The organism is Curtobacterium sp. ISL-83 (assembly GCF_018613895.1).
GTDB lineage: Bacteria > Actinomycetota > Actinomycetes > Actinomycetales > Microbacteriaceae > Curtobacterium.
In genome coordinates, this window is the sequence record NZ_JAGGPH010000012.1 from 1 (window position 1) to 55,978 (window position 55,978).

At 71.6% G+C, this 55,978-nt stretch carries 56 protein-coding genes and 1 tRNA gene (1 of these 57 cut by a window edge); 22 read left to right on the forward strand and 35 right to left on the reverse strand.

All coding sequences use genetic code 11. The annotated features are described in order from the left end of the window. Positions 1-5: 5 nt before the first annotated feature. The 5 genes from J7E22_RS11450 to J7E22_RS11470 all read right to left on the reverse strand — a co-directional run bounded on the left by J7E22_RS11450 (position 6) and on the right by J7E22_RS11470 (position 4,932). Entirely contained in the window at positions 6-977 is a 972-nt protein-coding gene (locus J7E22_RS11450; RefSeq protein WP_214981872.1) for a YafY family protein, read from the reverse strand. Then, positions 970-2,007 carry a YafY family protein gene (locus tag J7E22_RS11455; protein ID WP_214981873.1) on the reverse strand — a complete coding sequence of 346 codons (1,038 nt, stop codon included), beginning with the start codon at positions 2,005-2,007 and terminating at the stop codon, positions 970-972. Before J7E22_RS11455 ends, J7E22_RS11450 begins: the two co-directional genes overlap by 8 nt. 72 nt (positions 2,008-2,079) lie before the next feature. Continuing rightward, complete coding sequence (locus J7E22_RS11460; RefSeq protein ID WP_214981874.1) at positions 2,080-3,009, reverse strand: hypothetical protein; 930 nt, start codon at positions 3,007-3,009, stop codon at positions 2,080-2,082. A gap of 43 nt (positions 3,010-3,052) precedes the next feature. Next, a complete protein-coding gene (locus J7E22_RS11465) occupies positions 3,053-4,174 on the reverse strand; it encodes a tRNA (adenine-N1)-methyltransferase (RefSeq protein WP_251009037.1) in 1,122 nt (373 codons plus the stop codon). Next, positions 4,171-4,932, reverse strand: coding sequence for an HAD family phosphatase (locus J7E22_RS11470; RefSeq protein ID WP_308159229.1), 762 nt, complete (start codon positions 4,930-4,932; stop codon positions 4,171-4,173). Before J7E22_RS11470 ends, J7E22_RS11465 begins: the two co-directional genes overlap by 4 nt. 168 nt (positions 4,933-5,100) lie before the next feature. Here J7E22_RS11470 and J7E22_RS11475 point away from each other — a divergent pair, with 168 nt between their 5' ends. Then, positions 5,101-6,033, forward strand: coding sequence for a proteasome assembly chaperone family protein (locus J7E22_RS11475; protein ID WP_214981875.1), 933 nt, complete (start codon positions 5,101-5,103; stop codon positions 6,031-6,033). Between the two features lie 118 nt (positions 6,034-6,151). On the opposite strand, the gene mshC is transcribed toward J7E22_RS11475, so the two are convergent. From mshC to J7E22_RS11490, 3 genes are all read right to left on the reverse strand, one after another. Continuing rightward, positions 6,152-7,396 carry a cysteine--1-D-myo-inosityl 2-amino-2-deoxy-alpha-D-glucopyranoside ligase gene (gene mshC, locus J7E22_RS11480; RefSeq protein WP_214981876.1) on the reverse strand — a complete coding sequence of 415 codons (1,245 nt, stop codon included), beginning with the start codon at positions 7,394-7,396 and terminating at the stop codon, positions 6,152-6,154. Then, on the reverse strand, positions 7,393-8,223 hold the full coding sequence (locus tag J7E22_RS11485) for an undecaprenyl-diphosphate phosphatase (RefSeq protein ID WP_214981877.1): 831 nt from the start codon (positions 8,221-8,223) through the stop codon (positions 7,393-7,395). The genes mshC and J7E22_RS11485 overlap by 4 nt, the downstream gene beginning before the upstream one ends. A gap of 162 nt (positions 8,224-8,385) precedes the next feature. Beyond that, positions 8,386-9,732 carry a M20/M25/M40 family metallo-hydrolase gene (locus J7E22_RS11490; protein WP_214981878.1) on the reverse strand — a complete coding sequence of 449 codons (1,347 nt, stop codon included), beginning with the start codon at positions 9,730-9,732 and terminating at the stop codon, positions 8,386-8,388. Positions 9,733-9,981: 249 nt separating this feature from the next. On the opposite strand from J7E22_RS11490, the gene J7E22_RS11495 reads away from it, so the two are divergent. Beyond that, positions 9,982-10,067: transfer RNA gene (locus tag J7E22_RS11495), tRNA-Leu, on the forward strand. Between the two features lie 177 nt (positions 10,068-10,244). Continuing rightward, positions 10,245-10,385 carry a hypothetical protein gene (locus J7E22_RS11500; RefSeq protein ID WP_214981879.1) on the forward strand — a complete coding sequence of 47 codons (141 nt, stop codon included), beginning with the start codon at positions 10,245-10,247 and terminating at the stop codon, positions 10,383-10,385. A 42-nt stretch (positions 10,386-10,427) separates the two neighbouring features. On the opposite strand, the gene J7E22_RS11505 is transcribed toward J7E22_RS11500, so the two are convergent. The 7 genes from J7E22_RS11505 to J7E22_RS11535 form a co-directional block, all read right to left on the reverse strand. Beyond that, positions 10,428-11,003 (reverse strand): hypothetical protein, encoded by a 576-nt coding sequence (locus tag J7E22_RS11505; protein WP_308159230.1) that lies wholly within the window; start codon positions 11,001-11,003, stop codon positions 10,428-10,430. A gap of 11 nt (positions 11,004-11,014) precedes the next feature. After that, positions 11,015-12,154: a zinc-dependent alcohol dehydrogenase gene (locus J7E22_RS11510; protein WP_214981880.1), complete on the reverse strand. Its 1,140-nt coding sequence runs from the start codon at positions 12,152-12,154 to the stop codon at positions 11,015-11,017. Between the two features lie 138 nt (positions 12,155-12,292). Continuing rightward, positions 12,293-13,621 carry an NAD(P)/FAD-dependent oxidoreductase gene (locus J7E22_RS11515; protein WP_214981881.1) on the reverse strand — a complete coding sequence of 443 codons (1,329 nt, stop codon included), beginning with the start codon at positions 13,619-13,621 and terminating at the stop codon, positions 12,293-12,295. Between the two features lie 121 nt (positions 13,622-13,742). Then, entirely contained in the window at positions 13,743-13,958 is a 216-nt protein-coding gene (locus J7E22_RS11520; RefSeq protein WP_214981882.1) for a hypothetical protein, read from the reverse strand. Next, positions 13,955-15,892, reverse strand: a complete 1,938-nt coding sequence (locus tag J7E22_RS11525; RefSeq protein WP_214981883.1) for a DEAD/DEAH box helicase — start codon at positions 15,890-15,892, stop codon at positions 13,955-13,957. The genes J7E22_RS11520 and J7E22_RS11525 overlap by 4 nt, the downstream gene beginning before the upstream one ends. A 17-nt stretch (positions 15,893-15,909) precedes the next feature. Then, entirely contained in the window at positions 15,910-17,160 is a 1,251-nt protein-coding gene (gene dinB / locus J7E22_RS11530; protein ID WP_214981884.1) for a DNA polymerase IV, read from the reverse strand. Positions 17,161-17,201: 41 nt separating this feature from the next. Next, a complete protein-coding gene (locus J7E22_RS11535) occupies positions 17,202-18,362 on the reverse strand; it encodes an acyl-CoA dehydrogenase family protein (RefSeq protein WP_214981885.1) in 1,161 nt (386 codons plus the stop codon). Between the two features lie 23 nt (positions 18,363-18,385). Here J7E22_RS11535 and J7E22_RS11540 point away from each other — a divergent pair, with 23 nt between their 5' ends. Continuing rightward, positions 18,386-19,189 (forward strand): SGNH/GDSL hydrolase family protein, encoded by an 804-nt coding sequence (locus tag J7E22_RS11540; RefSeq protein WP_308159231.1) that lies wholly within the window; start codon positions 18,386-18,388, stop codon positions 19,187-19,189. 218 nt (positions 19,190-19,407) lie between these two features. On the opposite strand, the gene J7E22_RS11545 is transcribed toward J7E22_RS11540, so the two are convergent. The 4 genes from J7E22_RS11545 to J7E22_RS11560 are packed head-to-tail and all read right to left on the reverse strand — an operon-like array spanning position 19,408 to position 24,082. Beyond that, positions 19,408-20,817 carry an FAD-dependent oxidoreductase gene (locus tag J7E22_RS11545; RefSeq protein ID WP_214981887.1) on the reverse strand — a complete coding sequence of 470 codons (1,410 nt, stop codon included), beginning with the start codon at positions 20,815-20,817 and terminating at the stop codon, positions 19,408-19,410. Positions 20,818-20,836: 19 nt separating this feature from the next. After that, complete coding sequence (locus J7E22_RS11550) at positions 20,837-21,253, reverse strand: arsenate reductase ArsC (RefSeq protein WP_214981888.1); 417 nt, start codon at positions 21,251-21,253, stop codon at positions 20,837-20,839. Positions 21,254-21,272: 19 nt separating this feature from the next. After that, complete coding sequence (locus tag J7E22_RS11555) at positions 21,273-22,670, reverse strand: arsenic transporter (RefSeq protein WP_251009052.1); 1,398 nt, start codon at positions 22,668-22,670, stop codon at positions 21,273-21,275. 5 nt (positions 22,671-22,675) lie between these two features. After that, complete coding sequence (locus J7E22_RS11560; RefSeq protein WP_214981890.1) at positions 22,676-24,082, reverse strand: FAD-dependent oxidoreductase; 1,407 nt, start codon at positions 24,080-24,082, stop codon at positions 22,676-22,678. Positions 24,083-24,196: 114 nt separating this feature from the next. Here J7E22_RS11560 and J7E22_RS11565 point away from each other — a divergent pair, with 114 nt between their 5' ends. Both J7E22_RS11565 and J7E22_RS11570 read left to right on the forward strand, forming a co-directional pair. Next, positions 24,197-24,553, forward strand: coding sequence for a metalloregulator ArsR/SmtB family transcription factor (locus J7E22_RS11565; protein WP_214981891.1), 357 nt, complete (start codon positions 24,197-24,199; stop codon positions 24,551-24,553). Positions 24,554-24,631: 78 nt separating this feature from the next. After that, positions 24,632-25,273, forward strand: a complete 642-nt coding sequence (locus tag J7E22_RS11570) for a hypothetical protein (protein ID WP_214981892.1) — start codon at positions 24,632-24,634, stop codon at positions 25,271-25,273. A 3-nt stretch (positions 25,274-25,276) separates the two neighbouring features. Here the strand turns inward: J7E22_RS11570 and J7E22_RS11575 are convergent, their stop codons facing one another. Continuing rightward, entirely contained in the window at positions 25,277-26,659 is a 1,383-nt protein-coding gene (locus tag J7E22_RS11575) for a serine hydrolase (RefSeq protein ID WP_214982060.1), read from the reverse strand. A 156-nt stretch (positions 26,660-26,815) separates the two neighbouring features. After that, entirely contained in the window at positions 26,816-27,286 is a 471-nt protein-coding gene (locus J7E22_RS11580) for a DUF2231 domain-containing protein (protein WP_214981893.1), read from the reverse strand. Positions 27,287-27,521: 235 nt separating this feature from the next. On the opposite strand from J7E22_RS11580, the gene J7E22_RS11585 reads away from it, so the two are divergent. The 3 genes from J7E22_RS11585 to J7E22_RS11595 are packed head-to-tail and all read left to right on the forward strand — an operon-like array spanning position 27,522 to position 30,371. Next, positions 27,522-28,964, forward strand: a complete 1,443-nt coding sequence (locus J7E22_RS11585; protein WP_214981894.1) for a ferric reductase-like transmembrane domain-containing protein — start codon at positions 27,522-27,524, stop codon at positions 28,962-28,964. Continuing rightward, positions 28,961-29,590, forward strand: a complete 630-nt coding sequence (locus J7E22_RS11590; protein ID WP_308159232.1) for an FMN-binding protein — start codon at positions 28,961-28,963, stop codon at positions 29,588-29,590. The genes J7E22_RS11585 and J7E22_RS11590 overlap by 4 nt, the downstream gene beginning before the upstream one ends. A gap of 4 nt (positions 29,591-29,594) precedes the next feature. Further along, on the forward strand, positions 29,595-30,371 hold the full coding sequence (locus J7E22_RS11595; RefSeq protein WP_214981895.1) for an FAD:protein FMN transferase: 777 nt from the start codon (positions 29,595-29,597) through the stop codon (positions 30,369-30,371). Here the strand turns inward: J7E22_RS11595 and J7E22_RS11600 are convergent. The 4 genes from J7E22_RS11600 to J7E22_RS11615 form a co-directional block, all read right to left on the reverse strand. Continuing rightward, positions 30,332-31,048: a VIT family protein gene (locus J7E22_RS11600; RefSeq protein WP_214981896.1), complete on the reverse strand. Its 717-nt coding sequence runs from the start codon at positions 31,046-31,048 to the stop codon at positions 30,332-30,334. The genes J7E22_RS11595 and J7E22_RS11600 overlap by 40 nt on opposite strands. 97 nt (positions 31,049-31,145) lie before the next feature. Then, positions 31,146-31,727 carry a DUF2127 domain-containing protein gene (locus J7E22_RS11605; protein WP_308159233.1) on the reverse strand — a complete coding sequence of 194 codons (582 nt, stop codon included), beginning with the start codon at positions 31,725-31,727 and terminating at the stop codon, positions 31,146-31,148. Between the two features lie 20 nt (positions 31,728-31,747). Beyond that, the gene (locus J7E22_RS11610) at positions 31,748-32,407 is read right to left on the reverse strand and encodes a response regulator transcription factor (protein WP_214981898.1); all 660 of its coding nucleotides are present in this window, start codon (positions 32,405-32,407) and stop codon (positions 31,748-31,750) included. Then, positions 32,404-33,585 carry a sensor histidine kinase KdpD gene (locus tag J7E22_RS11615; protein ID WP_214981899.1) on the reverse strand — a complete coding sequence of 394 codons (1,182 nt, stop codon included), beginning with the start codon at positions 33,583-33,585 and terminating at the stop codon, positions 32,404-32,406. The genes J7E22_RS11610 and J7E22_RS11615 overlap by 4 nt, the downstream gene beginning before the upstream one ends. A 286-nt stretch (positions 33,586-33,871) precedes the next feature. Between J7E22_RS11615 and J7E22_RS11620 the strand changes: the two genes are divergently transcribed. Genes J7E22_RS11620 through J7E22_RS11630 form a run of 3 tightly spaced genes read left to right on the forward strand, consistent with a single transcriptional unit; the run spans position 33,872 to position 36,122 of the window. Then, the gene (locus J7E22_RS11620; protein WP_214981900.1) at positions 33,872-34,687 is read left to right on the forward strand and encodes a hypothetical protein; all 816 of its coding nucleotides are present in this window, start codon (positions 33,872-33,874) and stop codon (positions 34,685-34,687) included. Then, positions 34,684-35,367: a DedA family protein gene (locus J7E22_RS11625; protein ID WP_214981901.1), complete on the forward strand. Its 684-nt coding sequence runs from the start codon at positions 34,684-34,686 to the stop codon at positions 35,365-35,367. Before J7E22_RS11620 ends, J7E22_RS11625 begins: the two co-directional genes overlap by 4 nt. After that, the gene (locus tag J7E22_RS11630) at positions 35,364-36,122 is read left to right on the forward strand and encodes a hypothetical protein (protein WP_214981902.1); all 759 of its coding nucleotides are present in this window, start codon (positions 35,364-35,366) and stop codon (positions 36,120-36,122) included. Before J7E22_RS11625 ends, J7E22_RS11630 begins: the two co-directional genes overlap by 4 nt. Before the next feature lie 33 nt (positions 36,123-36,155). On the opposite strand, the gene J7E22_RS11635 is transcribed toward J7E22_RS11630, so the two are convergent. From J7E22_RS11635 to J7E22_RS11645, 3 genes are all read right to left on the reverse strand, one after another. Continuing rightward, on the reverse strand, positions 36,156-36,689 hold the full coding sequence (locus J7E22_RS11635) for a GNAT family N-acetyltransferase (RefSeq protein ID WP_214981903.1): 534 nt from the start codon (positions 36,687-36,689) through the stop codon (positions 36,156-36,158). A 2-nt stretch (positions 36,690-36,691) separates the two neighbouring features. Then, positions 36,692-37,924, reverse strand: a complete 1,233-nt coding sequence (locus tag J7E22_RS11640; RefSeq protein ID WP_214981904.1) for a D-alanyl-D-alanine carboxypeptidase family protein — start codon at positions 37,922-37,924, stop codon at positions 36,692-36,694. Between the two features lie 96 nt (positions 37,925-38,020). Beyond that, positions 38,021-38,839, reverse strand: a complete 819-nt coding sequence (locus J7E22_RS11645) for an RNA methyltransferase (RefSeq protein ID WP_214981905.1) — start codon at positions 38,837-38,839, stop codon at positions 38,021-38,023. A 96-nt stretch (positions 38,840-38,935) separates the two neighbouring features. Between J7E22_RS11645 and J7E22_RS11650 the strand changes: the two genes are divergently transcribed. The 3 genes from J7E22_RS11650 (at position 38,936) to J7E22_RS11660 (ending at position 41,752) form a co-directional block, all read left to right on the forward strand. Next, positions 38,936-39,922, forward strand: a complete 987-nt coding sequence (locus tag J7E22_RS11650) for a Sir2 family NAD-dependent protein deacetylase (protein ID WP_214981906.1) — start codon at positions 38,936-38,938, stop codon at positions 39,920-39,922. Then, positions 39,919-40,557, forward strand: a complete 639-nt coding sequence (locus J7E22_RS11655; RefSeq protein ID WP_214981907.1) for a histidine phosphatase family protein — start codon at positions 39,919-39,921, stop codon at positions 40,555-40,557. The genes J7E22_RS11650 and J7E22_RS11655 overlap by 4 nt, the downstream gene beginning before the upstream one ends. A 190-nt stretch (positions 40,558-40,747) precedes the next feature. Beyond that, the gene (locus J7E22_RS11660) at positions 40,748-41,752 is read left to right on the forward strand and encodes a hypothetical protein (protein ID WP_214981908.1); all 1,005 of its coding nucleotides are present in this window, start codon (positions 40,748-40,750) and stop codon (positions 41,750-41,752) included. Between the two features lie 94 nt (positions 41,753-41,846). On the opposite strand, the gene J7E22_RS11665 is transcribed toward J7E22_RS11660, so the two are convergent. Beyond that, positions 41,847-42,923, reverse strand: coding sequence for a glycosyltransferase family 1 protein (locus tag J7E22_RS11665; RefSeq protein WP_214982062.1), 1,077 nt, complete (start codon positions 42,921-42,923; stop codon positions 41,847-41,849). Positions 42,924-42,928: 5 nt separating this feature from the next. Continuing rightward, positions 42,929-43,906 (reverse strand): alpha/beta fold hydrolase, encoded by a 978-nt coding sequence (locus tag J7E22_RS11670; protein ID WP_214981909.1) that lies wholly within the window; start codon positions 43,904-43,906, stop codon positions 42,929-42,931. A 283-nt stretch (positions 43,907-44,189) separates the two neighbouring features. Between J7E22_RS11670 and treS the strand changes: the two genes are divergently transcribed. Both treS and J7E22_RS11680 read left to right on the forward strand, forming a co-directional pair. Next, positions 44,190-45,899, forward strand: coding sequence for a maltose alpha-D-glucosyltransferase (gene treS / locus J7E22_RS11675; RefSeq protein ID WP_214981910.1), 1,710 nt, complete (start codon positions 44,190-44,192; stop codon positions 45,897-45,899). A 209-nt stretch (positions 45,900-46,108) separates the two neighbouring features. Beyond that, positions 46,109-46,852, forward strand: coding sequence for a 3'-5' exonuclease (locus tag J7E22_RS11680; RefSeq protein ID WP_214981911.1), 744 nt, complete (start codon positions 46,109-46,111; stop codon positions 46,850-46,852). A 253-nt stretch (positions 46,853-47,105) separates the two neighbouring features. On the opposite strand, the gene J7E22_RS11685 is transcribed toward J7E22_RS11680, so the two are convergent. The 3 genes from J7E22_RS11685 to glgA all read right to left on the reverse strand — a co-directional run bounded on the left by J7E22_RS11685 (position 47,106) and on the right by glgA (position 49,561). Next, positions 47,106-47,354, reverse strand: a complete 249-nt coding sequence (locus tag J7E22_RS11685) for a type B 50S ribosomal protein L31 (RefSeq protein WP_017887280.1) — start codon at positions 47,352-47,354, stop codon at positions 47,106-47,108. A 126-nt stretch (positions 47,355-47,480) separates the two neighbouring features. Further along, entirely contained in the window at positions 47,481-48,263 is a 783-nt protein-coding gene (locus J7E22_RS11690; protein WP_214981912.1) for an ABC transporter ATP-binding protein, read from the reverse strand. 101 nt (positions 48,264-48,364) lie between these two features. Then, on the reverse strand, positions 48,365-49,561 hold the full coding sequence (glgA, locus tag J7E22_RS11695) for a glycogen synthase (RefSeq protein ID WP_214981913.1): 1,197 nt from the start codon (positions 49,559-49,561) through the stop codon (positions 48,365-48,367). 47 nt (positions 49,562-49,608) lie between these two features. Here glgA and J7E22_RS11700 point away from each other — a divergent pair, with 47 nt between their 5' ends. Further along, positions 49,609-50,850 carry a glucose-1-phosphate adenylyltransferase gene (locus J7E22_RS11700; protein WP_214981914.1) on the forward strand — a complete coding sequence of 414 codons (1,242 nt, stop codon included), beginning with the start codon at positions 49,609-49,611 and terminating at the stop codon, positions 50,848-50,850. Between the two features lie 138 nt (positions 50,851-50,988). Then, positions 50,989-51,627: a phosphoserine phosphatase SerB gene (gene serB, locus J7E22_RS11705; protein ID WP_214981915.1), complete on the forward strand. Its 639-nt coding sequence runs from the start codon at positions 50,989-50,991 to the stop codon at positions 51,625-51,627. A gap of 8 nt (positions 51,628-51,635) precedes the next feature. Here serB and fabG read toward each other — a convergent pair whose 3' ends face one another. Then, the gene (gene fabG, locus J7E22_RS11710) at positions 51,636-52,349 is read right to left on the reverse strand and encodes a 3-oxoacyl-ACP reductase FabG (protein ID WP_214981916.1); all 714 of its coding nucleotides are present in this window, start codon (positions 52,347-52,349) and stop codon (positions 51,636-51,638) included. A gap of 164 nt (positions 52,350-52,513) precedes the next feature. On the opposite strand from fabG, the gene J7E22_RS11715 reads away from it, so the two are divergent. The 3 genes from J7E22_RS11715 to J7E22_RS11725 are packed head-to-tail and all read left to right on the forward strand — an operon-like array spanning position 52,514 to position 54,344. Next, a complete protein-coding gene (locus tag J7E22_RS11715) occupies positions 52,514-52,933 on the forward strand; it encodes a DUF3099 domain-containing protein (protein WP_214981917.1) in 420 nt (139 codons plus the stop codon). Continuing rightward, positions 52,933-53,241 (forward strand): hypothetical protein, encoded by a 309-nt coding sequence (locus tag J7E22_RS11720; RefSeq protein ID WP_374193272.1) that lies wholly within the window; start codon positions 52,933-52,935, stop codon positions 53,239-53,241. Before J7E22_RS11715 ends, J7E22_RS11720 begins: the two co-directional genes overlap by 1 nt. Further along, on the forward strand, positions 53,238-54,344 hold the full coding sequence (locus J7E22_RS11725; RefSeq protein ID WP_214981918.1) for an SURF1 family protein: 1,107 nt from the start codon (positions 53,238-53,240) through the stop codon (positions 54,342-54,344). The genes J7E22_RS11720 and J7E22_RS11725 overlap by 4 nt, the downstream gene beginning before the upstream one ends. Before the next feature lie 69 nt (positions 54,345-54,413). On the opposite strand, the gene J7E22_RS11730 is transcribed toward J7E22_RS11725, so the two are convergent. After that, on the reverse strand, positions 54,414-55,978 hold the 3' portion of the coding sequence (locus tag J7E22_RS11730) for an ABC-F family ATP-binding cassette domain-containing protein (RefSeq protein ID WP_214981919.1). It continues 34 nt past the right edge of the window; 1,565 of the gene's 1,599 nt are visible here — the last part of the coding sequence; the start codon falls outside the window, past its right edge; the stop codon is at positions 54,414-54,416.

Below are 55,978 nucleotides of genomic sequence, written 5' to 3' on the forward strand. Positions count from 1 at the left end.
CCGCGCTACTCGGCCGCGAGGGCCGCCGCGGCGAAGTCCCGCACGGCGGTCCGCGCCGCGGGCGGGTCGATGACGACCGCGCGCCCGGGCAGCCCGGCCACCAGCCGCACGACACCGTCGAACCCGTGCGACGCCGCCAACCGGATCCGCACCCGCCCGCCGCCGTCGGGAGCGTCCGCGGTGTCGGCGAGGAAGTCGGCGACCAGGGGCAGCGACGACGAGTCGAGTTCGACCGTGACGATCACGTCCTCCGCGGACTGCTGGAACAGCGTGTCCGGGATCACGACGTCCTCGATGGAGTGCTCGGCGGCCCGGTCGTCCACCCTCGCGCCCGACATCCGGTCGAGCCGGAACGTGCGGAGCGCCTGACGGTCGAGGTCCCAGGCGCGGAGGTACCAGTCGGTGTCGATCGACTCGACGCGCAGGGGGTCGACCCGACGGGTGCTGCCCTGCGTCCGCGGTCCGGCGTACTCGAAGGCCAGACCACGGCGATCGGCCATCGCCCGGCGGATGGTCGCGAGCGCGGCGTCGTGCAGGTCCTGCCCGACGGCGACGTTCGAGGAGGCTCCCCCGGCGCCACGGGACAGCTTCGCCATGAGCGCGCGGATGGCGTCACGGTCGGCAGCCTCGGGCAGCGCCGACAGGTACTGCAGGCCGGCGATGAGCGCGGAGGCCTCACGCGCGGAGAGCCGCGGCGAATCGTCGATCGCGACCAGGTTCGTCAGCACGATCATGTCGTTCTGGTCGAAGTCGTCCCACGCGATGTCGAACAGGTCACCGTGCTGGTACTGCATCGTCTCGCCGGGGACGCCGGACACGGCGATCAGTTCGACCGCCCGGCGGATCCGTGATTCGGGCACACCGAAGTGCCGGGCGGCCTCTGCGACGGAGACCCGCTCGCGGTCGATCAGGTACGGGACCAGCGAGAGCAGGAACGCGAGCTTGTCCTGCGCCTGCAGCGGTTGCTGCTCAGCCACGGTCGGCTCCCTCGACATCGGTGTGGTCGGCCACGAGGCCACGCAGCCGGGCCTCGACCCGGTCACGGACGTCGGCGGGTTCGAGCACGCGGACCTCCGGTCCGAAGGCGGCGAGTTCCTCGGCGAGGATCTGCGGGTCGACGTGGTGCAGGACCAGGACCCCGTCGGCGTCGGTCTCGGTGTCACGGCGCCGCGCCAGTCGGCGTTCGGCATCGGACCCGGGCACGACGGCGATCCGCGCGGTTCGGGCGGCCCAGATGCGGTCGAGTTCGGCGAGGGCACGCTCTCCGGCTCCGGGGGTGGCCGGGTGCCGCCCGACCTCGTACTGGCTGACGGGTCCGACGATGCGGGACAGCAGGTAGTTCTTCACGGAGTCCGTCGCGAACTCGTGCGCGGTGAGCATCCACCGTCCGCCGTGCTGGACGAGCGCGAGCGGCGCGAGCTCGCGACGACGGGCCTCGTGCTGTCCGGGCGTGATGTAGTCGAAGCGGACCGCCGCGGCACGGTCGAGTGCAGACCGGAGCGGTTCGAACGCAGCGTCGCGAGCGCGGAGCCGCGGTGCGTACGACTCGACGCCGAGCAGCCCCTCGGCATCGCCGTCGTCGTCCTCCGACCCGGCCGACCGGACCTTGAGCAGGGCGCGGCGGGAGTCGGCGGACAGGGCGCCTTCACGCCAGGCCATCGCGGCGAGCGACAGCAGCGCGGACTCGTCCGGCGTGAACCGGACGTCGTCGGGCAGGTCGTACTCGCCCTTGGGGATGCGGTAGCGGAGCGTCTGGTTGTTGCCGGCCGCGCCGGGGGTCTCGATCGTCTCGAGCGGGATGCCGAGGTCGCGGACGTCGTCCTTGTCGCGCTCGAACTGGCGCTCGAGCGAAGCGTTGTCACCGCCGGTGCTGAACCGCTGCCGGTAGCCCTGCACGTTCGCCAGGATCTCGGACTTGGTGAGACCGGACTCCGTCGAGAGCAGCGCGAGCACCAGGCTGAACAGGCGCTCCTCGGCTGGTACACGGGGCACACGGGTCGCTGGCACGCAGCCGATCCTACGGCAGCGCGGGTGGGCGGGAGTGCACCTGCGCGGCCGTCGGTGGATGGCCAGTCAGGGTCAGCGCGGCATCTTCCCGAGCACGTCGATGACGTACGCGTACGTGGTCCCCTGCTGGTGGACGATGGCCAGGACCTGGTCGCCGACGCGGTGGCCGACGACGGCGTTGCGGACGCCCTCGGCGATCTGCCCCTTCGCCAGCGGCACGGCCTGCGCACCGGAACCGTCGGTCCAGCTGGAGCCGGCCACGGACGAATCGGCGCCGTCGGTCCCCCACGTCACGGCGGTGTACTTGATGACGGCGGTGTCCTTCGCACCGAGCGTCGCGCCCGATCCGCGTCGGAGCAGGTGCGTGGCGTCCGACGTCGGCGGCTTCCACGACGGGATCGTGATGCCGGGAGCGCCGGACGGGGCGAGCACGACCGCGGGCATGCCGTCACCGGCGAGCTGCGGCGTGCCGGTCGCGCGGGAGTCGAACGCCTGCTTGACGTCGATCACGGCGACGGCTGCGTCCTCGACCTTCTTCGAGCTCGTGGAGCCGCTCGTGCCGGCGCTGCTGCTCAGGGCGCTCTTCGGCACCGCGACGGCCAGGCGGTCACCGACGTGCGCGCACAGGAGCGCGTCACCGAGCGCGCCGTAGTTGCCGGCACCGGCAGTGAGCGGGGCGGTCTGACCCGAGTACCCGCTGGACTGGGCGACCTGACCGGTCGCGCCGTCGACGATCGTGTACTCGACCAGCACCGGTGTGCCGTTCCCGATCGTGCGGCCGTCCCCCTGCTTGAGGACCGAGACCTGCGTGCCCTTGGTCCGGAGACCGGCCGGGACGGAGACCTTGGGTTCCTTGCCGACCGCGCCGCTGGCCGTCACGGACGCGGATGCCGCTCCGGGGGCCGGGCAGTTCGACGGGGTGCTCCCGGCGCCGTTCGACGCGCACGCCGTCAGCGACGCGGCGAGGCCGATGGTGACCAGGAGTGCGGGGATGGTGCGCACGGACCCTCTTTCCGTTCGATGCAGGACGGGCACGGTCGGTAGCCTACCGGTCGTCCTCAGCAGGCCCGTCCGCGTCGGTGGCGGTCTCGGCGGCGGCGACCTTGCGGGCCTGGGCGGCGGCCTGACGCGCCACCTTGCGGAGCTTCTTGTCGCTCGTCGAGCGTTCACCGACCGCACCGGGCGTCCACGCCTCGACGTCCTCGTCGGAGAACTCGACCTTGCCGGCGCGACGCTTCAGGTTCGGCAGGACCACACCGTCGGCGAGACGACGAGCGGTGACCAGGAACCCGGTGTGTCCGACCATCCGGTGGTCCGGCCGCACGGCGAGTCCCTCGACGTGCCAGGTGCGCACCAGGGTCTCGCTCGGCTGCGGGTCCGTGAAGCGTCCGGTGTCGCGGAGGGCCTCGACGGTGCGGGACAGCTGCGTCACGGTGGCGACGTAGCAGACGATGAGGCCACCGGGCACGAGCGCGTCCGCCGCGACGTCGACGCACTCCCACGGCGCGAGCATGTCGAGGACGACCCGGTCGACGCTCTGCTCGTCCGTCGCGTCGGGGAGTTCCTCGACGAGGTCGCCGACGGTCACCGACCAGTTGTCCGGGACGGCGCCGAGGAAGGTCCCGACGTTGCCGCGGGCGATCGCGGCGAACTCGTCGCGTCGCTCGAAGGACTGCAGGAACCCGGTCGGTCCGATCGCGCGCAGCAGGAACAGCGACAGCGCCCCCGAGCCGACACCGGCCTCGACGACGCGGGCACCGGGGAAGACGTCGGCGAACGCGACGATCTGCGCGGCGTCCTTCGGGTAGACGATGGCGGCGCCGCGAGGCATCGACATCACGTAGTCGTTCAACAGCGGTCGGAGCGCCAGGTACTCGTCGCCGGTGCTCGCGGTGATGACCGATCCGTCCGGCTGCCCGATCACGTCGTCGTGTCGGAGCACCCCGCGGTGCGTGTGGTACTCGCCGCCGACCTCGAGCGACAGCGTCGTCAGCTTGCCCTTCGGGCCGGTCAGCTGGACGCGGTCGCCGGCCCGGAACGGGCCGCGTGGCGGCGTGTGCGGAGCTCCGCCGGCGGTGTGCGGCAGCGCCGCGGCCGGGTCGAGGACGTCCGGACTGGAGGCGTGGGCCACCTGGTCCGGCACGGTTGCGTCGTCGGCGTGGCTCATCGGGCGACTCCTTCGGGGGCGGAGGCCGACGCGCCGTCCGGCACCGTGCCTCCTGGACGGCGTGCTGCCCGCGCCGCGAGCGCGGGCGAGGTGAGCTCGACCAATCGGTCGACGTCCACGTCGGCGAGCGTCGTCAGGTGCACGTCACCGCCGGCGATCTCGGAGAGCGGGACGATGTGCTCCACGGCGACCGTGACGGCGCCGGAGGCGACCGCCGAGGCGACGCCCGTGGCGGAGTCCTCGATCGCGACGCACGCGGTGGCGTCGAAGCCCAGCGCGGCCGCTGCCGCCAGGTAGGCGTCCGGGTGCGGCTTCGGACGCTCGACGTCGTCGCCGGCGACGACCACGCGGAAGCCGCGGGCACCGAGTGCCTCTGCGGCGACGAGTGCCATCTTGCGGCGGGACATCGTCACGAGGGCCGTCGGGATGCCGCGGTCGTGCAACTCCTCGACGAGCTCCTTCGCGCCCGGGCGCCACGGCAGCTCACCGGCGCGGAGGTGCTCCATCACGTAGGCGGTCATCCACTGGATGATCTCCTCGACCTCCATGTCGACGCCCTTGTCGCGGAGCAGTTCACCCGAGCGCTCGAGGCCGCTGCCGACCAGGGACAGGCCGTCGGCGTGCGTCCACTCGGCGCCGTACCGGGCCGTGAGTTCGACCTGGGACCGCTGCCAGATCGGCTCCGTGTCGATGATCGTGCCGTCCATGTCCCACAGCACTGCTGCGGGCGGGACGAGGGCGGGAGGATGCGCGGTCACGGGCGACGAGTCTACCGGGGCGGTTCCGCTCGCCGCGGACGCGGGACTGCCCGCCGCGCACCGGGCCTATTGTGGTTGCCTGAATCGTGTCCGGACGAGGCTGCTCCACCGTCCCGTCCACGTCGGGCTCCACGCGCAGCCCGGCGCCACCACCAGGAGGTCCGCTCCGTGCCACAGCACACCCCCTTCAGCGACGGCCGGCTGCTCGTCGTCGCCTTCGAGGGCTGGAACGACGCCGGCGAAGCGGCCAGCGGCCTCGCCCGGCGCATCGTCGAGGCACTCGACCTCGACGAACTGCGCGAGATCGACGGTGAGCGGTACGTCGACTACCAGTTCAACCGCCCCACCGTCGGCAACGACGACGAGGGCGTCCGCGGCGTGCAGTGGCCGCGCATCGTGCTCTACGGTCCCGGGGCCGAGGGTCGCCCGGTGATCGGCGCGACCGGCTCCCCCGTGGACCGCGACGTGTTCGTGCTCGTCGGCCCGGAGCCGTCCCGCACCTGGCGGGGGTTCTGCGCCGAGGTGATCGACCTCGCCGACGTGTACTCGATCGACGCGGTCGTCTTCGTGGGCGCGATGCTCGCCGACGTGCCGCACACGCGGCCGATCTCGGTCTTCGTGTCGAGCGAGAACGCCGGGGTCCGTACCGCGTTCGACGTCGACAAGTCCACGTACGAGGGCCCGACGGGCATCCTCGGCGTGCTGTCCGACGCGATGGACAAGGCCGGCCTGACGACCCTCTCGCTTTGGGCCTCGGTGCCGCACTACGTGCACAACTCGCCCTCGCCGAAGGCCACGCTGTCGCTGCTCGACAAGATCGAGGACCTCACCGACGTGACGGTCCCCCGTGGCACGCTGCTCGACGACGCGACCGAGTGGGAAGAGGGCATCGACGCCCTCGCCGCGGACGACGAGGACATGGCGTCGTACATCGGCCAGCTCGAGCAGGCCCGCGACACGGTGGACTCACCCGAGGCGTCGGGGGACGCCATCGCGCAGGAGTTCGAGCAGTACCTGCGGCGCCGGGAGCGCAAGGACGGCAAGGACGGCGGGTCCGCTGCGGGCGAGGGGCCGTGGCGGCCCCCGCAGCCGCCGCAGTAGTCCGAGCGGACGACGGACGGGAGGCGCGGTGCGAGGTGGCACTGCGCCTCCCGTCCGTCGTCGTGGCCGGTTCCGGGCGGGCGCGCCCGCGGCGCTGCCGCCGTGACCCGCGGCGGACCTAGGCCAGGCGGATGCCGAGCAGGGCGTCGATCAGGTCGAGGATCTCCGGCGTGACGGAGGTCCCGCCCGCGATCGCGGTGTCCACCGACGCGACCGCCCCGGGGGTGTCGAGGTCGTCGGCGAGACGCGCGCGGATGCGGGCGATGACGTCGGCCGCGTCGTCCACGTGGCCGGTGTGGGCACCCGACGACCACGCGTCCCACGCGGCGAGTCGCTTCGTCGCCGAGTCGAGCTCGGTGTCGAACCACTCCCACTCGTCCGAGTACTTGTGGGACAGCAGCGCGAGCCGGATCGCCCGCGGGTCGGCCCCGTCGTCGAGCAGCCCGCGGACCGTCACGAGGTTGCCGAGCGACTTCGAGATCTTCGTGCCCTGGTAGGCGATCATCCCGGTGTGCACGAAGGCGTTCGCGAGCGGCTGGTGCGCCAGCGCTGCCGCGTGACCGGCGCTCATCTCGTGGTGCGGGAAGACGAGGTCGCTCCCGCCACCCTGGACGCTGATCGGCAGTCCGAGACGATCGCCGGCGATGACGCTGCACTCGATGTGCCAGCCGGGACGCCCGGGTCCGAGGTCCGTGTCCCAGCTCGGCTCCCCCGCGCGGGCGGCGCGCCAGAGCAACGGGTCGAGCGGATCGCGCTTGCCGGGACGGTCCGGGTCGCCGCCGCGCTCCGCCGAGAGCGCGAGCATCGTCTCGCGGTCCAGGCGGCTCTCGTCGCCGAGGGCCCAGGCCTCGGTCGGACGGTTGACGTCGAAGTACAGGTCGTCGCCCTCGGAGTCGGGCGTCGGGACCTCGTAGGCGTAGCCGGTCTCCTGCAGGAACGCGACGGCTTCGGCGACGCGTTCGACCTCGTCCGTGACCGCGACGTAGTCGTCCGGCGGCAGGATGCGGAGCGCCTCCATGTCGCGACGGAACAGGTCGATCTGCGAGGCAGCGAGCGCACGCCAGTCGACCCCGTCGCGGGCGGCCCGTTCGAGCAGCGGATCGTCGACGTCGGTGGTGTTCTGCGCGTACTCGACGTCGAGGCCGGCGTCCCGCCAGACCCGCACGAGGGTGTCGAACGCCAGGTAGGTCGCCGCGTGACCGAGGTGGGTCGCGTCGTACGGGGTGATGCCGCAGACGTACAGCGCGGCACGGTCCTCTCCCCTGGTGGGGTCCACCGGGTGACCGGTCGCGGTGTCGTGCACCACGGGACGGGGTGACTCCCCCGGGACGTCGGGGACGGACGGGACCTGCCAGGCCCTCACGGCTGGATCACTCCGAGCGACAACAACACGAGGAGAACGATACCGAGTGCGATCCGGTAGACGACGAAGGGCAGGAAGCTGCGCTTGCTGATGTAGGTCATGAACGCCGCGATGACGACGAACCCGACCACGAACGCCACGACCGTCGCGATGAGCGTGTCGGCGAGTCCGAACGGGGCACCGGCGCCACCGAGGCTCGTCGCCGCCTCGTACAGGCCGGACAGGAACACCGCGGGCACGGCGAGCAAGAACGCGAACCGTGCGGCGGCCGGACGGGTGTACCCGAGCGCCAACCCCATCGACACGGTCGCGCCCGAACGGGACACCCCGGGCACCAGGGCCAGGACCTGCGCGAGGCCGATCAGGACGCCGCCGCCGAACGTCATCTGCTCGATCGGCCGGACCTTCCGACCGAGGACGTCCGCGATCCCGAGCACCACCCCGAAGACGACGAGGACGATCGCCGCGATCCAGAGCGACCGGAACGTCGTCTCGATGGCGTCCTTGAGGAGCAGCCCGGCGACGCCGATCGGGATCGTGCCGAGGATCACGAGCCACCCGAGCCGTGCGTCCGGGTCGTTCCGTGGCACGGTCCTCCCGGACAGCGACCGGAACCACCGCCCGACGATCCGGACGATGTCCCGCCAGAAGTAGATGAGGACCGCGGTCTCGGTACCGAGCTGCGTCACGGCGGTGAACGCCGCTCCCGGGTCCTTCGCGTCCGGCAGGAACAGGCCGACGATCCGGAGGTGGGCACTCGAGGACACCGGCAGGAACTCGGTGAGCCCCTGGACGAAGCCGAGGAAGATCGCTTCGAGGATGTGCATGGCGTCGGCCTTTCGGGGGACGGAGCAGGCGGGCGTGCAGTCGGCCCGGCGAACGCGTGGCGTGCAGCCGGTCGGTTGGTCGGTTGGTCGTCTGGTCGTTTGGTCGGGCGGGCGGGCGGGCGGACTGTCAGGACACCGCCACGACGGCGTCCGTGCACGACCTCAGTACGTGGCCAGGAGGTCGGCGAGGACCCGCCGCCCGAAGGCCAGCGCATCGAGCGGCACGCGCTCGTCCACGCCGTGGAACATCGCGGGGAAGTCGATGCCCGCCGGCAGCTGCAACGGCACGAACCCGTAGCCCGCGATGCCGAGGGTCGAGAGCGCCTTGTTGTCGGTGCCGCCCGACAGCAGGTACGGCAACACGGGGGCATCCGGGTCGTGGCGGCCGAGGACGTCGCGGACCGCGTCCACGAGGGGGCCACCGAAGTCCTGCTCGAGGCCGATGTCGCGGAACGACATCACGACCTCGACGTCGTCCCCGGCGAGCTCCCGCACCCGCTCGAGCACGGCCTCCTCGTCACCGGGCAGGCACCGGATGTCGACCAGGGCCTCCGCGGTGTCCGGGATGACGTTGTGCTTGTACCCCGCGGTGAGGACCGTCGGGTTCGTCGTGGTGTGCAGTGCTGCGTGGATGAACCGCGAGGCCGACCCGGTGGCCAGCGCGACCTCGTCCGGACCCGTCACGGTCGGGTCGACGCCCAGGAACCGGGCGACCTCGGCGACCATCGCGTCGGTGGTGGCAGAGAGGCGGACCGGCCACTCCTCGCTCCCGATGCGCGCCACCGCGGCCGCGAGCTTCGTGATCGCGTTGTCCCGGATGACATGCGAGCCGTGCGCGGCCGTGCCCCGGGCGACGAGCTTGATCCACATGAGGGCTTTCTCGCCCGTCTGCAGCAGGTACGCGCGACGATCGCCGAGCGTGATCGAGTAGCCACCGACCTCGCTGATCGCGGCACTCGCGCCGGCGAACAGCTCCGGGTGGTTCTCCACGACGTGGTGGGAGCCGAGCACGCCGCCGGCTTCCTCGTCGGCGAAGTACGCGATCACCAGGTCGCGCTCGGGCGCACCCTGCTGGGCGATCACGTCCGACAGCGACGTGAGCATCATCGCGTCCATGTTCTTCATGTCCACGGCGCCCCGGCCCCAGAGCATGCCGTCCTTGACCTCGCCGCCGAAGGGGTCGACCGTCCAGTTCGCCGGGTCGGCGGGCACGACGTCGAGGTGCCCGTGCACGACGAGCGCGGGCTTGCTGCGGTCGCGCCCGGGGACCCGTACGACGACGCTCACCCGATCGGGCTCGGACTCGAACAGCTGCGGCTCGAGGCCCAGGGCACGGAGCTTCGCCTCGACGTACTGCGCCGCCTCGGCCTCGCCGCGGGACTTGCCCTCGCCCCAGTTCGTCGTGTCGATCCGGATGAGGTCCCGCGCGATCGAGGCGGTCTCCTCGAGCCCGGAGACGGTCGTCGTCGTGGTGGGCACGGTGTCGCTGCTCGAGGCGTCAGACGTCATGCACCAACGCTATCGGTCGGTCCCCGCAAGTCCGGCGTCGAGTGCGGGTTCCGCTGGCCGTCGTCGTTCCGCGGTGGGCCCGACAGGTCGGCTCGGCGCGGGCTCGGCGCTGGCTCCGCGCTGGCTCGGCGCTGGCTCGGCCGGACGCGCCCGGGATGCGAACGCGTGTTCATCCTGCGTTCAGGGCCGTGCTAGTGTCTTCTCTCGGCAGGAAAGCCGGGGAAACCCGGTCGGACGGCCACACATCCAGTCCGGATGGCGGAATTGGTAGACGCGCTAGCTTGAGGTGCTAGTGCCCGTATTAGGGCGTGGGGGTTCAAGTCCCCCTTCGGACACAGAAGATGCGAATGCCCCTGGCCTTGCGGCCGGGGGCATTCGTGCTTGTTCGGCGAGCATCGCCATCGCTGCGCTCAGGGCGACGCCGCCGGGTGCGGGTGCGGGTGCGCGGTCGTGCGTGTGCATGGTTCGACGAAACACCTGTCGAACGACGCGTGGATCGTCGACGTTTGCGCATGCAGAGGATGCGTGTGCACGGTTCGACGGAGCACCTGTCGAACGACGCGTGGATCGTCGACGTGTGCACGCGCATGCCCGCGCCGAACCCGCACGACGCGACACCGCCCCTGTCGGACGACAGCGGCGGTGTCGCGTGACGCCAGCACGCCCAGGCGCGAGCACCGGCGACGGCCGCCCCGTCAGCGCCGGCGCAGCTTCCGCACCACCAGCACGACGGCACCCAGCGTGGCGAGCCACCCCCAGTTCGCCACCAGCGGGTCAAGCAGCCCGTGCCGCCAATCGGTCCGCGATCCCTTCCGCGACGCCACCCCGTGCCCCCACACCTCGGCACGGATGCCGGTCTCGTGGATGACCCGGTCCGGCCGGCCTCGCAGGGCGTCGGTCACGCGGTGGGTCGCGACATCGAGCCGGTCTCCCACGATCAGGAGCATCCAGTGCGCCAGCCGCCCCTCACCGAAGCGGTACCCGAACCGGCGCACGGCGCCCGGCAGCCCCTGGAGCGGCTGCGCGGTCCCGAACACCGGCGTCACGTGCGCGTGCTCGATCGAGCGCTCGCGGCCTTCGCCGCCCGGCTGCTGCTCGGGGACGTCCCAGTGCGCGCCCGTGGCCGCCCCCGCGGACCGGGACAACTTCGGGACGGACGGTCGGTCGTCGAGGTCGAGGTCGCTCCCCCACCCCGGGATGCGCTCCCGGAGTTCCTCGGCGGACGGTACCCGCCGCGGCGGGTCGGCGATGTACGGGGTGTGATCGGTCACGGTGCGCTCCTTCACGGGATGATGACGGGCTTGATGCACCCGTCGAGCTTGGCGGAGAACAGGTGGTACCCCTCGGCGATGTGCTCGAGCGGGATCCGGTGCGTGATGACGTCGCTCGGCTTGAGGTGCCCGGCCTGGATGTGCTCCAGCAGCCGGGGCCACTGCCGCTTCACCGGCGCCTGGTTCATGTGGATCGTGACGCCCTTGTTCATCGCGTCGCCGAACTTCACCAGGTTCGGGATCGGGCCGTACGCACCCATCGCCGAGATCGTGCCACCCTTCCGCACGCCGTCGATCGCCCAGTTCAGCGCGACCGGCGAACCGCCCTGCAGCTTCAGCTTCGTGGCGCTCACCTGCTGCAGGAAGCTGCCGTCCGCCTCGGCCCCGACGGCGTCGATGACGCTGTCCGCCCCGAGGTAGTCGGTCTGCTTCTTCATCTCGACCACGATGTCGTCGACCTCGGCGAAGTTGATCGTCTCGGCCTGCGCGAACGTCCGGGCCTTCTCGAGCCGGTACTCGAGCTGGTCGATGACGATCACCCGTCCGGCACCCATGAACCACGCGGACTTCGCGGCGAACAGCCCGACGGGTCCGGCGCCGAGCACCACGACGGTGTCGCCTTCACGGATGGACGCCAGCTGCGCCCCGAAGTACCCGGTGCCCAGTGCGTCGGTCATCATCAGGGCGTCCTCGGCGTCGAGCCACTCGGGGATGACCTGCGGCCCGACGTCGGCGAACGGCACGCGGACACGCTCCGCCTGGCCGCCGTCGTACCCGCCGGTCGTGTGGGAGTACCCGTAGATGCCACCGACCGCGGTCGCGTTCGCGTTGACGTTGTGGCAGTTCGTGAACAGGCCCCTGGCGCAGTACCAGCAGGTCCCGCACGAGATGTGGAAGGGGACCATCACCCGGTCGCCGACGCTCAGGTTCTGCACCGACGAACCAATCTGCTCGACGACGCCGATGAACTCGTGTCCGAAGGTGTGGCCGACGCGGGTGTCCGGCATCATGCCGTGGTACAGGTGCAGGTCGGAGCCGCAGATCGCCGCCCGCTCGACGCGGATCACGGCGTCGTTCGGGTGTTCGATCCGGGGGTCCGGCTTCTCCTCGACGCGGATCCGGTAGGGCCCGCGGTAGGTCATGGCGCGCATACGCGCTCCTCTCACTCGTCTCGTCAACGCTGACGGGAGGCGCGTGGGAGCGGACCCAGGTCCGCGCACCGTGACCACGTGACGGACGGGAGGCGCGGTGCCAGCTGGCACCGCGCCTCCCGTCCCATGGTGGGGCTGTTACGACTTCGCGGCGTCCACGAAGTTCTGCCGCGGGTCGGTCTCCTTGATCATCGAGGTCGCATCGCGACCGGACACCGCGCCGGTGAGCCAGCCGATGACGATGCGCGCCTTGCGGTTCAGCGTCGGCATCGCGTACACGTGGTACGAGCGGTGCGCGAGCCACGCGGGCAGGTTGGTCATCTTGATGCCCTTGATGTTCGCCGCACCCTTGCCGACGCCGTAGGAGGCAACCGTGCCGATGGACGGGTGGCGGTACTCCTCGAGCGGCTTGCCGGTGATCGTCGCGACGATGTTGTCCGCGGCGACGACGGCCTGACGGACCGCGTTCTGCGCGTTCGGCGGGTAGTACGCCGGCTGCTTCTCGGCGGTCAGGTCCGGCACCTGTGCGACGTCGCCGAGGCCCCAGACGCCCGGGACGACCTCGTGCGTGTCCTCGGCCTCGACCTGGAGCTTCGCGTTTGCGGCGAGGTGCCCCTTCGGTCCGCGCGGCAGGTCGGACGCGTCGAGGAGCGGGTTCGGCTTGACGCCGGCGGTCCAGACGAGCAGGCCGGTGGCGAACTCGTCGCCGTCGGAGAGCTTGACGACACCGCCCTCGCAGCTCGGCATCGTGGTCTTCAGGCGGACGTCGATGCCGCGGGCGCGGAGGGACTCGAGGGTCCACTTCGACAGCTCGGGGCCGACCTCGGGCGCGACGCGGTCGAGCGCGTCGATGAGGACCCAGCGCGGCTGCTCACCGGCGAGGGACGGGTAGGTCTTGATGGCCGCCTGCGAGACGTCGAACAGCTCGCCGATCGCCTCGACACCGGTGTAGCCGCCGCCGATGAAGATGCTCGTGAGCAGACGGCGACGCTCGTCCTCGTCACGGGTGGCCGCGGCCTTCGCGATGTTGTCGAGGAGCTTGGCGCGCACGAAGGCGGCTTCCTCGACGCTCTTGAAGCCGACGCCGAACTCCTCGAGCCCGGGGGTCGGGAACGTGCGGGTGACGGAACCGAGGGCGACGACGAGCTGGTCGTAGCCGAGGGTGCGGTCGTCGCCGCCGGCGGTCGCGATCGAGACGGTCTTGTCGGCCGACGAGATGCCGGTCACCTTGCCCTGGATGACACGCGTCTTGCGGAGCGCGCGACGGAGTTCGACGGTGACGTCCTTGGGGGCGATGTGCCCACCGGCGACCTCGGGCAGGAACGGCAGGTACGTGTAGTACGTGTTCTGGTCGACGAGCGTGATCCGCATCGGGACCGTGGCGGCGTGCTTCTGCAGCTGCTTGACGGTCGCGTAGCCGGCGGAGCCGCCGCCGAGGACCAGGACGTGAGGGATGGAGTCTGCCATTCCTCCGGTCTACCCGAAGTCACCATGGCGCGTCATGATGCCGCGCGGGTGGAGCGTCGATCGGGCGCGTCCGGCGCGCTATCCGCGGCGGCGGTCGGGGTCCCGGAGACAGCGGCTGCCGTCAGTGCTGGCGGCGTCGGTCGGGATCGCGGAGCCGCCACCAGGCGGTCTCGGCGATCTCGAGCCCGGTGTACACCCCGTGCTGGGTCCGCCGTGACTCGGTGAGCGAGAACCGACGCAGCCGGTACCCGCCACCGAAGCGGTCGATGATCGCCTCCGGCGAGGAATCGACGTCGCGCTTCACCACCCACGTGCGGTCGTCGACCGGCTCGATCACCGACGCCCGCCGATGCGACCCCGCAGCACGTCGATGCGCTTCTGGATCTGCTCGATGCTCGCCTGCGCCACCGCCGGACCGCCGCTGATGCGTCGGAGTTCCGCGTGGATCGCGCCGTGGGGTTCGTTCGAGTGCCGGGACCAGATCGACACGAGCCGCGCGAGCTCCGTGCGCTGTTCCTTGATCGTCATGTACATCGGACGGGATTCCGGCTCGGCGGCCTTGGGGAGTCCGGTCTTCGGCGCCCGGCCCTTCTGCCGCTTCGCCTGCGTGGCCTGGCGTGCGCGCAACAGGTCCCGCACCTGGTCGGGCTCCAGCAGCCCGGGGATCCCGATGAAGTCCAGTTCCTCCAGCGAACCGACAGCTCCCCCGGTGCCGAACTCGCCACCGTCGTAGAGCACGCGGTCGAACGAGGCCTGCGAGTCGAGTGCCTCGAAGGGCTGCACGTCGAGCAGGCTCTCCGACGCGCGGTCCTCGCGGTTCGCCTCGGCGACCATGGCGTCCTCGGGGTTGTACATCCCGTCGTCGGCGCCCTTCGGACGGTCGAGTGCGTGGTCGCGCTCCAGCTCGAGCGTGGCCGCCAGCGCCATCAGGCCCGGCACGCTCGGCAGGAACACCGACGCGGTCTCCCCGCGCCGCCTGGCCCGCACGAAGCGCCCGATGAGCTGCGCGAAGAAGAGCGGCGTGCTCGCGCTCGTGGCGTAGACGCCCACGCACAGCCGCGGGACGTCGACGCCCTCGGACACCATGCGGACGGCGACCATCCACCGGGAGGTGTCCTCGGCGAACGCCTGGATCCGGCTCGACGCGGCGGCTTCGTCCGACAGGACCACGGTCGGCCGCTCCCCGGTGATCCGTTGCAGGATGCGGGCGTAGGCGCGTGCGGTCGTCGTGTCGGTCGCGACGACGAGGCCGCCGGCGTCCGGGACCCCGCGTCGGACCTCGGTGAGGCGCTTGTCGGCGGCGGAGAGCACCGCGGGCATCCACTCGCCCTCCGGGGAGAGCGCGGTGCGCCAGGCCTGCGCGGTGATGTCCTTCGTGACCGGTTCGCCGAGGGACGCCGACATCTCGTCGCCCATCCGCGTCTTCCAGCGCATCTGCCCGGCGTACGCCATGAACAGCACCGGACGGACGACGCCGTCGGCCAGTGCCCGGCCGTACCCGTAGTTGTAGTCGGACACCGAGGTCCGGATGCCCTGCTCGTCAGGGGCGTACTGGACGAACGGGATCGCCGCCGTGTCCGAGCGGAAGGGGGTGCCGGAGAGCGAGAGCCGACGCGTTGCCTTCGAGAAGGCTTCGCGGATGCCGTCACCCCAGGTCAGGGCGTCACCGCCGTGGTGGACCTCGTCGAGGATGACGAGCGTGCGACCGCCCTCGGTGATGGTCTTGTGCACCTCGGGGTTCATGCCGACCTGGGCGTAGGTGATCGCCACACCCTGGTAGTGCCGGCCGAACATGCCGTCGCCGTTCTTGAACATCGGGTCGATCCGGATGTTCACGCGGTCGGCGGCGTCGGCCCACTGCCGCTTGAGGTGCTCGGTCGGCGCGACGACGACGAGCCGGTCGACCGTTCCGCGAGCGAGCAGTTCGGTCGCCAGGCGGAGCGCGAAGGTGGTCTTGCCGGCGCCGGGGGTCGCGGCCGTCAGGAAGTCGCGGGGCTCGGTCTCGAAGTACTTGGTGAGGGCTTCGACCTGCCAGGCGCGCAGCTTGGAGGCGGTGCCCCACGCGGCGCGGTCCGGGAACGCCGGCGAGAGGTGCCCGGCGGCGGCGTTGCCCGCGGCCTCGGCAGCGGCGGCAGCATCAGCGGCAGCAGCGGTGTCGTGGTGGTCGTCGCGTGTCGGCGAACCCGTCGCGGAGCCGCTCGCCGGGTTCGCGTCGGCGTCCGCCCACAGCGTGGCGGGCTGCTCTTGGTCGTCGTACTCGGCGGTGCTCACTCCACCCGATCTTACCGTCACGCCGGGTCCTGCCGGGCGTGCGGGACGCGCTGCTCGGGCGTGCCACGGACGAGCGACGCCGGTCGCAGCACGCCGGCACCGAAGCGCGCGGTCACGGCGTCGACGGTCGTCTCGGTGTCACGCCACGGCGCGTCGTCGTCCCACAGCGCGTTGCTCGCGGCGGCCGGCACGAGGTTCTCGCCACGGACGCCGATGAGTCGGATCAGGGTGCCGGGCCGGTGCAGCACGTCGTACAGCTCGACGGCTTCGTGGTGGAGTCGCTTCGCCACGTCGGTCGGCTCGGCCAGGGTGCGCGATCGCGTGAGGGTGGTGAAGTCGGTGTACCGGACCTTCAGCGCGACCGTCCGGGCCTGCATGTCGGCCCGGCGCAGGCGGACGGCGACCTTGTCGGCCAGGCGCAGGAGCTCGCGCGCGACGTCGTCGCGGTCGGTGAGGTCGCGGCCGAAGGTGACCTCGTGCCCGATCGACTTCTCGCCGACGGCACTCTCGACGTGGCGCGGATCGCGCCCCCACGACAGGTCGTGCAGGCGCTGCCCGCCGGCTGGTCCGAGCGCCGACACCAGGGAACCGAGCGGCGTGTGGGCGAGGTCCCCGACGGTGCGGATACCCCGGCGTTCGAGGGTCTCCTGGGTCTTCCCCCCGACGCCCCACAGCGCGGAGACCGGCTGTGGGTGCAGGAACGACACGGTGTCCGCAGCGGGGATGACGAGCAGACCGTCCGGCTTCGCGCGGCTGGAGGCGAGCTTCGCGACGAACTTGGTCGACGCAGCGCCGACCGAGCAGTGCAGCCCGGTCTCGGCGAACACGGCCTGCCGGATGGCGCGTCCGATCTGCCACGGCGTGCCGTACAGCCGGAGGGCTCCGGAGACGTCGAGGAACGCTTCGTCGATGCCGAGCCGTTCGACCCGCGGCGTGAAGCGGTCGAACACCGCCATCACGCGCGCGGACTGGTCGCGGTACTTCTCGAAGTGCGGCTCGACGATGATCGCCGCCGGGCATCGTCGCTTGGCGACGGCCATCGGCATCGCGGAGTTCACCCCGTACTTCCGCGCTTCGTAGGTCGCCGCCGTCACCACCGAGCGGTCGGAGTCGTGTCCGACGATGACGGGCAACCCGCGGAGATCCGGCCGGTCGAGCAGTTCGACGGAGGCGAAGAAGGCGTCCATGTCCACGTGCAGGACCGTCGCCGTCACGTCGTCGACGGGGTCGTCGGTGACGAGGCGGTTGCGTCCGTCCTGCTTGCTCACCCGGAGATGATGGCAGGCCCCGCCGACATCCGCCCGGAGGGTCAGCCGAGCGGACCGAGCACCGACGCCGCGATCGTGCGCGCCGCCGAGTCCCGCGTCGACGGGTGGTACTGACCGGCGCGCACGTCCCGCGCGAGTCGCGCCAGCTCCGACGATGCCCGGAACGCGCTGCCGCCCACGACCCGCATCGCCTCGTCGACGACGTGCTGCGCGGTGTCGACCGCGCGGGACTTCGTCCCGACGAGGAGCGGGAACCACCGGGATCCGAGGTCGTCGCGTTCGTCCACCGACCGCGCCAGGGAGTCGACCTGCAGGGCGATCGCGTCGGCCGCGCCACGCATGTCGGCGATCGCTCGGCGGACGTCGGGGTCGGCGGACCGCGGCGTCCCGTCGAGCGCCCGGCGGGACCGGACGGCGTCGACCGCCAGGGCCACCGCCCGGTCCGCGATGCCGACGTACACCGACGCCACGAGCAGCTCGAACGCCGCGAAGATGCCGAACACGAGCGGGTCCTGGTTCGGCCCCACGGGCAGCGACCGCACGATCCGTTCCGCGGGGACGTGCACGGCGTGCAGCAGCGTGGTCCGGCTCTGGGTCGCCCGCATCCCGAGCGTGTCCCAGTCGTCCAGGTGCTCCACACCACCGTCGGCGCGCACCGTGAAGCCGTGCACCAGGCGCGGTTCCGGTCCGGACTCGTCCTTCCCGAAGACGCTCAGCACGTCCCACGCGGGGGCGAGCGAGGTGGACACCTTCGTGCCCGTGAAGCGGTACCCGCCCTCGCCGTCCGGCTCGGCCGTCGTGAGCGAGTCGAACAGCACGGCGCCGTTGCCGGGTTCACTCACCCCGAAGGCGAGCAGGTGGTCGTCCGCCGCGTGGTCGGTGACGGACTGGAGGAACGACCCACCGCGGTCGGCGACGGCTCGCGCCGCCTGCACCCAGACCTGGTGCATACCCAGCCCGAGCGCCGTGGCCGGCGCCGCGGCGGCGAGCGTCCGCTGCACCCCGGCGGTGGTGCGGAGACCGAGGTCCGACCCGCCACGGTCGACGGGGACGCCGATCCGCAGGTAACCGGCCGCGCGCAGTTCCTCGAGGTCCTCGGCGAAGAACGCGTTGTCGGCGTCGTACCGGGGCGCCCGCTCGGCGATCCGCACGAGCACGTCATCGGGCACCGTCCACCCGGTCGAGGTGTTGGCCATCGTCATGGCACGAGACTATGGTCCGAGGCGTGTCAGATCCTCATCCGTGGTCCAGGTACGTCGCGATCGGCGACTCGTTCACCGAGGGGATCGGCGACCCCGACCCGACCGTCCCGGGCGGGAACCGGGGCTGGGCCGACCGCGTGGCCGAGGTGCTCGCGAACCGCACGGCTGACTTCTCCTACGCCAACCTGGCCGTCCGTGGTCGTCTGCTGCAACAGATCATCGACGAGCAGACCGAGCCCGCCCTCGCCCTGGACCCCGACCTGATCACGGTGTCCGCCGGTGGCAACGACATCATCCGGCCCGGCTCCGACCCCGACGAGCTGGCCGAGCGGGTCGACGCCTTCGTCGCACGGCTCCGGAGCCGCGGTGCGACGGTCGTGCTGTTCACCGGCCCGGACGTCGGGATGACCCCGGTGCTCGGCATGGTGCGCGGGAAGACGGCGATCTACAACGAGAACCTGCACGCCATCGCGCTGAAGCACGGGGCGCTCGTCGCCGACATGTGGGCGATCCGCGTGCTCCGCGACCCGCGGATGTGGGCGCCCGATCGGCTGCACCACTCCCCCACCGGTCACTCGACCGTCGCGGCCGCCGTGCTCGACGCGCTCGGCGTGCCGCACGGGCTGGAGCCGTTCACCCCGGAGCCGCTCGAGGCGCGTCCGTGGCGCGAGGCCCGCGTGGAGGACCTCGGTTGGGCCCGGGAGTACCTGGTGCCGTGGGTCGTCCGGCGCATCACCCGGACGTCCTCCGGCGACGGCATCAGTCCGAAGCGTCCCGAGCTGCTGCCCGTCGTGGAGCACCGGTCCGACGCGCAGCGAGGATCCTGACGGCAGGCGCCGCACGGCGTAATCAGGCGGTGAGGAGCGCTTCCTTGATGCGGTGTCGGGCGACGCGCGTCGGGCGGACGTCGTCGGGTGACCACGAGGCCGGATCGGGGAACACCCACTGGAGGTCCGTGCCGCCGGGTCTTGCGGCCCGGGCTCCATCAGGAGGGCGATGCCGGCTTCGTCGAGCAGGTCGGGTGTGAATTCGCGGTGACCTCCCGTCAGTTCGTGCAGCGCGAGCTGCTGGCGCCCGCCGGCTGCTCCGGTCCCGCGCAGCATGTGCCGGGGTCCGCTGCCGGCGCCGAGGACGTCGTGGGCGTGGTGCTGCAGCAGGAGCTCCCGCCGATGTCGGTGGAGCACACCCCGGTCTCGGGGAGGACCAGATGCACCTGGCGCGCGGCCACTCGGTCGCCCGCCAGTTCGGCGGCGATGGAACGGACCTGTTCGTACCCAGTGAGGAGCAGGAACGTGGGGGCTCGGCCGTAGGACTTCATGCCGGCGATGAAGAAGTTCGGCTCCGGGTGCGCGAGCTCCGCGACGCCGTGTGGAGGGACGGACCCGCAGGAGTGCAGGTTCGGGTCGATGAGGGGCGCGAGAGCGCGGGGCGCTTCGACGATGTCGTCCAGGCCGAGCCGGATCTCGCGGAGCATGTCGAGGTCAGGCCGGAACCCGGTCGCATTCACGACCACATCGACTGTCACCGTGAACGGCTCCTCTGCGCGGCGGCCGGTGACGGTGACCTGGTCGCCGTCGGGGCGGACGTCGTCGATCTCGAACGAGGCGATCTGCTGCACGCGCTTGGATTCGACGAGGCCGTGCACGGTGGAGCCGAGCTGCCCGCGGGCGGCGAGGCCGTCGGCGGCATCCGCGCCGAGGCGAGCGGTGCCGGCGTTCCGCACGGCCCAGAGGACTTCCGTACCGGGGGCGTCCTTGGCGAGAGCCGCGAGCTTGATGATCGTGTTCGCCGCTGAATGCCCGGCGCCGACGACGAGGACCCGTCGGCCTGCGAGCCGGTCACGGTCCGCGCCGGTGACGTCGGGGAGGGCGTCCAGTACCCGGTCCCCGAGGTCCGCGGCCGGTGCGAGGCCAGCGGCGATAAGGGGGTTCGGGGTCGTGTAGGTGCCGGAGGTGTCGATCACGGCGCGAGCGGTGACGTCCGTGCTGCTGTTGGTGGTGTCGGTGTGGAGGCGGAGCAGGAACGGGGTGTCGGCGCGGCCGGTGGAGCGGGTGCGGTCCATGCCCTGACGGGACACGGCCTCCACCTTCGTGTTGTAGCGGATCACGGCGGCGAGCTGCGGTGTGGCCGCGAGCGGGGCGAGGTACTGGTCGACGAGGTCGTGCCCGGTGGGCAGGGACGACGGGCGGGGTGCTTCCCAGCCGGTGGTTTCGAGGAGTCGCTGGGCGGCTGGGTCGATGACGTACTGCCATGGGGAGAACAGTCGGGTGTGGCCCCACGCGCGGACGCTGGTGCCGACGGCCGGGCCGGCTTCGTAGACGACGACGTCGAGACCGCGTTCGAGCAGGTGCGCGGCGGCAGCGAGACCGACGGGCCCGGCGCCGATGACCGCGACGGGCAGCCCGGTGAGGCGGCCCGCGTCGGCTCGGGGCGGGACAGTGAGTGTGAGGGTCATGATGGTGGTCCTTTCCGGGCTACGCGGTGGCTTCTGCGGGCAGCAGCTCGGACAAGAGCGTCTGCACCCGGGACTTGATCTCGTCGCGGATCGGGCGGACGTCGTCGATGCCCTTCCCGGCGGGGTCGGTGAGTTCCCAGTCCTCGTAGCGCTTGCCGGGGAAGATCGGGCATGCGTCGCCGCAGCCCATCGTGATAACGGCGTCGGAGTCGCGGACGGCGTCGGTGGTGAGCACCTTCGGCTGGTTGCCGGCGATGTCGATGCCGTCTTCGGCCATCGCCTGGATTGCGATGGGGTTGATCTGGTCCTTTGGTTCGGAGCCGGCGGAGAGGACTTCGACGCGGTCGCCGCCGAGGGCCTGGGCGTAGCCGGCGGCCATCTGGGAGCGGCCGGCGTTGTGGACGCAGACGAACAGGATCGTGGGCTTCGTGGTCATGATGCGTGCTCCGGGTGGGTCAGTGGATGAGGGTGAGCCAGCCGGCGAGGGCGGCGAGGGTGATGGCGAGGACGGGGATGGTGAGGACGATGCCGGTGCGGAAGTACTGTCCCCAGCCGATGTGGATGCCCTTCTTCTCGAGCACGTGCAACCACAGCAGGGTGGCGAGGGAGCCGATAGGGGTGATCTTCGGGCCGAGGTCGGAGCCGATGACGTTCGCGTAGACCATCACCTCGTGGGTGAGTCCGGTCGCGCCGGCGCCGCCGATCGCGAGGGCCGCGATGAGCACGGTGGGCATGTTGTTCATCAGCGACGCGAGAATCGCGATGGTGAACCCGACGCCGAGCGCGGTGACGAGGACTCCGTGGTCCCCGAACACGTCGAACAGCGTCGAGAGGTGGTCGGTGAGGCCCTGGTTCTTCAGGCCGTAGACGACGAGGTACATGCCGATGGAGAACAGCACGATCTGCCACGGGGCGTCCCGGATCGTCTTCCACACCGGAATCTCCTGCCCCGACGGCGCCCCTGCACCGCTACCAGTCGCGCTCACGGTGGCAGTGCCACCCGTCGTGACGAGTACTGGCGCGGTCTGGGTGCGGGCGAAGAGGAACGCGGGCTGGCGGGCGGCGACGAGAACGATCACGACCGCACCGGCCCCGGCGACCGCTGCGAGCGGGACACCGATCGGGTCGGCGGCGAAGTACCCGACCAGCAGGATCGCAAGGACGACCCACCCGGCGCGGAACGTCGCCCGGTCCTTGACCGCGGTCTCCGGCTGCGGCAAGGCGAGGAGGTCGTACCGTTTCGGGATGCTGCGGCCGAAGTACGCCAGGAGCATGCCGAGGGACGCGAGCACGGAGACGATGCCGACGGGGATCATGACGGCGGCGTATCGGGCGAAGCCGAGGTGGAAGTAGTCGGCGGAAACGATGTTGACCAGGTTCGACACCACCAGCGGCAAGCTGCCCGTGTCGGCGATGAACCCGGTCGCGAGGATGAACCCGAGCGCCGCCTTCTGCGGCATGTTCAGGGCCCGGAGCATGCCCACGACGATGGGGGTGAGGATCAGCGCGGCCCCGTCGTTGGCGAACACCGCGGCGATCACCGCCCCGAGGCCGACGATGAGGACGAACAGCAGGCGGCCGTTGCCGCGGCCCCAGCGGGCGACGTGCAGGGCCGCCCATTCGAAGAACCCGGCTTCGTCGAGGATCAACGAGATCAGCACGACGGCGACGAACGTCAGGGTCGCGTTCCAGACGATGCCGACGACGGTGGGGATGTCGGACAGGCCGACGACGGTCGTGGCGAGGGCGATGACAGCGCCGATGAGCGCGGTGTAGCCGATCGGGAAGCCCCTCGGCTGCCAGATCACCACCACGAGCGTCGCGACGAAGATCAACGCCGCGACAACGGCCATCACCATCAGACGCTCACCCGCCCGACGGTCGCAGTCGTCGCGGCCGCGGCGGCGGCCGCGGCGCGTTCCCAGCCCTGCGCGGCGACCTGGATCGCGTCCCACGGGGAGCCGAGGGGCGGTGTGTAGGACAGGTCGAGATCGATCACGTCGTCGACGGTGAACCCGGCATGCAGGGCGGTGGCGAACGTGTCGATCCGCTTGCTGATCTCCGCACTCCGCTCCCCGACGATCTGCGCCCCCAGCAGCCGGCCCGTGTCCTGGTCGCCGGTGACGCTGATCGTCAACGGGACGGCGCCCGGGTAGTACCGCTTGTGGTCATCAGCCACGCTCACACGTGTCAGCGGCGCGACGTCGAGGGTGCCGGTCTCGTGCTGGCGCAGGCCGGTGCGCGCGGCGACGAGGTCGAACACCTTCACCACCTGCGTCCCCACCGACCCGGCGTAGCGCCTGTCACCGCCGAGCATGTTCTCCGCCGCGACCCGGCCCTGCTTGTGCGCGGTCGTGCCGAGGGGCAGCCAGGTGGTGCCGAGGAGCCGGTGGTGGGTGACGACGCAGTCGCCGGCGGCCCACACGTGTGGCACCCCAGTGCGCATGCCCTCGTCGACGATGATCGCGTCGGCCTTCCCGAGCCGCGCACCGGCGGAGACGGCGAGGTCGGTGACGGGTCGGACACCGACACACACCACGACGAGCGCGAACGTCCCCACCGCATCGCCGCCCGTCGATGACGTGGCGACCTGCCACTGCCCACCCCCGGCCGCGGTGATGCCCGTGACCGTGGAGCCGGTCAGCACGGTCGCGCCGTGGCGGCGGACTTCCGCGGTGACGAGAGAGCCGAGTTCCGGGTCGAGGGTGGAGAGCACTTCAGGGCCCCGCTGGATCAGGGTCGTGTCGAACCCGCGGGCGACGAGCCCTTCGGTCATCTCGAGGCCGATGTAGCCGGCACCCACGACCGCGACGCGGCTGCCGGCCGGCAGGAGCTCGAGGGCGGCGACGACCTGCTCGGCGTCGGTCATCGAGTGCAGCAGGTGGATGCCCGGCTCCCCGAACGGCACCCCTGCCGGCCGGACCGGTTCGGCGCCGGTGCCGATGAGGAGTTCGTCGTAGTGGATCTCTTCGTCGCCGTGCGGACCCGTCACCGCGACCGCGCGCCTCTCGACGTCGACGCGGGACGCCCACGTGGAGGACCGCACCGTCATCCCTGCAGCGTCGAGGTCTCCGCGGGTCCGGTGGGCAAGGGATGCTTCGGTGGCGACGTCGCCGGAGACCCAGTACGGGATGCCGCAGATGGAGAAGTTCGGGAACTCGTCCGCCAGGACCACGGTCACATCCGTGGACGGGTCGAGCTCACGGGCGCGGAGCGCAGCGGCGATGCCGGCGTCGCTGCCACCAATGGCGAGGAGATGCGTCACGGGTCTGGTCCTGTCGGATCGAACGGTGTGCCGAAGCGGCACACATATCGAACCACGTCGATATCGATGAGCGCAAATATAGACGTGGATCGAAGTCCATGCGATCATGGCCAGATGAGCACCGTGGAGCTGTTGCCGATCCAGGACGTCACCGCGTGCTGCGCCCCCGTGACGACCGAAGCGATGGACCAGGCATCCGCCGAGGTCCTCGCGAAGTCACTGAAGGCGATCGCCGACCCCGCCCGCCTGCGGTTGATCTCGATGGTCGCTGCCCACGAGGGCGCAGAGGCGTGCGTGTGCGATCTGCAGGAGCCGCTCGGCCTCTCCCAGCCGACCGTGTCGCACCACCTCAAGGTCCTCGTCGACGCCGGCATCCTGCACCGCGAGAAGCGGGGCACCTGGGCCTACTTCTCCCTCGTCCCGGGGGCGCTGGACACGCTCGCTGATCTCATCACCACCCCCACGAAGTAGCCCCCGCACAACCCGCACGGGGACTCTCCGTCCGACGGAGTACGGCGAGTACGGCGAGTACGGAAAGATCGATGCGCCATGGAACCTGACGTCGCGCCCGCAGCACGGCACCGGGCGACCGGCCCCGGCGTGCCCCCTGCCACGCCCGGAGCCTCGCCACTGCTGTCGATCGGGCTGTGGGCGGGTCGGGGCCTCCTCCCGGTCGCCGCGGTCGCGGTGGCGTGGACCGCACTGACCACCGACCAGTGGACCCGGCAGGGGTTCGACGGCGACGGCTCCCCGATCGCGTGGCTCCCGAACGCGGCCCTCGTCCTGACGATGGCGGTCGGGGTGGGCTGGCCGTGGCTCCTCGGACTCGCGGCACCGCCGGACGCGTGCTGGCGGGACGGCGAACGCCTCGTCGCCCGGACGGTCCTCGGCCGACGACGCGTGGACCTGCGCGGAGCCAGGGTCGTGCCGTTCCGGATGTTCGGCCGGGCAGAGTCGGTGCACGGCACACTCGTGCTCGGTCGGCGGTCCCTCGTCGTGCTCCTCGGGCCCGTCGCGGAGGGGCGCCGCACCCGGATCGACCACCTGCTCGGCCTGACCGAGCGCGACCGGTTCCGGCAGGTGCTCGTCGAGTGGCTGCTCGGCATCCTGTTCGGCGCCGCGCACCTCGGCGGTTTCGCCATCGTGTTCCTGGCGGGATCCCTGCCGGTCTTCGACCCTGCGGTCGCCTGACGGTCAGTCCGCCGGACGACGGAGGGTGAGCGGGCCGTCGTGGAGCGGCTCGGTCGCCCACCGGGCGCCAACGGTGCCCGCCCCTGCGTCGAGGCGCAGGTGGAGCAGGTGCGGCGACTCGACGAACCGGACGTCGACACGCACCGTCCCCTCCACGTCGACCGCGCCGCTGGCCGCGAGCGGCCCCTCGGTGGTCCACTCGCCGTCCTCGACCGGGACCGTCAGCTCCCCGCCGTCGACCTCCACCGTCAGCCGCAGTCGACCGTCGTCGCGTCCGAGACGCGCACCGGTGAGGCCCGGGAGGCCCCTTCCGTGCTCCGCCACGACGGTCGCGTCGACGGCGACCGCGTCGAGCGACCCACCGCGGACCGGAGGAAGACCCAGGGAGGCGAGCCGCGCCTCCAGGACGGTGTCGGCCGCCCGGTCGACGTCCGCGACGTCGATGGCGGGCAGCAGGTGCTGCCAGGCCGCGTCGAGCACGGCCTGCATGTCGAGGCTCTGCCCGGTGATCGCCAGCACCACGTCGTGCTCGGGCAGCACGACGCAGAACTGGCCGTACGCGCCGTCGCCGCGGAACCCGTGCCGCGCCATCCAGAACTGGAACCCGTAGCCCTGGCGCCAGTCCACGTTCGGCTCGGCCGGGTTCGCGACCTGCGTGCTGGTGGCGGTCTCGACCCAGTCCTCGTCGAGGATGCGCTCCCCCTGCCAGACGCCCCGCTGGAGGTACAGCTGGCCGAGGCGGGAGACGGCGTCGATCGTCGTGTAGCACCCGCTGAAGCCGAGCTCGGCACCCGTGTCGTCACGCTTCCACGCGAGGTCCGGGATGCCGAGCGGGTCGAGCAGGCGGGGTCGGAGGTAGTCGACGAGCGAGCCGCCACTCACCCGCCGGACGATCGCCGCGAGCGTGTACGTGCAGGGCTGGTTGTAGGCGAAGACGGAACCGGGTTCCTCGTCGGGCGCAAGGAGCAGGAACCCGCGGACCGTGTTCGTCGGGTCGAGCTCGCGCGCCCGGTCGATGGTGTCCTCGCGGTGTCCGCTCGCCATCGCGAGCAGGTGTCGGACCCGGATGCGTCGACCGCGCTCGTCGGTGACGTCCTCGTCGAGCTCGGGGAAGTACGACAGCGCGGTGGCGTCGAGGTCGACCAGGCCCTCGCGCACGGCGATGCCCACGGCCGCAGCCGTGAAGCTCTTGCTCAGCGAGTAGAGCAGGTGCACGGACTCGGCGCGGTAGGGGGCCCACGAGCCCTCGGCGGCGGCCTGGCCGTGTCGGAGGAGCATCACGCCGTGCGGTTCGACACCGGGTGTGGACTCGAGTGCGTCCACGAAGGACAGGACGCCGGCGGGGTCGATGCCGAGAGCGGACGGGCTGGAGCGGGGGAACGTCATCGTCACGACTCCGACCCTACGGGGATCGGTCGGCGCCGGGCCGGTCGAGTTCGACGGCGTGCGGCGCAGCGCCGGGCAGCGGGAGCAGGGCGGGGCAGCCTCGCGCACCGCACCGCACCGCAGCGCAACGCAGCGCCGGGCGGCAGCTTGGGGCGCTCAGCCGCCGTGTGACCAGACGGAGACCGCGCCCGCGTGGCCGATCAGCACGACGTCGACCCCGGCGCCGATCGCGGTCACGACCAGGAGCACCGGGACCGCGATCCCGACCGCACGCCGGAGCCCGGCGCCCCGCACCGCCGCGACGCCGAAGCGGTGCCAGGCCCACCACACGACCATCAGCGCGAAGAGCACGCCCATCCACGGCAGCAGGCCGTCGGCGAGGTCGGTGTGCCGCTGCAGGGCCGCCGACTCGTGGCTCCGGGCCTCCAACCACTCCCCCGACGAGGTCGCGAGCGGAACCGAGACCAACGCGACCAGGCCGATGATCGGCGAACCGACGGCCAGCCACCGGCGCGCAGCGGGCCAGAGGGCGACGACCACTGCGGTGAGCGCCGCCACGGGGACCGCGACGGCGGTCAGGTGGACGAGCAGTGGGTGCAGCGGGAGTCCGCCGAGTTGCCAGTTCACAGGTGCGATGCCTTTCGTGGCGAGCGATCGGGCGCAGACGCACCACTCCCGATCCTGGGACGTGTGCTCCCAGAAACGACCCATCTTGTGACCGAGACATGATTTCAGTGCACGAACAGCCAGGTCATGCCGCGAGCACAGCCCCCTCATAGGAACGGGCCCGTGAATGGGCTCGTTGCCACCCCCGAGGGCGACCCGCCGGCCCGGCAGCGCCCCGATGATCTGGACCCGAACGATGACCACGACGACGAACCGACGGACGACCGCCCAGCCGCGTGCTGCGTGGTCGGACGCGCCGCCTGCTCACCCCCGATCCGATCGGGTGTTCCGGTCCCGCCAACGACGACGCCGTGGAGCCGCCGACCTGTTGGCGATCCTCGCGTGGGCGTCGGCGGCGATGGCCGTGACGCTCTGGCTCGTCTCCGGCACGGTCGACCTGTCCGGGGTGGGGCAAGTCGTCACCGCTGCGGGGATCGTGGCGGGGCTGATCGGGACCGACCTGATCCTGGTGATGCTCGTCCTGGCGGCGCGCATCCCCGTGATCGACCGGCTGGTCGGGCACGACGCCGCGATGGTGCAGCACGGCAAGCTCGGCAAGCCGTCCCTGTACCTGCTGCTGGCGCACGGCGCGCTGCTCATCGTCGGCTACGCCCTGGAGTCGCACGAGAACGTCCTCGCCGAGTCGGTCGCCCTGTGGCGCACCCCCGACGTGCTGCTGTCGTTCCTGGCCTTGGCCGGGTTCATCGCGGTGGTGTGGACGTCGATCGTCGCGGTGCGGCGCGTGCTGCCGTACGAGGCGTGGCACGGGATCCACCTGCTGTCGTACGTCGCGGGGGGGCTCGCGATCCCGCACCAGCTGTCCGAGGGGCAGATGTTGGCGCACGGCACGTGGGAGCGCGTCTATTGGATCGTCCTCTACGTGGTCGCACTCGGATCGATCGCCGTGTTCCGGTTCGGTCTGCCCGCCGTCCGGTCGCTCCGCCACCGGGTGGTCGTCGACCGGGTCGAGGGGCTCGCGGACGGCGTGGTGTCGCTGCACCTGCGGGGTCGGGACCTGTCCCGCCTGCGGGCCACCGGCGGACAGTTCTTCATGTGGCGGTTCTGGGCCGCGGGGTCGTGGTGGCACGCCCACCCCATCTCGTTGTCGGCAGCGCCGACGGACACCGGCATGCGCATCACGGTCCGGGCGCTCGGCCGCGGGAGTGCGCAGCTCGCACACCTGCGGCCAGGGACGCCGGTGTCGTTCGCGGGCCCCTACGGCGTCTTCACGGAGGCGACACGGACGTCGACCCGGATCGCGGTCGCAGCCTCCGGGATCGGGGTCACTCCGGTCCGGGCGTTCCTGGAACGGTTGGACGCGCCACCCGGCGCGGTGACGATCCTGCTCCGCGGACGGAACGAACGCGAGACGTACCTGTGGGACGAGGTCATCGCCTGGGCGCGATCCCGGGGCCACCGGGTCTTCACGAGCATCGGTCCGCGTGGTCGCGGCACGGGTGGGTGGCTCGCGGCGGGCGACACCGCGCGCGGGGCCTCCGCGGCGTCGGTCTTCCCAGACCTGGCGCACTCCGACCTGTACATCTGCGGGCCGGGCAACTGGAGCGACCTCGTCGAGCAGGACGCGCTCCGCGCCGGACTGCCCGTGGCCCACCTGCACCGCGAACGGTTCGACTGGTGAGGGCACGCATCGTCATCGGCGGGGTCCTGGTCTCCGTCGGCATCCTCAGCATCGGGGTCGAGGCCGCCGTGCACCAGCAGCAGGTCGGTGCGAGCACCGAGGCGCAGGCAGCGACCGGGTCGACCGGCACGTCCGGGTCGGGCACGAGCGGGTCCGGCACGTCCGGGTCGGGCACGAGCGGGTCCGGCACGTCCGGCTCGGGCACGAGCGGGTCCGGCACGACCGGTTCCGGCACGACCGGGTCCGGCACGACCGGTTCCGGCACGACCGGTTCCGGCACGACCGGTTCCGGTACGACCGGTTCCGGTACGTCCGGCGCCTCCGGGTCGTCGGGTTCGACGACAGGGCTCAAGGACGGCAGCTACACCGGGTCCGTCTCGACGACCCGCTACGGCGACGTGCAGGTCAAGGTGACCATCGCCGGCGGCAAGATCACCGACGTGACCGCGCTCCACCTCACCGACGACGACGGTCGGTCCGTCGAGATCAGCGCACAGGCCGCCCCGATCCTCCGACAGGAGGCGCTCACCGCCCAGTCCGGGAGCATCGACACGGTCTCCGGTGCGACCTACACCTCGGAGGGGTACGTCCAGTCGCTGCAGTCCGCGCTCGACCAGGCGCGGTGACCCCGTGACCACCGTCTTCGACACGATGGGCACCGTCGTCTCGCTCCGGATCGACGAGGACGGCGCCGGAGACCAGCACGCGGACGTCGTCCGGGCCGTGCGCGACCGCTTCACCGCCTTCGACCTCGAGTTCAGCCGCTACCGGCCGGACTCCCCCGCCTCCGCGATCGCAGCCGGCCGCCTCCTGCTCACCCGCGCGTCGGCGGAGCACCGGTCCTGGTACGCCGAGGCGGTCCGGTGGCGCAACGAGACCGACGGGGCGTTCGACCCACACCGCCGGGACGGGACCGTGGACCTCGCCGGCATCGTCAAGGCCGCCGCGATCGAATCCGCGGGCACCGTGCTCGACGACGCCGCACTCGGCCGGTGGTGCTGCAACGCCGGTGGTGACGTGCTCACCCGCGGTGGCACCGCGGACCGGCCGTGGACCGTCGGGATCAGCCACCCGGACGACCCCCGACGTCTGCTGACCACCGTGGCGCTCGCCGGGGCCCGGCGTGCGGTGGCGACGTCGGGGACGAGCCAGCGCGGCGAACACGTGTGGCGGACCGACACCGCGGGCGCGTACCGCCAGGTGACGGTCGTCGCGGACGACATCGTGACCGCCGACGTGCTGGCGACGGCGGTGCTCGCCGGCGGGCCGGCGACCCTGTACCGCGCCGTCGACCGGTGGCGGGTGGACGTCATCGCCGTGACGACGACGGGCGACCTGGTCGAGGCGGGCGCGACCCGCGCCTCCCGTCAGATCCCGGTGGTCCCGAGGAGCGCGCCGAGCCCGTAGGTGATGGCGAGGGCGGCGGCCCCGCCGATGAGCACACGGATGGTCGCGCGGAGGACACGCGCGTGTCCGAGGCGGGCGCCCAGCGCACCGGTGATCCCGAGGGCGAGCAGCACGACGACGACCGTCACGAGCACCCGGACGGCGTTCGGGGCCAGCAGGATGGCGAGGAACGGCAGCGCGCCGCCGACCAGGAACGACACCGCCGACGCGAGCGCCGCGTGCCAGGGGTTCGTGACCTCCTGCTCGTCGATGCCGAGTTCGACGTCGAGATGCGCGGCGAGGACGTCACGGTCCGTGAGCTCCCGCGCGACCTGCCGCGCGGTGGACTCCTGCAGGCCCTTCGCCTGCCAGAGCTCGACGAGTTCCTCGAACTCGCCCTCGGGGTCGTCCCGGAGCTCCGAGCGCTCGAGTTCGATGAGCGCGCGTTCGCTGTCGCGCTGGCTGCTGACGGACACGTACTCGCCGAGCGCCATCGAGATCGCGCCACCGGCGAGCGCGGCGGTCCCCGCGGTGAGGAGCGGCCCTGTCGCCGTGGTGGCCCCCGCGACGCCGACCACGACCGCGGCGACGGACACGATGCCGTCGTTCGCGCCGAGGACCCCGGCCCGCAGCCAGTTGAGCCGTCCGCTGCGCACGCCCTCGTGGGGCTCGTCCGCGTGCCGTTCCACCGTCGTCATGCCAGTGATGCAACCATGCGGCGCCGACGAGGGCTCACCGGCTGGCCCGCCCGGCTGAGCTGCTGGCCCGCCCGGCTGAGCTGCTGGCCCGCCCGACTCACCGGCTGTCCCCGGGACGCCCCGCCCGCGTCACGGGCTGCGCGCGGACCGCCGGACCAGGGGCACCGCCGCGCTCCCCGCGTCGGCGGGCGAACACCGACCGGACCACGTCGCCCAGCGAGCGGTGCTGTCGCCACTCCCGCCACGTGAGCACGATGACGACCACGTCGAAGGCCGCGAGCCCCGCCAACCCGAAGCCGGGGTGCAGGACGAGTTCGACGACCTGCCACACCACGAACCCGATCAGCGCGATGATCGCCAGCGGGTACAGCCGCTGCGTCCCGAGGATCAACGCGATCACGATGCCGATCTTCACGATGCCGTGCAGCAGCAGGAACACGCTGGCCGCCACGGCCGCGTCGGCGCTCAGCGTTGCGGCCCCGTGCAGGACCAGGTGCGAGATGAGGTCGTGCGGGTCCTCGCGGAGTTCCTCGGCGGTGGCGGCCCGGGCCATCGCGGTGATCTGCGCGGGGTGCAGCACGAGCAGCAGCAGACCCGCGACGAACTCGATCACGCCGTCGATCGCCTTCAGGCCGATGCCGATCAGGAACACCACGTCGATCAGCCGCGACCGGTCCACGCGCGGTCGATCGACGGCCGTCACGCCGGAGTCCCCAGGCGGTAGCCCACGCCCCGCACCGTCGTGATGACGTCGCGGTCGGTCTTCCGACGGATGTAGTGCACGTACGTGTCCACCGTGCCGAGCTGTTCGCCGTGCTCGAAGACCGCGGACAAAAGGTGCGCCCGGGTGAAGGCCCGTGCGGGGTCGCTCGTCAGGATCCGGAGCAACGCGGTCTCCTTGTCGGTGAGCATGACACGGCCGGCGTACGGCGAGTTGATGCTGTTGTCGTCCGGGGTGAACGCCCACCCGCCGATCTCGATCGTCGGCCCGGTCCCGGAGTAGTCGCGTGTCAAGGCACGGAGGCGCGCGGCCAGTTCCTCGAAGTCGAACGGCTTCACGAGGTAGTCGTTCGCCCCCGCATCGAGCCCGGCCACCCGGTCGCGGACCTCACCGAGCGCGGTCAGCATCAGCACCGGCGTGCTCACGCGGCGCCGCCGCAGTTCGGCGACGACCGCCGTGCCGTCGATGCCGGGCAGGCGGCGGTCGACCACCATCACGTCGAAGAACCGGTCCGCCGCGACCTGCAGCGCCGTCTCACCGTCGGCGGCGAGCGTGACGTCCCAGTCGTCGCCGAGCACGTCGGCGACGAGCGGTCCGAGCCGCGGGTCGTCCTCGACGAGCAGGAGTCGTGCCGTCATGCGTGGTCCTCACGGGTCGTGGTCGAGGCGGCTCCGCCCCGGGTCGTGTCGTCGAGGGCCGCGTCTCGCGGGGTCGCGCCGGCGGGGGCCGCGGGTCCCGGGGTCGCGTCGGCGGGGGCCGCGGCTCCCGGGGTCGCGTCGTCGGGGGCGGCCGGGAGCCGGAGTGCGAACACCGTGCCGTCCGGGCCGGTCCGTTCGACCACCACGTCGCCACCGGCACGGACCGCGACGTCCCGCACGAGGGCGAGTCCGATCCCGTACCCGGTGCGGGTCGCCGCGGTCGCCGTCGGCCGTGTCGACGTGCCGTGGGCGAACCGGTCGAACACCCGAGCCGGTTCGATGCCGGTGATGCCGCCACCGTCGTCCTGCACGCGGATCACCACGTGCGCGCGGTCGGACGCGACGGTGACGCGCACCGCACCGCCGGCGGGGGTGTGCCCGATGGCGTTGTCCAGGAGCGCGACGAGACAGCGCCGCACCTGGGTCGGTGACACCGCGACCGACGCGGAGGCGCGCCCGAGTTCCAGACGCACGTCACGATCCGACGCGAGCATCGCCATGTCCCGCCCCACGGTGTCGAGTTCGGTCGCCACGTCCGCATGGCCGCCCGACGACGTGCCGCCGGCCGCCGCCTCGAGCAGGTCGTTCACGATGTCGATGAGGACCCGGGTGTCGTCCCGGAGTTCGTCGACCACACGCCGTCGGGGATCGGTCTCGGGGGTCATCATGCCGAGCCGTTGGACGCGGGCGTGCAGGACCGTCAACGGCGTCCGGAGCTCGTGGCTGGCGTCCGCGACGAACGTGCGCTGCATGCTGGCCGCCGCCGCCAGCGGACGCACCGCTCGCCGGGCGATCCACCACGACGCCAGGCCCGCGAGCACGATCGAGAAGCCGCCGACGCCGATCACGGCGAGGCTGAGGTCCACGGTGTCCAGGCTGACGAGGACGTCGGCCGGACCGTGGTGCTCGTGGAGCTGCCCGGGCGTGAGCTGCCACACGACGTACAGGACGACGAGCCCGATGATCGCGACGACCAGGAGCGCGGACACGAGGGCGACGCGCAGCCCGATCCCGATCACCGACCGCCGGTACGCCAGACGATCCGGGTCGAGAGCCTCGTCGGAGCGGAAGGACCACCGGGCGAGGCCGTCCGCTCGCGAGGACCACCACGACGCCACGGACTCCACCTCTTCCCAGGCAGCGACGGCGGAGCGCGAGGGGGGATGCGCTCCGACGCCGCTGCGTCGGTGTCGATCCTGCCGCACTGGGGGCCGGACCGACAGCCTCCATCGTCGGACGGTGCCACCAAGGATGTGCCCAGAAAGCGCGCGCGGTGACCGACGACGATTCTTGGCGGAGTCTTGCCCGGCAGTTCCTAGGCTCGGGGAACCGCCACCACCTGCCGGTCCGGGCTCGTCCCGATCCCTCCGGCGAGTTCCGGCTCGTCCCGACGAGGAGCACGTCATGTCCCACTCGCCCGCCCTGCCACCGCGCACGCGGTTCAACAAGGTCCCGGACCCGACCCCGTCGTTCTGGATCGTCAAGGTCCTCGCGACGACCGTCGGCGAGACCGCCGCCGACCTGCTCAGCGACACCCTCGGGTTCGGCCTGCCGCTCACGACCCTGATCATGGCCGTCGTGCTCGTCGGGTTCCTCGTCCTGCAGTTCCGCGCCCGCGCGTACCGACCGGCGATCTACTGGGTGACCGTGGTCCTCATCAGCATCGAGGGCACGTGCATCACCGACAACCTGACCGACGGGCTCGGCGTTCCCCTGGCCGTCAGCACGACGGTCTTCGCCGTGGTGCTCGCCGCCGTGTTCATCACTTGGTACCGCGTCGAGGGCACGCTCTCGATCCACAGCATCGACACCGTCCGCCGCGAGGCGTTCTACTGGCTCGCGATCCTGTTCACGTTCGCGCTCGGGACCGCCGCCGGTGACCTGATCGCCGAGCAGACCGGGCTCGGCTACCTGCCGTCCCTGCTCCTCTTCGCCGCCGGGATCGCCGCCGTCACCGCGGTGTGGTTCCTCGGCCGCCGTGGACCCGTGGCGTGCTTCTGGATCGCGTACATCCTGACCCGGCCGCTCGGCGCCTCCACGGGTGACCTGCTCTCGCAGCCGGTCACGGACGGCGGCCTCGGCATCGGCACGATCACGACGAGCATCGTGTTCCTCGCGGTCATCACGGTGATCATCGGGTGGATGGGCACCCGACGCCGGCAGCAGGACACCGCACTGCGCTCCGAACTGGCCGCCCGCCGCCCCGGGACGATCGCGTGATCGCCGCCGTCCCGCTCGCCGTGCACCTGTTCGACGCGGCCTCGGTCCTGCACGGCTTCGGGCCGTACGTCCTCGGCGGCATCGCACTCCTGATCTTCATCGAGTCCGGCGTGCTGTTCCCGTTCCTCCCCGGTGACTCGCTCCTCGTCACCGCCGCGATCATCAGCAGCACGCTCGGGATCGCCCCGTGGCAGGTGGCGGTCGTCGGCTCGATCGCCGCCGTGGCCGGTGACCAGGTCGGGTACTGGCTCGGCAAGCGCTTCGGGCGACGGCTCTTCAAGGACGACGCGCGGCTGCTCACCACCGCCCGTCTCGCCGAAGCGGAGGCGTTCTTCACCAAGTGGGGTGGGCTCTCGCTCGTCCTCGGCCGGTTCGTCCCCGTCGTCCGGACCTACGTCCCGCTCGCGGCCGGCACCGCGCAGATGCACTACCGCCGGTTCCTCGCCTGGAACCTCGTCGGGGCGATCTCCTGGGCGGTCGGGCTCACCGTCGTCGGCGTCCTGCTCGGCGGCATCCCGTTCGTCGCGCACAACATCGACGCCCTCATGATCATCATCGTCGTCGTCTCGGTGCTCCCCATCGTCATCGGAGGGATCCGCCGGCACCGGTCCCACCGTCGCGACGGCGCCTCCGCCGCGACGACGACCGCCGCCCCGACGGACGCGGAGGGCCGCCGGTGACTGCCGTCGTCCCCACCGCCGAGAACCGGGTGCCGGACCCCACACCCTCGTTCTGGCTGATCAAGGTCCTCACCACCGGAATGGGCGAAGCGCTCTCCGACTTCCTCGTCATGCGGTTCGACCCGGTGCCGACCGTGCTGATCACCGCGGTCCTGTTCGCGGCGGTGCTCGCCGCGCAGCTCTCCGTCCGGCGGTACATCCCGTGGGTGTACTGGACCGCCGTGTCCATGGTCGGCGTGTTCGGCACCATGGTCGCGGACGTCGTCCACGTCGCGCTCGGCGTGCCGTACGCGGTGTCCGCCCCGGTGTTCCTCGTGATCCTGCTCGCGGTGTTCGTCGTGTGGCGGCGCGTGGAGGGGACCGTCGACGTCCACGGCACCACCACGCTCCGCCGTCAGGTGTTCTACTGGGCCGCCGTCTGCGCGACCTTCGCGATGGGCACCGCGGCCGGCGACCTCGTCGCCAGCACCTTCCACCTCGGCTACCTCGGCGCGGGGCTGCTGTTCATCGTCGTGATGGCCGTCGTCGTCGCCACCCGGCTCGGGAAGCTCATCGGCCCGGTGACCGCGTTCTGGACGGCCTACGTGCTCACGCGACCCGTCGGCGCGTCGTTCGCCGACTGGTTCGGGGTGTCGCACGAGCGGGGCGGACTCGCGCTCGGCACCGGCCTCGTCAGCATCGTCGGGCTCATCGCCATCGCGATCGCCGTGGCCGCGACCGCTCGACCCAACGTGCCGGCTGCCGCTCGGGCGTGACCCGAGGTCCGCGGCCGGGCGGGGCCGCGGACCTCAGTCCTGCCAGCTGAGCCGGGACAGTGTCGGCGCTGCGTCGGTGGCGAGCCGCGCATGGGTCTCGACGTCGTACCGACGGTCGCCGTACCGGAGTTTCTGGCGCTCCAGCCCCTCCACGGCAAAGCCCGCGGACCGCGCGACCCGGCACGACGCCGGGTTGTCCGTCCGGTGCCCGAGTTCCAGGCGGAACAGGCCGCGGTCGAAGGCGCGAGCCGCGACCGCCACGAGCCCGCGAGCGGCGAGACCACGCCCACGGGCCTCCCGGGCCAGCCAGTAGGAGACCCACGCGGTGCCGTGCCGGTGCTCGATGGCGCTCAGGGCGACGTCACCGACGGCGCGACCGTCGACCACGATCGCGGCATGCTGGACCGCATCGTCGAACCGGTAGGCCTCGCGCACGAACGCTTCGGCGGCGGCCACGTCCGCGAACCGGGTCCCGCCGAACTGGCGGACGAGCAGGTCGTCCCCGTCCGCCGCTCCCACGAGGGCCGGCGCATCCGACGACCGCCACGGCCGCAGCACGACGGACACGGTCAGGCGCCCTGGAACGGGTTGGTCCAGCGCCACCAGATGCCCGGGTCGTCGATCTCCCGCGCCAGCACGAGCGGCACCGTGACCGGATCGTGGTGGGCGACCGTGAAGCGGACCCGACCGACGCGCTCCCCCTTCGTCCCGAACGTCACCCGGTCGAGCCGGGTCGCCGCGGTCACCGTGGTCTTCCCCCACACCAGGACCTGGGCCGCGGACGGCGTCACCGCGTCGGCCTCGTCCCGCCACGGCGTCGAGAACGTCCCGAAGGTCTGCCCGGCGTGGGTGAGGGTGATCAGCTGGAAGTTGTCCGCCACGGACCGGAGCAGGCGCTGCACGTCCGTGTCCAGCGAGTCGTGGTCGACGCCGCCGAGCATCGCGCCGACGACCGTCACCCGCTTCCCGCCGCGCTCGTACGTCGCGGCGAACAGCAGACACGCGCCGGCCTGGTCCAGCGTGCCGGTCTTGATGCCCTCGACGCCGTCCATCCCGAGGAGCTTGTTCGAGTTGTCGATCACCCCGACCTGCGGGATGGTCACCGTCTTCGTGCCGACGACCTCCTTCACCACCGGGTTCGCGAGCGCCAGCTGGCCGAGCTCGACCAGGTCCTTCGCGGTCGACCGGTTCCCGGCGTCGAGCCCCGTCGGCTCGTGGATCGTCGTGTCGTGGAGGCCGTGCGCGTCGAGCCACGACGCAGCAGCACGCTGGTACGCCGGCATCGACCCGAACGCCCACAGCGCGAGCGAACCGGCGTAGTTGTTCGCGGACTTCATGAGCATGACCTGCAGGGTCTGGTGCTCGGAGAGCCGCAGGCCCGCCGGCATCGGCGCGACCTCGCCGTCCTTCGCGAGGTACGTGGCGTACAGCGCCTGCATCTCCGGCGTGAAGGCGATCGACGGGCCGTCCTGGCCCGCGGACAACGGCTTGGCCTGCAGGACGACGAGCGCCGTGACCACCTTCGAGATGCTGGCGATCGAGCGGGGCTTCGTGTCGCCGCTGGTCGTCAGGCTCTCCGGGAAGTCGGTCGCCTCGACCGCGGTGGCGCCGTAGCCCGGGAAGCGCAGGGCCGGCGCGGAACTCGTCGGGGCCGCGTAGGTGGCCGTCGTCGCGCTCGCCGGTGCGAACGGCACGACCGCGGCGGCGACGAGGTACGCGACGACCAGGACGAGCACCGCGACGACCGTGATCGTCACGGGCCTCCGGACGGCGGAGCGGGGGCGGCGGACGACGGTTGGCACGGGACCAGAGCGTACTGGAGGCACGGGTCGCCACCCCGGGAGGACGCACGGAGCGAGGCGGTCGCCACCAGCGCCTCCCGGCCGCCCGCAGGCCGGCTACCGCTGCGAGCGCTGTGCGTGGGCGACCGCCCACAGGCCGACGGCACTCGCGGCCGCGATGTTGAGCGAGTCGACCCCGTGCGACATTGGGATGCGGACCGTCGTGTCCGCCGAAGCGACTGCGTCGTCCGTCAACCCCTGCCCCTCGGTCCCCATCACCAGGGCGACCCGGTCGGGGACGTCGGCGACGAAGGTCTCGAGGTCGACCGAGCGGTCGGTGAGCGCCATCGCCGCGAGGTGGAAGCCCTGCGCACGGAGCGCTTCACCGGCGGCGGGCCACTCCCCGATCCGCGTCCAGGGCACCTGGAGGACCGTGCCCATGCTCACCCGCACGCTCCGCCGGTACAGCGGGTCCGCGCAGCGGGGGCTGACGAGGACGGCGTCGGCGCCGAGCCCTGCGACGCTCCGGAACACCGCGCCCACGTTCGTGTGGTCGACGATGTCCTCGAGGACGACGACGAGCTTCGCGTCCCGGACCACGTCGGCCAGGGACGGCAGCTCGGGGCGGTGCACCGCTGCCAGCGCGCCGCGGTGCATCCGGAAGCCGGTGAGCTGCTCGAGGAGGGCATCGGGCCCGACGAACACGGGGCCGTCGTGGTCCGCGACCAGGGGCAGGACGCTGTCGAGCCACTTCTCCTGCACGAGCACGCTGCGGGGTACGTGACCGGCGCGGACCGCACGCTCGATCACGGTGTTCGACTCCGCGATGTACAGGCCACCCTCCGGCTCGCTCACCCGGCGCAGCGCGACGTCGGTCAGACGGGCGAAGTCATCGAGGCGGGGGTCGTCGAGGGAGTCGATGCGGACGGCGTGCACGGGGTCTCGTTCCGGTGGGGACAGGGCTGGCGGTGCGGCGCGTCCCAGCACGGGAAGTGGCCGGGACGGTCGGCTGTTGAGGGTACCGTGAACACGATGGCGACGAGCGAACCGACCGGCACCCCGACCGCGGCCGACGCGGCCGACCTGGAGCGCGTCGTCGACCTGCTCGCGGGCAAGCGCATCGCGGTGCTCTCCGGCGCCGGCCTCAGCACGGACTCCGGCATCCCCGACTACCGCGGGGCAGGCCGGGTCGTCCGGAAGCCCATGACGTTCCAGGAGTTCCGCGCGGATCCGGCCAAGCGGCAGCGCTACTGGGCAGGCTCGCACCTCGGCTGGCGCACCTTCGCCGCCGCGCGCCCGAACGACGGGCACCGTGCACTGGCCACCCTGGAGGACGCGGGCCTCGTCACCGGCGTCATCACCCAGAACGTCGACGGCCTCCACCTGCGCGCCGGCTCCCGACGCGTGGTCGAGATCCACGGGTCGATGGACCGTGCCGTGTGCCTGACGTGCGGACAGGTGTTCTCCCGTGCCGACCTCGCCACGGTGCTCGACCGCGACAACGCGTGGCTGGACGAGCCCGGCTCCGTGCAGCTGCAGCCCGACGGCGACGTCGAGATCACGGACGTGTCCCGGTTCCTCGTGCCCGACTGCACGGTGTGCGGCGGGGTCCTGAAACCCGACGTCGTGTTCTTCGGCGAGTTCGTCCCCGCCGAGAAGTTCCGCGAAGCGGTGTCGATCGTCGCGGAGGCCGACGCCCTGCTCGTGGTCGGGTCCTCCCTCACCGTGAACTCCGGCGTGCGGCTCGTCGACCACGCGGCACGACGGAAGCACCCGGTGGTGATCGTGAACCGCGGATCGACCCGGAGCGACCGCCGTGCAGCGGTCAAGATCGACGCCGGCACCACCGAGACACTGGAAGCGCTGGCCGCCGGGCTGCTCGCGCGCGGGGTCCCCGCTGCAGCCGGCACCGAGGGGGCTGCGGTGACGGGAGGCGCGACCGGTGCGGGGCGCGCGGACGGCGCAGCAGACGCAGCCGCGTCCGGGACGACCGACGCGTCTGGCATGATCGACGCGTGACGACCCTCCTCTACCTGGTCCGGCACGGCGAGACCGACTGGAACAGGCAGCGCCGCATCCAGGGGTCCACGGACATCCCGCTGAACGACACCGGGCGCGTGCAGGCCGCCGACGCCGCCGGACTCCTGCACCGTCGGCGCTTCGACGCCGTGGTCGCGTCCCCGCTGTCACGCGCAGCGGAGACCGGAGCGATCATCGCCGAGCGCTTGGGACTCCCCCTGCCGTCCACGTACGACGGGCTCGCGGAGCGCTCGTACGGCGAGGCCGAGGGCCTGACCGACTCCGAGGTCCGCGAGCGCTACCCGCACGACGACGTCCCCGGCCGCGAGTCCCGCGCCGCGCTGCTCGCCCGTGTCACCGAGACCCTGGGCGAGATCGCGGTCCGGTTCGACGGCGGCACGGTCGTCGTCGCCACCCACGGCGCGGTGATACGGAGCGTCGTGAACGCCGCCGCCCCCGGGACCGCCGACCGCGAACACACGCCCATCCGCAACGGTTCGATCCACTCCTTCCGCTGGGACCCCGAGCGCTTCCACGCGGAACTCGTGCGCTTCGACGATCCGATCGACGGTGTGTCGGACGGGCCCGGGCGCTACGCCTTCGAGTACCAGAACCCGCTCGAACGCCGGAGCTGACCCCGCGGGCGGTCGCGGACGGAGGTGTCCGTGGCGGAGGGCCGAGCGCACGCCCTGTGGCGGCCGCTGGGTGGGTATCCCTGTGGCGGCCGTCCCGCGGCCGACGGACCACCGCGGACGCGCCCCGATGAGCGGGACTAGGCTCCAACGCACCTGAGAGTCTCGCACGCGCCGTGTGAGGGGGGATGCGATGCCGACGGACCGACCGGACACCGGACCGACACGCGCCGAGACGGATCCGCCAGCCGCTGACCGAGCATCCTCACAACGCGACATCTCGGGCGTGGGCAGTACCGGCCCACGGGCCGGAACGCACACCGACACCGCTCCGGGCAGCGCGGGTGCGACGGGGGCGGGCGCGCGGCCGGGCAGCACCGTTCGCGGCAACGCCCCCGCCGAGCACGCCCACGGCCGACACGCGGACTGGCTCGACGACGACGACCTGGACCGCGCGTTCGGCCCGGACACCGCGTCGGCGCCCGTCCGGCCCCGTTCGCAACGTGTCCGCCGCTGGGGGCTCCTGGGAGCGGGAACGGTCGTCGCCGCCGGGGTGCTCGCCGTCGCACTCGTCACGATCGTCGGGAGCATCCAGGACGGGGTAGGTGGGGTGTTCCCCAGCCCCGAGGCCGCGATCGCACACTTCGGGCACCAGGCGCGCAGTGTCGACGGCGTCCGCGCCGTGCAGAACGGTGCGCCCGCCAAGACCGGCTTCGTGGGGTACGACATCGCCGCGACCGTCACCGCCGACCCGACGCTCGACGGCCCCGCCCGGATCGCCCTGGTCGACGCCCTCACCGCGGCTGCCGCCGATGCCAGCGGGAACGGCGTCACGGTGTCGGCGATCGCGGACATCGCAGACCTGCAGATCGGGATCACCGCGCAGCGCCGCGCGGTCGAACAGCGGCTCGCGCTCGCGGAGCGTCTCGATGCCATCGGCGGCGTGACGGGCGTGCGGTGCGCGTGGGGCTCGGGCCACCCCACGGACGAGGCTCGGAAGCAGATCATCACGATCGAGACGCCCGGGACCGGGAACGCCCTCAACGCGATCCTCGCGAAGGCCCGGCTCGAGGCGCACCGGGTGTTCCCCGGGGCGACGGTCATCTCGAAGGCACCCGCCCCGCCGAAAGCACCGGCGCCGCCGAAGGCACCGGCCCCGCAGAAGAGCCCGACCCAGCAGAAGACCCCGACGACCTGACGGCCAGCCCGAGCGGTCCGGACGTCGCCATCAGCCTTCGGGCGGCTGGTGCGGCCCCAGTACCGGGCGTCGCGTGCGGCCTCGGTCGGCGGCCTCAGCTCCGGGCGCCCCGCGCTCCGACGGCCTGCTCGACCGCCCGGACGACCTGCTCCGCCGAATCGGCCCACCGGAACCGCCCGGCCCGTTCGACCGACGCGCGCGACGCGTCGTCCCACCGCAACTCGAGTCGGCGCACCGCGGCCGCCGCCGCCGAGGGCGACCGGGGGTCGAAGTACTCCGCCACGTCGCCACCGATCTCGCGGAAGATCGGGATGTCACTGACCACGACGGGCGTCCCGACCCCCATCGACTCGACGAGCGGGATGCCGAAGCCCTCGTCGAAGGACGCCGTCACGAGCGCCGTCGCGGATCGCAGCACCGATCGGTACTCGTCATCGGAGGCACCGTCATGGAACACCAGCGCCCCGGCCGGTGCCAGTCCGGTCAGGCGCGCACGATCGGCGTCGGACACCCGGGACATGCAGTGCAGGGACCAGTCCGCGCCGAGCAGCGGGAGCGCCGCCGCCAGGGTCTCGACGTTCTTGTACGGCATGAAGGAGCCCATGTACACGAGCGACCGCTCACGAGCCCCGTCGGCGGGCCGCGGTTCCGCCGGGTCTGCCGCGTTGTACGCAACGGTCACGGGCCGCTTCGTGAGACGGTGCAACGAGATCAGCCCGGCGGTCGTCTCCGAGACGGTGACGACGCCGTCCGCACCGTTCAGCAGGAACCGCTGCGGCACCCAGGACAGGTGGAACGCCCGCCACCCGAGGCGGAGCGGCCACGGGAACTCTCGTGGCGGTGTGCGGTTGCGGTAGTAGATCAGGTCGTGCAGGGTCAGGACCAGCGCGTAGTCCCGCCCCCGGGACCCCATCGTCTGCATCGGCGAGAACACGGCGTCGAGCCCGAGCCGGTTGACCCGTCGCGCGACGAACGGCTCGCCCGCGTCCGTCGGGTCGGGCAGCAGCTCCCACGGCATGCCGGCGGGCAGGGACTCGAGCTGCCGCTCGTCGGAGACGAGGAGCACGTAGTCGTGCCGGTCCGGCAGGTGCGCCACGATCCCCGCGGTGAAGCGACTGATGCCGTCGTGTCGGCCGACACGGACGTACCGGCAGTCGATCCCGACCCGCAGACGGCTCACGAGTCCGCACCGGCCTGGTCGGCACCCGGCACCGTCCGGCCACCGCGCGTGGTCTTGCGCGCCACGCCCCGCTTGGCCTTGGCGGGCGTGTCGGCCATGCGGCGCAGCACCGCACCCGCAGCGGTCCCGGGGGTCTCGTAGTGCACGAGGTGCCCGACGCCGGGAATGACGACCAGCTCGGCGTCCTGGAGTCGGGCAGCCAACGCCCGCTGCTCGGGGACGGCGGTGATGTCGTCGTGCTCGGCCGCGATCAGCAGGACCGGCACGCCGATCCGCTCCGCGTACTCCGACACGTCGTGCGTGACCGAGGTCCGGAAGGCCTCGAGCACGCTGGTGCGGTTCGCGAACGCCGAGAAGTACCGGTCGTGCTGGTCGTGCACCCATCGGCGGAGGTCACGGTCGTGCGACTTGAGCATCGCGACGCTCATGGCGCGCACGATGGCGGGGTTGCGGAGGAGCCCGAGACCCAACGGCTTCGGCAGCACGGCGCCCGCGCGGTAGTACCCGATCGCGATCCCCGTCCCGACGGCGCGCGGCCCCTGCAGCGCGGGCGCGGCGATCGGGTTGACCAGGACGAGCAGCCGGGTGTCGAGTCCGGCGGCCACCGTGGCCGCGACCACGATCGACCCGAACGAGTGGCCGAGCACCACTGCCGAGCGGTCCAGGCCGAGCGCGCCGTGGAAGCCGGAGAGCCACCCGACGTACGAGTCGATGTCCGACACCGGCAGCGGATCCGAGATGCCGAACCCGGGCAGGTCCGGCACGATCACGCGCACCCCGACGAGGTGTGCCGCGATCGTCTCCAGCCCGTGGTGGTCGCCGCGGAAGCCGTGCACCGCGAGCACGGTCTCGGCAGCGTCGTCCGGACCGTAGACCCAGTAGTGCGTGGTGCGGCCGTCGATCGACACGGCGCGGTGCACGACCGGGGTCGCGGCCATGAGCGACTGGTACGGGGACAGGACTGGCGGTTGCATCGGCGCCAGTCTAGGGAAGCGTCCCGACCGCCCCCGGCACACGCGCGCGGCGGTGGAGAACTCGTGAGCACGACACGCCTGTGGAGGACGGATCGGGCGCATCCGCCGCGGCGAGCCGCCGCCAGCGGGGCGCGCTCGTGGGGGGTGATCCGTGCCTCCAGGACGCGCCGACGCACCCAACCCCGGACACCCGCAGCCTCACCCGCCTATCGTGTCCGGGGCGGGCCCTGCCGTCGGCCCGTCGGGCCGCGTGGGCGGGCCGGCCACGACCACGAGGAGCACGGTGACCTTCACAGCCCCGATCCAGCTGCCCGGCCTGACCCTCGACCCCCAGTGGTACAAGCGGTCCGTCTTCTACGAGTGCATGATCCGCTCGTTCGTCGACTCGAACGGGGACGGCATCGGTGACCTGCAGGGCGTCATCGGCAAGCTCGACTACCTGCAGTGGCTCGGGATCGACGCGCTCTGGCTGCCGCCGTTCTTCCAGTCGCCGATGCGCGACGGTGGCTACGACATCGCCGACTACAAGGCGATCCTGCCCGAGTTCGGCACCCTCGACGACTTCCGCGAACTCGTCACGAAGTCGCACGAACGCAACATGCGCATCGTCATCGACATGGTGATCAACCACACCTCGGACCAGCACGAGTGGTTCCAGCAGTCCCGCGAGGACCCGGACGGGCCGTACGGCGACTTCTACGTCTGGCGGGACACCGACGAGGAGTACCCGAACATCCGCGTCATCTTCGTCGACACCGAGGAGTCCAACTGGACGTTCGACCCGGTCCGACGGCAGTTCTTCTTCCACCGGTTCTTCTCGCACCAGCCCGACCTCAACTTCGAGAACCCGGCCGTGGTCGAGGCCGTGTACGACGTCATCCGGCACTGGCTCGACCTCGGGGTCGACGGACTCCGACTCGACGCGATCCCCTACCTGTTCGAGTCCGAAGAGGGCAACGGCGAGGGTGAACCGCGGACGCACGAGTTCATCAAGAAGATGCGCGCGATGGTGGACGACGAGTACCCCGGTCGCGTCCTGCTCGCCGAGGCGAACCAGTGGCCCCGTGAGACGGCCGCGTTCTTCGGCACCGACGAGGAGCCCGAGTGCCACATGGCCTTCGACTTCCCCGTCATGCCGCGCATCTTCTACTCGCTCCGGGCGCAGCACGCCAAGGAGCTCGCGGCGATCCTCTCCGAGACGCTCGACGTGCCGTCGAGTGCCGCCTGGGGCGTGTTCCTCCGCAACCACGACGAGCTGACGCTCGAGATGGTGAGCGAGGAGTACCGGCAGGCCATGTACGGCTGGTACGGCTACGACCCGCGGATGCGCTCGAACATCGGCATCCGCCGTCGGCTCGCCCCACTGCTCGACAACTCGCGTGCCGAGCTCGAACTCATCCACGCGCTGCTGTTCTCGTTGCCCGGCTCCCCCTTCCTGTACTACGGCGACGAGATCGGGATGGGCGACAACATCTGGCTGCCGGACCGCGACTCGTCCCGCACGCCGATGCAGTGGACGCCGGACCGCAACGCCGGGTTCTCCACAGCCGACCCCGGGAAGCTCTACCTGCCCGTCGTGCAGTCCCTGGTCTACAACTACGCACAGGTCAACGTCGAGGCGCAGCTCGCGCAGTCGCGGTCGCTGCTGCACTGGGTGCGGAACGTCATCCACGTGCGGAAGGCGCACCCGGTGTTCGGCCTCGGCACGCTCGAGGTGCAGCAGACCTCGAACGACTCCGTGCTGTCCTTCGTCCGCTCGTGGGAGGGATCGGGGCAGCAGTTCGGCCCCTCGGCGGAGGACGTGCTCTGCGTGTTCTCGTTCGCGACCAACCCGACGTCGGTGACGATCACCGCGCCGGAGTTCGCCGGGCGGCCGCTGTACGACCTGTTCGGTGGCGGGTCGTTCCCGTCGTTCGACGAGGACGGGACGGTCACGCTGACGCTCGCGACGCAGTCGTTCTACTGGCTGCACATCGGGGCGCCGGTCGGCTGAGTCGCGCTCCGCGCGGCGGTCGGATCCGTCAGCAGCGGCAGCGGCACCGCCCATGTCGGCCGGGTCGGCCGTGTCTGCCTGGAGGCCCGTCCCACCCTGGTGAGGCGGGCCTCCGCCCGTCTCGCGGTGCGTCTCCGGACGCGACCCTGCTCACCGGGCGTGGGCGCGCCTCCACCGGGCGTGTCGGTGCGGGCCGTTACCGTTGTCATGTGACGTACCCCGCTCCTGAGCTCGACGCCCCTGCACCGGTGCAGGACCTCTCCGGCCGACCGTGGTGGCACGCACTCGGCGTGTTCGACCTCGAGACCACCGGCGTCGACGTCGAGACCGCCCGCATCGTCACCGCCCATGTCGGCCTCATCGACATGACCGGCCGCTCCATCGCCGAAGGTGGGTGGCTGGCCGACCCGGGGGTCGAGATCCCCGAGGGCGCGGCAGCCGTGCACGGCATCAGCACCGAGCAGGCCCGGGCCGAGGGGCGTCCCGCCGGCGAGGTCGTGGCCGAGATCATCGCCGCGATCGAGGCCGTGTTCGCCCGGGGCATCCCGCTGGTGATCTACAACGCACCGTACGATCTGACCGTCCTCGACCGCGAGGCGAAGCGCCACGGCCTTGCCTCCCCCGTGATCGGCAACGTCGTGGACCCGCTCGTGATCGACAAGGCGCTCGACACCTTCCGCAAGGGCAAGCGCACGCTCGAGGCGGCGTCCGAGCTGTACGGCGTGACCCTCTCCGACGCGCACGACGCCGCGGCGGACGCCATCGCTGCCGGGCGGGTCGCGCAGGCGATCGCGGCGAAGTACCCGGACGAGCTCGGTGTCTCCGCCGAGGAGCTCCACCGCAAGCAGGTCGGCTGGTGCGCGGACCAGGCGTCCTCGTTCCAGGACTACATGCGGAAGAAGCGCGACCCGGCGTTCACCGCGGACGGACGCTGGCCGCACCGCAACGGCTGACGCCCGGGCGCCCGCGCCCGCGCCCGCGCCTCCCGCGCGCTCCCCCCGGCCCTCCCTCGCGCTCCGAACCACGGAAACGACGTCGAACCAGTGCCTGCATCTGGTTCGACGTCGCTTCCGTGGTTCGTCCCCGCTGCCGCGCCCCGCGCGCCGCGCTGCCGCGCGCTCCATCGCCGCCCCGCCCCCGCGCCCCCGCGCGACAGAACGGGCGGCCCTCCCGCAGGAGGACCGCCCGTTCGAGCGCCGGAGCTGCTTACTTGGAGAAGCCCTTGAAGCGCTGGTTGAACTTCTCGACGCGACCGGCCGAGTCGAGGATGCGCTGCTTGCCCGTGTAGAACGGGTGCGACGCGGACGAGATCTCGACGTCGATCACCGGGTAGGTGGCACCGTCGAGCTCGATGGTCTTGTCGCTGTTCGCGGTCGAACGCGTCAGGAACGTCTCACCGGAAGCCAGGTCGCGGAAGACGATGGCGCGGTACTCGGGGTGGGTGTCGGTCTTCATCTGGATTCCTCGGTCACTGTCGGTGGTGGAGCAGCGCTGGCCGGGTCGAGACCCTGCCGGTTGCACTGAAGTCTGTGGCTTGCGCCAGCCGTCTACGTTACCAGAGAGACGGCAGGATCGCAGCGCCTACGACGCGCGCGCCGTGTAGCGCCCCGCGTCCTTCGTGACGGTGAGCGCGATGCCGAACGCCTCGCTGAGGGTCTCGTCGGTCAGGACCTCGTCGATCGTCCCCGCGGCCTGCACGTGCCCGTCCGACAGGATCAGGGCGTGGGTGAACCCGGCGGGGATCTCCTCGACGTGGTGCGTGACGATGACGATGGCCGGCGAGTCCTCGCTCTGCGCGTACCCGCCGAGCGTCCGGACCAGGCTCTCGCGGGCGCCGAGGTCGAGCGACGCGGCCGGCTCGTCGAGGAACAGGATCTCCGGGTCGGTCATGACGGCCCGAGCGATCTGCACGCGCTTCTGCTCACCGTCGCTCAGCTCGCCGAACGTCCGGTCGGTGAACCCGCCGAGGCCCCATTCCTCGAGCACGCGCTGCGCACGGCGGACGTCGAGCTCCTCGTACTCCTCGTTCCACCGTCCGGTCACGGAGTACGCGGCGGTCAGGACGACGTCGAGGACCTTCTCGGTCACCGGGATCCGACGGGCGAGGGCGGTCGAGGCGAACCCGATCCGGGGGCGAAGCTCGAACAGGTCGGCACCGCCGAGTTCGGTCCCGAGCACCTCGACGTGTCCCGACGTGGGGAACGTCTGGGCCCCCGCGACCTGCAGCAGCGTGGTCTTGCCGGCGCCGTTCGCACCGAGCACGACCCAGCGTTCGTCGTCCTGCACCTCCCACGAGACCGTGTCGAGGATGGTGGCCCCGTTGCGGACCACCGAGACGTCTGACAAGCGCACGACCGAGGGCATGCACTCAGCCTACGGGGTCCGCACTGGAGGCACGTGGTGCGCCACACGCACGGCCCGCGCCCGACGGCGGGTCACCTCGTCGCGACCCGCCGACGATCCGCTCAGCGCGCGGCGAGCACCTCGTCGTAGACCTGACGGGTGCGGGTCGCGATGGCGTCCCACGTGAACTCCGTCTCGACACGCAGTCGTCCGGCACGGCCCATGAGCTTCGCCAGCCCGACGTCCGACAGGACCTCGTTGAGGGTGGCTCCGAGGTCCGCGACGAACTTGTCCGGGTCGGTCGGGGTGCCGGTGCCGTCCTGTGCCTGGTCGATCGGCACGATGCGACCGGTGAGTCCGTCCGCGACGACCTCGGGGATACCCCCGGTGCCGGTCCCGACGACGGGGATCCCGCAGGCCATGGCCTCGAGGTTGACGATGCCGAGCGGCTCGTACACCGACGGGCAGACGAAAACGGTGCCCGACGAGAGCACGTGCACGATCTCCTGGTGCGACAACATCCGGTCGATCCAGACGACGCCCTCGCGGTGCTGCCGGAGGTCCTCGACCAGCCCGGTGACCTCCGCCATGATCTCGGGGGTGTCCGGTGCGCCGGCACAGAGCACGATCTGCACGTCGGCGGGCAGGGTGGCGACAGCGCGCAGCAGGTACGGCAGGCCCTTCTGCCGCGTGATCCGGCCGACGAAGACGACGCTGGGCCGATCCGGGTCGATGCCGAGGGACCGGACGGAGTCCTCGTCGATGGTCGGCTGCCACTCGTTGATGTCGATGCCGTTGTAGACGACGTGCACCTTCGCGGGGTCGATCGACGGGTAGGACCGCAGGATGTCGGCGCGCATCGCCTTCGACACCGCGATGACGCCGTCCGCCTGCTCGAACGCCTCGCGCTCCATCCAGCTCGACAGGCGGTAGCCGCCACCGAGCTGCTCGGCCTTCCACGGCCGCAGCGGCTCGAGCGAGTGCGCCGTGACGACGTGGGGGATGCCGTACGTCAGCTGGGCGATGCGCCCGGCGGCGTTCGCGTACCAGGTGTGCGAGTGGACCAGGTCGGCCCCCTCGACGTCGGCGGCCATCGACACGTCGGTGCCGAGCGCCTGCAGCGCGCCGTTCGCCTGTTCGAGGCCGGCCGGGGCCCGGTAGGCCCACACGCCCTGCTCGTCGCGGAACGCCCCGAACGCCCGGACGCGGACGTCGGTGTCCGTTCCGGACCGCAACGCCGCGGTCAGTTCGGCCACGTGGACACCCGCACCGCCGTAGACCTCCGGCGGATACTCCCTGGTCAGTAGATCGACTCGCACGCGTTCAACGTAACGGGTTCGCAGTCCGGACGCCTACTGTGAGCGGTATGGCACCAAAGAAGGTCTTCGGCATCGTCCTCGCCGGTGGCGAGGGCAAGCGGCTCATGCCGCTCACGGCCGACCGGGCAAAGCCCGCCGTTCCCTTCGGGGGGAACTTCCGACTCGTCGACTTCGCGCTCTCCAACCTGGTCAACTCCGGGTTGCAGAAGATCGTCGTCCTGACGCAGTACAAGTCGCACAGCCTCGACCGGCACGTGGCCGAGACCTGGCGCATGGAGGGGCTGCTCGGCTCCTACGTGGCCTCGGTCCCGGCGCAGCAGCGGCTCGGCAAGCGCTGGTTCGCCGGGTCCGCGGACGCGATCCTGCAGTCCCTGAACCTGCTCCGCGACGAACGACCCGACATCGTCGTCGTGGTCGGCGCGGACCACGTCTACCGGATGGACTTCCACCAGATGGTCGAGGCGCACATCGCCTCGGGCCGCAGCGCGACCGTCGCGGCGATCCGCCAGCCGATCGGCCTGGCCGACCAGTTCGGCGTGATCCAGGTGGCCGAGGACGACCCGACCAAGATCGACGCGTTCCTCGAGAAGCCGAAGGACGCGATCGGCCTCGCCGACTCCCCCGGCGAGATCCTGGCGTCGATGGGCAACTACGTGTTCAACGCGGACGCCCTCGTCGACGCCGTGCTCCGGGACGGCCAGGTCGAATCCTCCGCGCACGACATGGGCGGCGACATCGTGCCCGACTTCGTCGCACGTGGCGACGCCGGGGTCTACGACCTGCAGCGCAACGAGGTCCCCGGCTCGACCGACCGCGACAAGTACTACTGGCGCGACGTGGGCACGATCGACTCGTTCTTCGACGCGCACATGGACCTCATCGCGCCCGTGCCGATCTTCAACCTGTACAACACGCACTGGCCGATCTTCAACCAGCAGACGAACCTGCCCCCGGCGAAGTTCGTGCGGGATGCGAACGGGAACAACGGCTCGACCGTCGACTCGATCGTGTCGCTCGGCTGCCTGGTGTCCGGTGCCCAGGTCGAGCGCAGCGTGATCGGCCCGTGGTGCAAGCTCGACTCCGGGTCGAAGGTCCTCGATTCGATCGTCTTCGACCGCGCGCAGATCGGCGCCGGCGCGATCGTGAACCGCGCGATCCTCGACAAGGACGTCCTCATCGCACCGGGCGCCCAGGTGGGCGTCGACCGCGAAGCGGACGAGGCCCGCGGCTTCACCGTCACCGAGTCCGGCATCACCGTGGTCGGCAAGGGCGTGCGCGTCGACGCCTGACGTGACAGCGGCCTGACTGGGCCCACTCCGCCGGTTCCTGGGCGACGCGCCAGCGGCGGACAGGCCGTGCCGGTGGGGGGAGGCGCGATCGACGTCACAGACGTCGGCCGCGCCTCCGCCTGTCGGTACCGTTGGTGCGTGCCGCGCTTCCTCGTCGTCCTCGATGCTGACTCCACCCTCCTCGAGGACGAGGTGATCGAACTCCTGGCGGACGTCGCCGGGACCCGGCCACAGGTGTCGGCGGTGACGGAGCGCGCCATGCGCGGCGAGATCGACTTCGCCGAGAGCCTCCGGGAGCGTGTCGCGACGTTGGCGGGCCTCCCGTCCGCCGTCTTCACGGAGGCGCAACGCGCCGTCCGCCTGACGCGCGGAGCCGATGAACTCGTCCAGGGCGTCCACGCCGCGGGCGGGACGCTCGGCGTCGTGTCCGGCGGCTTCCACGAGGTCCTCGACCCGTTCGCCGCGCAGCTCGGCCTCGACCACTGCCGGGCGAACCGGTTGGAGGTGGCGGACGGCGTGCTCACCGGCCGCGTCGTCGGGCCGGTGGTGGACGCGCACGCGAAGGCCGAGGCGCTCCGGGAGTGGGCAGTAGCGGACGGTGTCGACCTCGTCCGGACCGTGGCGGTCGGCGACGGGGCGAACGACCTCGAGATGATGCGGGTGGCTGGCCTGTCCGTCGCGTTCGACGCCAAGCCCCGGGTGCGGGCCGAGGCGGACGTCGCCGTCGTCGACCGGGACCTCTCGACGGTGCTGGCCGCGCTGGGCCTCCGCGGCTGACGCGCGGGCTAGTGGCCCATCCCCAGGCCCCCGTCGACGGGGATCACGGCGCCGGAGATGTACCCGGCACCGTTCCCCGCGAGGAACAACGTCGCGTCGGCCACGTCGTCGACGGTGCCGTACCGCGCCGCGGGGATCTGCTTCTTGAACTCCGCCTGCAGTTCCTCGGGCAGCGCGGCCGTCATGTCGGTCTGGATGAAGCCCGGCGCGACGACGTTCGCCGTGATGCCGCGGGAGCCGAGCTCGCGCGTGATGGACCGCGCCATGCCGACCAGCGCCGCCTTCGAGGACGCGTAGTTGACCTGTCCGACCTGGCCGTACGCGCCGACGACGCTCGACATGAGCACGATGCGGCCGAACCGGGCCTTCATCATCCCCTTCGTCACGCGCTTGACCACGCGGAAGGTGCCCGTGAGGTTCGTGTCGATCACGCTCGTGAAGTCCTCCTCCGACATGCGGAGCAGCAACTGGTCGTTCGTGATGCCGGCGTTGGCGACCAGGACCTCGATCGGACCGAGTTCCGCCTCGACCAGCGAGAACGCCGCGTCGACGGACGCCGTGTCCGTGATGTCCGCCTGCACGGTGAGCGCACCCTCGGGCCCGCCCTCGCCGCTCCGAGAGGTCACCGCGACCCGGTGCCCCGCGGCGACGAACCGCTCCGCGAGGGCGTGGCCGATGCCGCGGTTGCCGCCGGTGATCAGGACGGTTCGGGGGGTGCTCATGGTCGCTCCGTTCGGTGGGATCGTGCTCGCGTCCTCCGGACAACCCGTCGGACACGCCCGGACGAGCGTACCGGAGCCGATACCCGCATCCGGAGGGCCCGCGGCGGTGCGACTGTCGGTGGTCCGGAGTTAGGGTTGACCCTGGGCGAAGGAAAGAACATCTGATGAAGACGACGCACAGCATCACCTCCCTCCCGGACTCTCCGGAACAGGACCGTGCTCACCGTCTGTCGCGCTACGTCTGGCAGATGGCCGTGCGCGTGGTGTGCTTCGTCGGCGCGGTGCTCGTCTACACGACGTGGCACACGTGGCTCGCGGTCATCCCGATCGTGCTGGCCGGCGTCATCCCCTGGGTCGCGGTGATCGTCGCGAACGCGGGCAGCCGTGCCGAGAACGACATCGTCACCCCCGCCGGCGCCGTGCAGCTCTACGACGCCGACGACGTCCGCATCCGCGAGCAGCAGGAAGACGCCCGTGCGCAGGCCTACCGCGACGAGCAGGACCGCCTCCGCGACGAAGCCCAGCACGCGCAGGAAGAATGGCAGCGCCACGGCGACCGCTCGCGCTTGTGGAAGACCCGCTGATGGGCGCAACGTTCGACCTCCTGACCGAACCGGGCTCCACGCCCGTCTGCTCGCGTGCCGGGTGCACCGCCACCGCGACGTGGCGGATCAACTGGCGGAACCCACGCATCCACGCGATCGACCGCGTGAAGATCTGGGCCGCCTGCGATGAACACCGGGACTTCCTGGCGGATTACCTCCGATCGCGGTCGTTCCCCGTGCGGGTCACGGGCATGCACGAAGACGTCGACCACCTCGACGACGTCCGCGTGATCGCCGACGGCCCGAAGAACGACGTCGGGGTCCGCGCGTCCGGCACGGATCGATGACCGAGGGCTTCGACCCGGAAGCCCGGTACGGTCGCCGTCACGCGGCGAAGCTCGAGCGCGCCCGAGCGGCGGATCGAGCGCGAGCAGCCAACCAGGCGCGACCAGCCGATCGATCAGCCGCAGCCGCAGCCGACCGACCGCGCGCGGGCGTCCTGCAGTCCGGCGACGCACCGCTCCCCGACGGGTCGCAACACGCCGGTGACCCGAGCTACGCAACGGGCCTCGGCACCGATCAGGACCCCGATGAGCCCTTCGTCGGCTGGCACTTCGTCCGGAGTCGCCGCTGGCTCGGCTACTTCGCGGTCGCGGTGGCCTTCGCGATCATCTGCACGCTGTTCGGCATGTGGCAGTGGGACCGCCGGAACGAGGCCGTCCGTGAGAACGAGCAGGTCGCCCAGAACTACGAGCACACTCCGGTGCCGATCGACCGGGCGCTCCCCCGCCCCAGCAGCTGGAACGCCGACCAGACGTGGCTCCGCGTCGCCGTGAGCGGCCGCTACGACACGTCGTCACAGCTCCTGGTCCGCAACCGCGTGCACAACGGCCAGCCGGGCTTCGAGGTCCTGACACCCCTCGTCACCGCGGACGGCCGCGCCTTCATCGTCGACCGCGGATGGGTCCCGACCGGCAACACCCAGGACGCCCCCGACCACGTCCCGGCTCCGCCTTCCGGTGACGTCTCGGTGGTCGTGCGCCTGCAGCAGACCGAACCCCGCATCCCCGGCCGGACGGACCCGGCGCACACCGACCAGGTGCAGTCCGTGACGCTCCCGGACATCGCGTCGAAGGTCGACGTCCCGATCTGGACGGGCGCGTACGGACAGCTCGCGTCCGAGAACCCGGCACCGAGCGAAGCACGGCCCCTCGGGTGGGACCGTCCGACCGCGGACACCGGCTTGCACCTCAGCTACTTCATCCAGTGGTTCATGTTCGCCGCCGGCGGTTTCGGCTTCCTGGCCTACCTGATGGTGCAGGAGTACCGGAACCTCAACCAGGACGACCCGGAAGAACGGGAGCGCGCCCTCGAGCGGCAGCGCCGCAAGGACGCCAAGCCGAAGACGGACGCCGACATCGAGGACGCACTGCTCGAGTCCCGCCGCTGACGCGACCAACGACGTGACGGGAGGCTCCCCACCGTCTGGTGGGGAGCCTCCCGTCACGTCCCGTCGCCGTCAGGCGAGCTCGATCAGTTCCGCGTAGTCCTTGTTCCAGTGGTCCTCGGTGCCGTCCGGGAGCAGCAGCACGCGCTCCGGGTTCAGCGCCTCGACCGCACCCGCGTCGTGCGAGACGAGCACGACCGCACCCTCGAAGCCGGCAAGGGCGTTCAGGATCTCCTCGCGCGATGCGGGGTCGAGGTTGTTCGTGGGCTCGTCCAGGAGCAGCACGTTCGCGCCCGAGACGACGATCATCGCGAGCGACAGACGGGTCTTCTCGCCACCCGAGAGCACACCGGCCTTCTTGTACCCGTCGTCGCCGGTGAACAGGAACGAGCCGAGCACGCGCCGTGCCTCGGTCTCGTTGAGGTCCGTCGACGCCGACACCATGTTCTCGATGACCGTGCGGTTGACGTCGATGTTCTCGTGCTCCTGCGCGTAGTAGCCGATCCGCAGACCGTGCCCCGGCAGGATCTCCCCGGTGTCCGGCAGGTCGGCGCCCGCGAGGATGCGCAGCAGGGTCGTCTTGCCGGCACCGTTGAAACCGAGGATGACGACCCGCGAGCCACGGTCGATGGCGAGGTCCACGCCCGCGAAGATCTCCAGCGACCCGTAGGACTTCGACAGCCCCTCGGCCATCAGCGGGGTGCGACCGCACGGCGCCGGCGTGGGGAACCGGATCTTCGCGACCCGGTCGGCCACGCGCTCGTCCTCGAGACCGGCGAGCAGCTTGTCGGCGCGCGCGACCATCTGGTGCGCAGCCGCAGCCTTCGAGGCCTTCGCACCGAACCGTGCAGCCTGGTCCTTGAGCGTCGCGGCCTTCTTCTCGGCGCCCGCGCGCTCCTTGCGGCGTCGGTCCTCGTCGGCGGCGCGCTGCCGCTGGTAGAGCTTCCACCCCATGTTGTAGATGTCGATGACCTGCCGGTTCGCGTCGAGGTAGAAGACGCGGTTGACCACTTCCTCGACGAGCTCGACGTCGTGCGAGATCACGATGACGCCGCCGGGGTACGTCTTGAGGTGCTCGCGCAACCAGACGACCGAGTCGGCGTCGAGGTGGTTGGTCGGCTCGTCGAGGATCATCGTCTCGGCGTCGGAGAACAGGATGCGCGCGAGCTCGATGCGTCGGCGCTGTCCGCCGGAGAGCGTCTTCAACTGCTGGTCGAGGATGCGATCCGGGAGCTTGAGGTTCGACGCGATCGACGCCGCTTCGGCTTCGGCCGAGTAGCCGCCGAGCGCGTTGAACTGGTCGTCCAGTCGGGAGTACCGGCGCATCGCCTTCTCGGCGACCGCGGCGTCCGCGCTCGCCATGTCGAGCGTCGCCTGGCGGATCCCCTCGACCAGCTCGCCGAGCCCGCGGGCGTCGAGGATGCGCTTGCGCGCGGTGTCCTCGGGGTTGCCCGAGCGGGGGTCCTGCGGCAGGTAGCCGATCTCACCGGTGCGCTCGATCTTGCCGCCGTTCGGTGCCAGGTCGCCCGCGAGGGCCTTCGTCATCGTGGTCTTCCCGGCGCCGTTCCGGCCGACGAGACCGATCTTGTCACCCTTCTCGACACGGAAGGAGACGTTCTCCATGAGGAGGCGAGCCC

What these genes read in the sequence shown, in the direction of transcription:
- J7E22_RS11465 (WP_251009037.1), bottom strand. Translation starts at nt 4,174, where the DNA reads ATGAGCCACGCCGACGACGCAACCGTGCCGGACCAGGTGGCCCACGCC.
- J7E22_RS11485 (WP_214981877.1), bottom strand. Translation starts at nt 8,223, where the DNA reads ATGCACATCCTCGAAGCGATCTTCCTCGGCTTCGTCCAGGGGCTCACC.
- J7E22_RS11490 (WP_214981878.1), bottom strand. Translation starts at nt 9,732, where the DNA reads ATGACGTCTGACGCCTCGAGCAGCGACACCGTGCCCACCACGACGACG.
- J7E22_RS11500 (WP_214981879.1), top strand. Translation starts at nt 10,245, where the DNA reads ATGCAGAGGATGCGTGTGCACGGTTCGACGGAGCACCTGTCGAACGAC.
- J7E22_RS11510 (WP_214981880.1), bottom strand. Translation starts at nt 12,154, where the DNA reads ATGCGCGCCATGACCTACCGCGGGCCCTACCGGATCCGCGTCGAGGAG.
- J7E22_RS11515 (WP_214981881.1), bottom strand. Translation starts at nt 13,621, where the DNA reads ATGGCAGACTCCATCCCTCACGTCCTGGTCCTCGGCGGCGGCTCCGCC.
- J7E22_RS11535 (WP_214981885.1), bottom strand. Translation starts at nt 18,362, where the DNA reads ATGACGATGGCCAACACCTCGACCGGGTGGACGGTGCCCGATGACGTG.
- J7E22_RS11545 (WP_214981887.1), bottom strand. Translation starts at nt 20,817, where the DNA reads ATGACCCTCACACTCACTGTCCCGCCCCGAGCCGACGCGGGCCGCCTC.
- J7E22_RS11550 (WP_214981888.1), bottom strand. Translation starts at nt 21,253, where the DNA reads ATGACCACGAAGCCCACGATCCTGTTCGTCTGCGTCCACAACGCCGGC.
- J7E22_RS11555 (WP_251009052.1), bottom strand. Translation starts at nt 22,670, where the DNA reads ATGGCCGTTGTCGCGGCGTTGATCTTCGTCGCGACGCTCGTGGTGGTG.
- J7E22_RS11565 (WP_214981891.1), top strand. Translation starts at nt 24,197, where the DNA reads ATGAGCACCGTGGAGCTGTTGCCGATCCAGGACGTCACCGCGTGCTGC.
- J7E22_RS11570 (WP_214981892.1), top strand. Translation starts at nt 24,632, where the DNA reads ATGGAACCTGACGTCGCGCCCGCAGCACGGCACCGGGCGACCGGCCCC.
- J7E22_RS11575 (WP_214982060.1), bottom strand. Translation starts at nt 26,659, where the DNA reads ATGACGTTCCCCCGCTCCAGCCCGTCCGCTCTCGGCATCGACCCCGCC.
- J7E22_RS11585 (WP_214981894.1), top strand. Translation starts at nt 27,522, where the DNA reads ATGACCACGACGACGAACCGACGGACGACCGCCCAGCCGCGTGCTGCG.
- J7E22_RS11600 (WP_214981896.1), bottom strand. Translation starts at nt 31,048, where the DNA reads ATGACGACGGTGGAACGGCACGCGGACGAGCCCCACGAGGGCGTGCGC.
- J7E22_RS11610 (WP_214981898.1), bottom strand. Translation starts at nt 32,407, where the DNA reads ATGACGGCACGACTCCTGCTCGTCGAGGACGACCCGCGGCTCGGACCG.
- J7E22_RS11620 (WP_214981900.1), top strand. Translation starts at nt 33,872, where the DNA reads ATGTCCCACTCGCCCGCCCTGCCACCGCGCACGCGGTTCAACAAGGTC.
- J7E22_RS11650 (WP_214981906.1), top strand. Translation starts at nt 38,936, where the DNA reads ATGGCGACGAGCGAACCGACCGGCACCCCGACCGCGGCCGACGCGGCC.
- J7E22_RS11660 (WP_214981908.1), top strand. Translation starts at nt 40,748, where the DNA reads ATGCCGACGGACCGACCGGACACCGGACCGACACGCGCCGAGACGGAT.
- J7E22_RS11670 (WP_214981909.1), bottom strand. Translation starts at nt 43,906, where the DNA reads ATGCAACCGCCAGTCCTGTCCCCGTACCAGTCGCTCATGGCCGCGACC.
- J7E22_RS11685 (WP_017887280.1), bottom strand. Translation starts at nt 47,354, where the DNA reads ATGAAGACCGACACCCACCCCGAGTACCGCGCCATCGTCTTCCGCGAC.
- J7E22_RS11690 (WP_214981912.1), bottom strand. Translation starts at nt 48,263, where the DNA reads ATGCCCTCGGTCGTGCGCTTGTCAGACGTCTCGGTGGTCCGCAACGGG.
- J7E22_RS11700 (WP_214981914.1), top strand. Translation starts at nt 49,609, where the DNA reads ATGGCACCAAAGAAGGTCTTCGGCATCGTCCTCGCCGGTGGCGAGGGC.
- fabG (WP_214981916.1), bottom strand. Translation starts at nt 52,349, where the DNA reads ATGAGCACCCCCCGAACCGTCCTGATCACCGGCGGCAACCGCGGCATC.
- J7E22_RS11715 (WP_214981917.1), top strand. Translation starts at nt 52,514, where the DNA reads ATGAAGACGACGCACAGCATCACCTCCCTCCCGGACTCTCCGGAACAG.
- J7E22_RS11720 (WP_374193272.1), top strand. Translation starts at nt 52,933, where the DNA reads ATGGGCGCAACGTTCGACCTCCTGACCGAACCGGGCTCCACGCCCGTC.
- J7E22_RS11725 (WP_214981918.1), top strand. Translation starts at nt 53,238, where the DNA reads ATGACCGAGGGCTTCGACCCGGAAGCCCGGTACGGTCGCCGTCACGCG.